Source organism: Microbacterium sp., assembly GCF_011620665.1.
Taxonomy (GTDB): Bacteria; Actinomycetota; Actinomycetes; order Actinomycetales; family Microbacteriaceae; genus Microbacterium.
Map to the genome: position 1 here is coordinate 1 of NZ_WOYQ01000002.1, position 56687 is coordinate 56687.

55 protein-coding genes, 3 tRNA genes and 1 pseudogene (1 of these 59 running past the window's edge) are annotated in these 56687 nt (G+C 66.4%); 32 read left to right on the top strand and 27 right to left on the bottom strand.

Translation table 11 applies throughout. The features are described 5' to 3' along the window. Positions 1 to 204: 204 nt before the first annotated feature. Positions 205 to 576: a MerR family transcriptional regulator gene (locus QZV81_RS00100; protein ID WP_292830654.1), complete on the bottom strand. Its 372-nt coding sequence runs from the start codon at positions 574 to 576 to the stop codon at positions 205 to 207. Positions 577 to 760: 184 nt separating this feature from the next. Here QZV81_RS00100 and QZV81_RS00105 point away from each other — a divergent pair, with 184 nt between their 5' ends. The 8 genes from QZV81_RS00105 to QZV81_RS00140 all read left to right on the top strand — a co-directional run bounded on the left by QZV81_RS00105 (position 761) and on the right by QZV81_RS00140 (position 10586). Further along, positions 761 to 2284, top strand: a complete 1524-nt coding sequence (locus tag QZV81_RS00105; protein ID WP_292830656.1) for a SulP family inorganic anion transporter — start codon at positions 761 to 763, stop codon at positions 2282 to 2284. 370 nt (positions 2285 to 2654) lie between these two features. Then, positions 2655 to 2789 (top strand): hypothetical protein, encoded by a 135-nt coding sequence (locus tag QZV81_RS00110; RefSeq protein ID WP_292830659.1) that lies wholly within the window; start codon positions 2655 to 2657, stop codon positions 2787 to 2789. Next, positions 2786 to 2875 carry a K(+)-transporting ATPase subunit F gene (gene kdpF / locus QZV81_RS00115; RefSeq protein WP_292830662.1) on the top strand — a complete coding sequence of 30 codons (90 nt, stop codon included), beginning with the start codon at positions 2786 to 2788 and terminating at the stop codon, positions 2873 to 2875. Before QZV81_RS00110 ends, kdpF begins: the two co-directional genes overlap by 4 nt. Further along, positions 2875 to 4563 carry a potassium-transporting ATPase subunit KdpA gene (gene kdpA, locus QZV81_RS00120; protein WP_292830665.1) on the top strand — a complete coding sequence of 563 codons (1689 nt, stop codon included), beginning with the start codon at positions 2875 to 2877 and terminating at the stop codon, positions 4561 to 4563. Before kdpF ends, kdpA begins: the two co-directional genes overlap by 1 nt. A 1-nt stretch (position 4564) precedes the next feature. Next, on the top strand, positions 4565 to 6727 hold the full coding sequence (gene kdpB, locus QZV81_RS00125) for a potassium-transporting ATPase subunit KdpB (protein ID WP_292830668.1): 2163 nt from the start codon (positions 4565 to 4567) through the stop codon (positions 6725 to 6727). A 29-nt stretch (positions 6728 to 6756) separates the two neighbouring features. After that, the gene (gene kdpC, locus QZV81_RS00130) at positions 6757 to 7365 is read left to right on the top strand and encodes a potassium-transporting ATPase subunit KdpC (RefSeq protein WP_292830671.1); all 609 of its coding nucleotides are present in this window, start codon (positions 6757 to 6759) and stop codon (positions 7363 to 7365) included. Positions 7366 to 7404: 39 nt separating this feature from the next. Continuing rightward, positions 7405 to 9912, top strand: a complete 2508-nt coding sequence (locus QZV81_RS00135) for a DUF4118 domain-containing protein (protein WP_292830674.1) — start codon at positions 7405 to 7407, stop codon at positions 9910 to 9912. Next, positions 9909 to 10586: a response regulator gene (locus QZV81_RS00140; RefSeq protein ID WP_292830677.1), complete on the top strand. Its 678-nt coding sequence runs from the start codon at positions 9909 to 9911 to the stop codon at positions 10584 to 10586. Before QZV81_RS00135 ends, QZV81_RS00140 begins: the two co-directional genes overlap by 4 nt. Before the next feature lie 43 nt (positions 10587 to 10629). Here QZV81_RS00140 and QZV81_RS00145 read toward each other — a convergent pair whose 3' ends face one another. Further along, positions 10630 to 11121 carry a septum formation family protein gene (locus QZV81_RS00145; protein ID WP_292830680.1) on the bottom strand — a complete coding sequence of 164 codons (492 nt, stop codon included), beginning with the start codon at positions 11119 to 11121 and terminating at the stop codon, positions 10630 to 10632. Positions 11122 to 11244: 123 nt separating this feature from the next. Here QZV81_RS00145 and purL point away from each other — a divergent pair, with 123 nt between their 5' ends. The 6 genes from purL (at position 11245) to QZV81_RS00175 (ending at position 16656) form a co-directional block, all read left to right on the top strand. Further along, on the top strand, positions 11245 to 13584 hold the full coding sequence (purL, locus tag QZV81_RS00150) for a phosphoribosylformylglycinamidine synthase subunit PurL (protein ID WP_292830682.1): 2340 nt from the start codon (positions 11245 to 11247) through the stop codon (positions 13582 to 13584). A gap of 5 nt (positions 13585 to 13589) precedes the next feature. Continuing rightward, positions 13590 to 13724, top strand: coding sequence for a hypothetical protein (locus QZV81_RS00155; RefSeq protein ID WP_292830684.1), 135 nt, complete (start codon positions 13590 to 13592; stop codon positions 13722 to 13724). A 51-nt stretch (positions 13725 to 13775) separates the two neighbouring features. Further along, positions 13776 to 14621 (top strand): hypothetical protein, encoded by an 846-nt coding sequence (locus QZV81_RS00160; RefSeq protein ID WP_292830686.1) that lies wholly within the window; start codon positions 13776 to 13778, stop codon positions 14619 to 14621. 75 nt (positions 14622 to 14696) lie between these two features. Next, the gene (locus tag QZV81_RS00165) at positions 14697 to 15083 is read left to right on the top strand and encodes a GntR family transcriptional regulator (RefSeq protein WP_292830689.1); all 387 of its coding nucleotides are present in this window, start codon (positions 14697 to 14699) and stop codon (positions 15081 to 15083) included. Next, positions 15080 to 15973: an ABC transporter ATP-binding protein gene (locus QZV81_RS00170; protein WP_292830692.1), complete on the top strand. Its 894-nt coding sequence runs from the start codon at positions 15080 to 15082 to the stop codon at positions 15971 to 15973. The genes QZV81_RS00165 and QZV81_RS00170 overlap by 4 nt, the downstream gene beginning before the upstream one ends. Continuing rightward, entirely contained in the window at positions 15970 to 16656 is a 687-nt protein-coding gene (locus QZV81_RS00175; RefSeq protein ID WP_292830695.1) for a hypothetical protein, read from the top strand. The genes QZV81_RS00170 and QZV81_RS00175 overlap by 4 nt, the downstream gene beginning before the upstream one ends. A gap of 18 nt (positions 16657 to 16674) precedes the next feature. Here the strand turns inward: QZV81_RS00175 and QZV81_RS00180 are convergent, their stop codons facing one another. Continuing rightward, positions 16675 to 16974 carry a chorismate mutase gene (locus tag QZV81_RS00180; RefSeq protein WP_292830698.1) on the bottom strand — a complete coding sequence of 100 codons (300 nt, stop codon included), beginning with the start codon at positions 16972 to 16974 and terminating at the stop codon, positions 16675 to 16677. Between the two features lie 145 nt (positions 16975 to 17119). Between QZV81_RS00180 and QZV81_RS00185 the strand changes: the two genes are divergently transcribed. Then, entirely contained in the window at positions 17120 to 18157 is a 1038-nt protein-coding gene (locus QZV81_RS00185; RefSeq protein WP_363331565.1) for an AI-2E family transporter, read from the top strand. 12 nt (positions 18158 to 18169) lie between these two features. On the opposite strand, the gene QZV81_RS00190 is transcribed toward QZV81_RS00185, so the two are convergent. Next, positions 18170 to 19456: an adenylosuccinate synthase gene (locus tag QZV81_RS00190; protein WP_292830704.1), complete on the bottom strand. Its 1287-nt coding sequence runs from the start codon at positions 19454 to 19456 to the stop codon at positions 18170 to 18172. A 190-nt stretch (positions 19457 to 19646) separates the two neighbouring features. On the opposite strand from QZV81_RS00190, the gene argG reads away from it, so the two are divergent. Continuing rightward, complete coding sequence (gene argG / locus QZV81_RS00195; protein ID WP_292830707.1) at positions 19647 to 21086, top strand: argininosuccinate synthase; 1440 nt, start codon at positions 19647 to 19649, stop codon at positions 21084 to 21086. Between the two features lie 4 nt (positions 21087 to 21090). On the opposite strand, the gene mnhG is transcribed toward argG, so the two are convergent. From mnhG to QZV81_RS00225, 6 genes are read right to left on the bottom strand one after another with little or no spacing between them, the layout of a single operon-like run. Next, a complete protein-coding gene (mnhG, locus tag QZV81_RS00200; protein ID WP_292830709.1) occupies positions 21091 to 21438 on the bottom strand; it encodes a monovalent cation/H(+) antiporter subunit G in 348 nt (115 codons plus the stop codon). Next, positions 21435 to 21704, bottom strand: coding sequence for a monovalent cation/H+ antiporter complex subunit F (locus QZV81_RS00205; protein WP_292830711.1), 270 nt, complete (start codon positions 21702 to 21704; stop codon positions 21435 to 21437). Before QZV81_RS00205 ends, mnhG begins: the two co-directional genes overlap by 4 nt. Further along, positions 21701 to 22261 (bottom strand): Na+/H+ antiporter subunit E, encoded by a 561-nt coding sequence (locus tag QZV81_RS00210; RefSeq protein WP_292830713.1) that lies wholly within the window; start codon positions 22259 to 22261, stop codon positions 21701 to 21703. Before QZV81_RS00210 ends, QZV81_RS00205 begins: the two co-directional genes overlap by 4 nt. Continuing rightward, positions 22258 to 23823 (bottom strand): Na+/H+ antiporter subunit D, encoded by a 1566-nt coding sequence (locus QZV81_RS00215; RefSeq protein ID WP_292830715.1) that lies wholly within the window; start codon positions 23821 to 23823, stop codon positions 22258 to 22260. Before QZV81_RS00215 ends, QZV81_RS00210 begins: the two co-directional genes overlap by 4 nt. Beyond that, on the bottom strand, positions 23820 to 24359 hold the full coding sequence (locus QZV81_RS00220) for a Na(+)/H(+) antiporter subunit C (protein WP_292830717.1): 540 nt from the start codon (positions 24357 to 24359) through the stop codon (positions 23820 to 23822). The genes QZV81_RS00215 and QZV81_RS00220 overlap by 4 nt, the downstream gene beginning before the upstream one ends. Then, positions 24356 to 27313, bottom strand: coding sequence for a Na+/H+ antiporter subunit A (locus tag QZV81_RS00225; RefSeq protein WP_292830720.1), 2958 nt, complete (start codon positions 27311 to 27313; stop codon positions 24356 to 24358). The genes QZV81_RS00220 and QZV81_RS00225 overlap by 4 nt, the downstream gene beginning before the upstream one ends. A gap of 136 nt (positions 27314 to 27449) precedes the next feature. Here QZV81_RS00225 and QZV81_RS00230 point away from each other — a divergent pair, with 136 nt between their 5' ends. Continuing rightward, positions 27450 to 28685: an MFS transporter gene (locus QZV81_RS00230; RefSeq protein ID WP_292830723.1), complete on the top strand. Its 1236-nt coding sequence runs from the start codon at positions 27450 to 27452 to the stop codon at positions 28683 to 28685. A 231-nt stretch (positions 28686 to 28916) separates the two neighbouring features. Here QZV81_RS00230 and QZV81_RS00235 read toward each other — a convergent pair. Next, positions 28917 to 29446 (bottom strand): annotated as a pseudogene (locus QZV81_RS00235) (IS3 family transposase); the annotation flags it as partial. A 125-nt stretch (positions 29447 to 29571) separates the two neighbouring features. Between QZV81_RS00235 and nucS the strand changes: the two are divergent. After that, entirely contained in the window at positions 29572 to 30264 is a 693-nt protein-coding gene (gene nucS, locus QZV81_RS00240; RefSeq protein ID WP_292830725.1) for an endonuclease NucS, read from the top strand. A gap of 20 nt (positions 30265 to 30284) precedes the next feature. Further along, a complete protein-coding gene (locus QZV81_RS00245) occupies positions 30285 to 30962 on the top strand; it encodes an HAD hydrolase-like protein (RefSeq protein ID WP_292830728.1) in 678 nt (225 codons plus the stop codon). A 128-nt stretch (positions 30963 to 31090) separates the two neighbouring features. Here the strand turns inward: QZV81_RS00245 and QZV81_RS00250 are convergent, their stop codons facing one another. After that, complete coding sequence (locus QZV81_RS00250; protein WP_005054759.1) at positions 31091 to 31297, bottom strand: cold-shock protein; 207 nt, start codon at positions 31295 to 31297, stop codon at positions 31091 to 31093. Between the two features lie 248 nt (positions 31298 to 31545). Further along, a tRNA-Leu gene (locus QZV81_RS00255) sits at positions 31546 to 31629 on the bottom strand. A 143-nt stretch (positions 31630 to 31772) separates the two neighbouring features. On the opposite strand from QZV81_RS00255, the gene QZV81_RS00260 reads away from it, so the two are divergent. The 7 genes from QZV81_RS00260 (at position 31773) to pknB (ending at position 40660) form a co-directional block, all read left to right on the top strand. After that, positions 31773 to 32504: a DUF3662 and FHA domain-containing protein gene (locus QZV81_RS00260; RefSeq protein WP_292830733.1), complete on the top strand. Its 732-nt coding sequence runs from the start codon at positions 31773 to 31775 to the stop codon at positions 32502 to 32504. Beyond that, entirely contained in the window at positions 32501 to 33028 is a 528-nt protein-coding gene (locus tag QZV81_RS00265; protein WP_292830736.1) for an FHA domain-containing protein, read from the top strand. The genes QZV81_RS00260 and QZV81_RS00265 overlap by 4 nt, the downstream gene beginning before the upstream one ends. Before the next feature lie 13 nt (positions 33029 to 33041). Continuing rightward, positions 33042 to 34280, top strand: coding sequence for a PP2C family serine/threonine-protein phosphatase (locus QZV81_RS00270; protein ID WP_292830739.1), 1239 nt, complete (start codon positions 33042 to 33044; stop codon positions 34278 to 34280). Further along, on the top strand, positions 34277 to 35653 hold the full coding sequence (locus tag QZV81_RS00275; protein ID WP_292830742.1) for an FtsW/RodA/SpoVE family cell cycle protein: 1377 nt from the start codon (positions 34277 to 34279) through the stop codon (positions 35651 to 35653). Before QZV81_RS00270 ends, QZV81_RS00275 begins: the two co-directional genes overlap by 4 nt. Beyond that, complete coding sequence (locus QZV81_RS00280) at positions 35650 to 37107, top strand: penicillin-binding transpeptidase domain-containing protein (protein WP_292830746.1); 1458 nt, start codon at positions 35650 to 35652, stop codon at positions 37105 to 37107. The genes QZV81_RS00275 and QZV81_RS00280 overlap by 4 nt, the downstream gene beginning before the upstream one ends. Then, positions 37104 to 38873, top strand: a complete 1770-nt coding sequence (locus QZV81_RS00285) for a protein kinase (protein WP_292830749.1) — start codon at positions 37104 to 37106, stop codon at positions 38871 to 38873. Before QZV81_RS00280 ends, QZV81_RS00285 begins: the two co-directional genes overlap by 4 nt. Positions 38874 to 38977: 104 nt before the next feature. After that, positions 38978 to 40660, top strand: coding sequence for a Stk1 family PASTA domain-containing Ser/Thr kinase (gene pknB / locus QZV81_RS00290; protein ID WP_292830752.1), 1683 nt, complete (start codon positions 38978 to 38980; stop codon positions 40658 to 40660). Between the two features lie 13 nt (positions 40661 to 40673). Here the strand turns inward: pknB and QZV81_RS00295 are convergent, their stop codons facing one another. The 3 genes from QZV81_RS00295 to QZV81_RS00305 are packed head-to-tail and all read right to left on the bottom strand — an operon-like array spanning position 40674 to position 42242. Continuing rightward, positions 40674 to 41315, bottom strand: a complete 642-nt coding sequence (locus tag QZV81_RS00295; RefSeq protein WP_292830755.1) for a gamma-glutamyl-gamma-aminobutyrate hydrolase family protein — start codon at positions 41313 to 41315, stop codon at positions 40674 to 40676. After that, a complete protein-coding gene (locus QZV81_RS00300) occupies positions 41308 to 41466 on the bottom strand; it encodes a hypothetical protein (RefSeq protein WP_292830758.1) in 159 nt (52 codons plus the stop codon). Before QZV81_RS00300 ends, QZV81_RS00295 begins: the two co-directional genes overlap by 8 nt. Beyond that, complete coding sequence (locus QZV81_RS00305) at positions 41466 to 42242, bottom strand: class E sortase (protein ID WP_292830760.1); 777 nt, start codon at positions 42240 to 42242, stop codon at positions 41466 to 41468. The genes QZV81_RS00300 and QZV81_RS00305 overlap by 1 nt, the downstream gene beginning before the upstream one ends. A 56-nt stretch (positions 42243 to 42298) precedes the next feature. On the opposite strand from QZV81_RS00305, the gene QZV81_RS00310 reads away from it, so the two are divergent. Beyond that, the gene (locus tag QZV81_RS00310; protein ID WP_292830763.1) at positions 42299 to 42538 is read left to right on the top strand and encodes a cell division protein CrgA; all 240 of its coding nucleotides are present in this window, start codon (positions 42299 to 42301) and stop codon (positions 42536 to 42538) included. A gap of 98 nt (positions 42539 to 42636) precedes the next feature. Here QZV81_RS00310 and QZV81_RS00315 read toward each other — a convergent pair whose 3' ends face one another. Both QZV81_RS00315 and QZV81_RS00320 read right to left on the bottom strand, forming a co-directional pair. Then, positions 42637 to 43482 carry a rhomboid family intramembrane serine protease gene (locus QZV81_RS00315; RefSeq protein WP_292830766.1) on the bottom strand — a complete coding sequence of 282 codons (846 nt, stop codon included), beginning with the start codon at positions 43480 to 43482 and terminating at the stop codon, positions 42637 to 42639. A 31-nt stretch (positions 43483 to 43513) separates the two neighbouring features. Beyond that, positions 43514 to 44071 (bottom strand): peptidylprolyl isomerase, encoded by a 558-nt coding sequence (locus tag QZV81_RS00320; RefSeq protein ID WP_292830769.1) that lies wholly within the window; start codon positions 44069 to 44071, stop codon positions 43514 to 43516. A 91-nt stretch (positions 44072 to 44162) separates the two neighbouring features. On the opposite strand from QZV81_RS00320, the gene QZV81_RS00325 reads away from it, so the two are divergent. After that, positions 44163 to 44738, top strand: a complete 576-nt coding sequence (locus QZV81_RS00325; protein WP_292830772.1) for a DNA helicase — start codon at positions 44163 to 44165, stop codon at positions 44736 to 44738. 54 nt (positions 44739 to 44792) lie between these two features. Here QZV81_RS00325 and QZV81_RS00330 read toward each other — a convergent pair. From QZV81_RS00330 to dnaA, 9 genes are all read right to left on the bottom strand, one after another. Beyond that, positions 44793 to 44865, bottom strand: a tRNA-Ala gene (locus tag QZV81_RS00330). 8 nt (positions 44866 to 44873) lie between these two features. Beyond that, a tRNA-Ile gene (locus tag QZV81_RS00335) sits at positions 44874 to 44950 on the bottom strand. A gap of 68 nt (positions 44951 to 45018) precedes the next feature. Beyond that, the gene (locus tag QZV81_RS00340; RefSeq protein WP_292830775.1) at positions 45019 to 45420 is read right to left on the bottom strand and encodes a DUF3566 domain-containing protein; all 402 of its coding nucleotides are present in this window, start codon (positions 45418 to 45420) and stop codon (positions 45019 to 45021) included. Further along, on the bottom strand, positions 45417 to 48005 hold the full coding sequence (gene gyrA, locus QZV81_RS00345) for a DNA gyrase subunit A (protein ID WP_292830778.1): 2589 nt from the start codon (positions 48003 to 48005) through the stop codon (positions 45417 to 45419). The genes QZV81_RS00340 and gyrA overlap by 4 nt, the downstream gene beginning before the upstream one ends. Positions 48006 to 48015: 10 nt before the next feature. Then, on the bottom strand, positions 48016 to 50049 hold the full coding sequence (gyrB, locus tag QZV81_RS00350; protein ID WP_292830781.1) for a DNA topoisomerase (ATP-hydrolyzing) subunit B: 2034 nt from the start codon (positions 50047 to 50049) through the stop codon (positions 48016 to 48018). Between the two features lie 111 nt (positions 50050 to 50160). After that, entirely contained in the window at positions 50161 to 50658 is a 498-nt protein-coding gene (locus QZV81_RS00355; protein WP_292830784.1) for a DciA family protein, read from the bottom strand. After that, a complete protein-coding gene (gene recF / locus QZV81_RS00360; protein ID WP_292830787.1) occupies positions 50651 to 51832 on the bottom strand; it encodes a DNA replication/repair protein RecF in 1182 nt (393 codons plus the stop codon). Before recF ends, QZV81_RS00355 begins: the two co-directional genes overlap by 8 nt. Positions 51833 to 51869: 37 nt before the next feature. Further along, complete coding sequence (gene dnaN / locus QZV81_RS00365; RefSeq protein WP_292830790.1) at positions 51870 to 53012, bottom strand: DNA polymerase III subunit beta; 1143 nt, start codon at positions 53010 to 53012, stop codon at positions 51870 to 51872. Positions 53013 to 53381: 369 nt separating this feature from the next. Next, the gene (gene dnaA / locus QZV81_RS00370; RefSeq protein ID WP_292830808.1) at positions 53382 to 54743 is read right to left on the bottom strand and encodes a chromosomal replication initiator protein DnaA; all 1362 of its coding nucleotides are present in this window, start codon (positions 54741 to 54743) and stop codon (positions 53382 to 53384) included. A 370-nt stretch (positions 54744 to 55113) separates the two neighbouring features. On the opposite strand from dnaA, the gene rpmH reads away from it, so the two are divergent. The 4 genes in view from rpmH to yidC are tightly spaced (at most 10 nt apart) and all read left to right on the top strand, a layout consistent with a single transcriptional unit that may run on beyond the window. Beyond that, positions 55114 to 55251, top strand: coding sequence for a 50S ribosomal protein L34 (gene rpmH / locus QZV81_RS00375; RefSeq protein WP_292830793.1), 138 nt, complete (start codon positions 55114 to 55116; stop codon positions 55249 to 55251). A 10-nt stretch (positions 55252 to 55261) separates the two neighbouring features. Continuing rightward, positions 55262 to 55600 carry a ribonuclease P protein component gene (gene rnpA / locus QZV81_RS00380; protein ID WP_292830796.1) on the top strand — a complete coding sequence of 113 codons (339 nt, stop codon included), beginning with the start codon at positions 55262 to 55264 and terminating at the stop codon, positions 55598 to 55600. After that, positions 55597 to 55953, top strand: a complete 357-nt coding sequence (yidD, locus tag QZV81_RS00385) for a membrane protein insertion efficiency factor YidD (RefSeq protein ID WP_292830799.1) — start codon at positions 55597 to 55599, stop codon at positions 55951 to 55953. The genes rnpA and yidD overlap by 4 nt, the downstream gene beginning before the upstream one ends. A gap of 6 nt (positions 55954 to 55959) precedes the next feature. Beyond that, positions 55960 to 56687 carry the 5' portion of a membrane protein insertase YidC gene (gene yidC, locus QZV81_RS00390; RefSeq protein ID WP_292830811.1) on the top strand. 376 nt of this gene lie beyond the right edge of the window, so the window shows 728 of its 1104 coding nt (coding positions 1-728); it begins with the start codon at positions 55960 to 55962; the stop codon falls past the right edge of the window.

A 56687-nucleotide genomic window follows, 5' to 3' on the forward strand; every position in this document is an offset into this window, starting at 1 on the left:
ACATTTCTTGTCGGGAACGGGTTCTCGTTGCACTAGCCGTCTCTCTCGTTGCACTGGATGCAATGGCAGGTCGAGTCGAATACCGACGAGCCGAGCTCTCACGGACATAGGCGGTTCTCAGGACACGAGTCGTGGAGGGGAGTGCTCGTCAGGGACGGCGTCGAAGTGACGGTTCGTCATGCCGACCCCGGAGGGTCGGACCAGTCAGCGGCCTCGAAGTTGCTCGAGGAAGTCGTCCGCGGCGTCAAGTTGAGCACGCAGACGGTCGCGCCGATCGCTGGCTTCAGCGCGTACAAGTTCCATCCGGTTGCGCAGATCCGCATCGTCGGGGCGCTCGGCGAGAGCATCGATGAGTTCCAGGAGCTGTCCGGTCTCCTCGAGGGAGTAGCCGAGGGGCTTCATGCGCCGGATCAGCAGGAGTCGGGACTCGTCCTGGGCGGTGTAGAGGCGAAAGCCTCCCTCGGTGCGACCGGTGGGCTTGAGGATGCCGATCTCGTCGTAATGCCGGATCGTGCGCAAGGACAGCCCTGTCCGGTCGGCCAGTTCACCGATGTGCATCGTCGTTGTGGCGGTCATCAGGCGGACTCCGTTCAGATTGGCGGGCAACCCTCACGTTACGGTAGTCTTCGTGACGTTCGACCCACTCTCTGGTGGTCGGTCCCCTCATTCTCCCTGGCTGACCGTGGTTGGCCATCCGCGCGCACCGGTGCGCCCTCCGCCTCCGCTTTGTTCTGAAGCCTGACCTTCCCGTAGGAGCGCCATGACCGATGTCATTCCCGTTCAAGATCCCAAGACCCGCTATCGCATCGAACCCACGGTGCTCCAAGCTCTGCGCAGCCCACGCATCCTCACCCGTGAAGTACTCGCGGGGCTTGTGGTCGCGATTGCGCTGATCCCAGAAGCGATCGCGTTCTCGATCATCGCCGGGGTCGACCCCCGCGTCGGCCTCTTCTCCTCCTTCGTGATGGCCGTCGCAATCTCCTTCCTGGGCGGGCGTCCCGCGATGATCACCGCCGCGACCGGCGCAATCGCGCTGGTCATCGCCCCGGTCGCCCGCGAGTACGGGATGGACTACTTCATCGCCACCGTTCTTCTCGGCGGGCTCATCCAGGTCGTATTCGCAGCCCTCGGTGTCGCGAAGCTGATGCGGTTCATTCCCCGATCGGTGATGGTCGGGTTCGTCAACGCACTCGCGATCCTGATCTTCACTTCCCAGTTCCCGCAGCTCATCGGCGTCCCCTGGCTGGTCTACCCGATGGTGGTCGTCGGCCTGCTGATCATGTACCTGATGCCGCTGGTCACAAGGGTGATCCCCGCACCCCTGGTCGCGATCGTCCTGCTGACAGCCGCCACGGTGGTGTTCGCCATCAACGTCCCCACTGTCGGTGATCAAGGTGATCTTCCGCAGAGCCTCCCCGAGCTGTTCATCCCCAACGTCCCACTCACCTGGGAGACACTGGGGATCATCGCCCCATACGCCGCCGCGATGGCCGTGGTGGGTCTGCTCGAGTCGCTCATGACCGCGAAGCTCGTCGACGAGATCACCGACACCCACTCCCGCAAGACCCGAGAAGCCTTCGGCCAGGGCGCCGCAAACCTCCTTTCAGGAGTGTTCGGCGGAATGGGCGGCTGCGCGATGATCGGGCAGACCATGATCAACGTGAAAGCATCCGGTGCCCGCACCCGGATCTCCACGTTCCTCGCCGGCGTGTTCGTGCTCATCCTCGTCCTGGTACTCGGAGACATCGTGGCCGTCATTCCCATGGCAGCGCTCGTAGCCGTGATGATCGTGGTATCCGTGGCGACCTTCGACTGGCACAGCGTCCGCCTCTCGACCTTGAAGCGGATGCCGAAGAGCGAAACGGCCGTCATGCTGATCACCGTGGTAATCACCGTCTGGACCCACAACCTCGCGATCGGCGTCGGCGCCGGCGTCCTCGCTGCGATGATCCTCTTCGCCCGTCGGGTCGCGCACTTCGTCACCGTCACACGCCATGTCGACAAGAACGAACAGGTCCCCACCGTCCGCTACACCGTCGATGGTGAGCTGTTCTTCGCATCCAGCAACGACCTCACCACCCAGTTCGAGTACACGCACGATCCCGAACGAATCATCATCGACATGTCGCAGTCGCACATCTGGGACGCCTCCACCGTCGCCGCGCTGGACGCCATCGTCACCAAATACCAACACCACGGAAAGCACGTCATCCTCGAGGGCATGAACGAGGCCAGCACCAAGCTCCACGGACGACTCAGCGGCGGACTCGGCGGCGGACACTAAGCCTCGATCAAGCGATGGACCGGGTTTGAGCGGCGGAGTCCCGATTCGGGTGGGTCGACGGTGTCGGGGCAGGTGCGGGCTCCCGGCGTCGCGCCCCGGTTGTCCACTGGGTTCTCGGTTGAGCCTCGGTGCGGCGGTGATCAGATCGCTGTTGTCGGGGTGGCGCGTGGGTGATCGCGAACAGCGCGTGAACGCGGTCTCGCAGGGCCATGCCCTGTCGTCGAGGAGGACCCGATCGAGCGCGCGGGAGAACGCGGCCCGGTGCTGGTAGTCCGTCGCGCGTGAGGAATGCGTAAGCGTCGCCCGTGCGTCCGCATGGATTCCGTGAGGATGCCGGCCACGCCCGCCGCGGAGGAGTTCCATCGAACTCGTGCTCGATGTCACCTACCTCGTCTTGACCCTCGCCTTGTTCGCGCTGGTCGGTCTGATTCCCGCGGGGATCGACAAGCTGGGCCACCGCGCCCTGCCCACTCCCGACTCGGCGCGTGGGGAGGAGTCGCAATGATCGTCTTCTCCGCCCTCGCTGCCGTGCTGGCCGTCGCCGCGATCGGCTATCTGCTGGTCGCCCTCCTCAACCCGGAGCGATTCTGATGGGCACGGATGCCGCCTCGATCTGGGCGGGGGTCGCCCAGATCGCGATCGTGATCCTCGTGCTCGCGGTCGCCTACCGACCCCTCGGCGACTGGATCGCCCGGAGCTACACCGCCCGCACGGACTGGCGCGCCGAACGGGCCGTCTACCGCGTGATCGGGGTCGACCCGACCGCCGGACAGACATGGCGGGCCTACGCCCGCGGGGTCCTCCTCTTCTCGATGATCGGCGTCTTCTTCGTCTACGCTCTGCAGAGGTTCCAGGCGGTTCTGCCCGGCGCGCTCGGCCTGCCCGCGGTGCCTGAAGGCCTCGCGTTCAACACTGCGGTCTCGTTCGTCACCAACACCAACTGGCAGTCCTACTCACCCGAGCTCACGGTCGGCTACACGACGCAGCTCGCCGGACTCGCGGTGCAGAACTTCGTGTCGGCGGCGGTGGGCATGGCGGTCGCCGTCGCGGTCGCACGCTCTTTCGCACTCGTTCGTTCCGGCACGATCGGCAACTTCTGGGTCGACCTCGTCCGCGGCGTGACGCGCGTGCTTCTGCCGCTCGCGCTGATCGCGGCGATCATCCTCATGCTCGGCGGCGTGATCCAGAACTTCTCCGGACTCGTCAGCGTCCCCACGCTGACCGGCGGTTCGCAGGTGATCCCCGGTGGGCCGGTCGCGTCGCAAGAGGCGATCAAGCTTCTGGGCACCAACGGCGGCGGCTTCTTCAACGCCAACTCGGCCCACCCGTTCGAGAACCCCACGCCCTGGACGAGTGCGCTGCAGGTCATCATGATTCTGCTGATCCCCTTCGCGATGGCGCGCGCGTTCGGTCGGATGATCGGCGACGACCGCCAGGGCTACGCGATCCTCGCCGTCATGGGTTCGCTCTGGGCCGCTTCCGTGGCCGTCCTGACCTGGATCGAGCTGCAGGCCGGCGGGTCCGCGCCGGCGCTGGCCGGCGGAGCGCTCGAAGGCAAAGAGCAGCGCTTCGGGATCTGGGCATCCACGCTCTACGCGGCATCCACCACCGGCACGTCGACGGGCGCCGTCAACTCGATGCACGACTCGTACACGGCCCTCGGCGGCATGGTGCCCCTGCTGAACATGATGCTCGGCGAAGTCGCCCCCGGCGGGGTCGGATCGGGTCTCTACGGGATGCTGGTGCTCGCTGTCATCTCCGTCTTCGTCGGCGGGCTGCTGATAGGTCGCACCCCCGAGTACCTCGGCAAGAAGATCGGGCCGCGCGAGATCACCCTCGCGAGCCTGTACATTCTCGTGACTCCCGTGCTGGTGCTCGGAGGCGTCGCACTGAGCTTCGCCATCCCGGGCGTCCGCGCCGACATGGAGGCCACATCGATCTGGAACCCCGGCACTCACGGGCTGACCGAGGTGCTGTACGCCTTCACCTCAGCCGCAAACAACAACGGCTCGGCGTTTGCGGGCCTCACGGCGAACACCCCGTGGCTGGGCGTCGCCCTCGGCGTGGCGATGGTGCTGGGGCGCTTCGTCCCGATGGTGCTGGTGTTGGGCCTGGCGGGATCACTCGCCGCTCAGGACCGCGTCCCCACCACGGCCGGCTCACTCCCCACGCATCGCCTGCAGTTCGTGGGTCTCCTTGCCGGCGTGACGGTCGTCGTGACCGCGCTCACCTATTTTCCCGTTCTCACGCTGGGTCCCCTGGCGGAAGGGCTCGTCTGAAATGTCCATCTCCCTGTCCACTGAGCCCGCCGTCTCGGCGGCGCGCACGTCGGCCCCGCAACGCGCGTTCGGGCTCGCCCAGCTCGCCCAGGCACTCCCCGGGGCGCTGCGACGGCTCAATCCTGCGACGCAGTGGCGCAACCCCGTCATGTTCCTCGTGTGGGTGGGCGCTGCCCTCACCACCTCGATCGCGATCGCCGAACCGTTCCTGGGCGGCCCGGAGTCCTCCGGCGGCAGTCCGGTTCCGGCCGGCTTCACGTGGGGCATCGCCGTCTGGCTCTGGCTCACCGTCGTGTTCGCGAACCTTGCCGAGTCGGTCGCTGAAGGACGCGGGAAGGCCCAGGCTCAGGCACTGCGCAAGACGCGCACAGCGACGCTCGCGCGACGGGTGACCGGCTACGACCCCACCAGGGACGCCGCGGCCGACCACGCCGTGGTGACCGATGTCGCGTCATCCGAGCTCACTCTCGACGACGTCGTGATCGTCTCGGCCGGAGACCTCATCCCCGGCGACGGCGACATCGTGCACGGCATAGCCACGGTCGACGAATCGGCGATCACGGGTGAGTCCGCACCCGTCGTACGCGAGTCAGGGGGTGACCGCTCGGCCGTGACAGGTGGCACACGGGTGCTGTCGGACCGGATCGTGGTCCGCATCACCTCGCGCCCCGGCGAGACATTCGTCGACCGCATGATCGCACTCGTCGAGGGCGCGGCGCGGCAGAAGACCCCGAACGAGATCGCCCTCGGCATCCTTCTGGCGAGCCTGTCGATCGTCTTCCTCGTCGTGGTGCTGACCCTGAACCCCATCGCGTCCTACGCGGCGGCGCCCGTGTCGATTCCGGTGCTCATCGCGCTGCTCGTGTGCCTGATCCCCACCACGATCGGCGCTCTGCTGTCGGCGATCGGCATTGCCGGAATGGACCGTCTCGTCCAGCGCAACGTCCTGGCGATGTCCGGCCGCGCGGTCGAGGCCGCGGGCGACGTGTCCACTCTGCTCCTGGACAAGACCGGAACGATCACCTACGGCAACCGGCGCGCGACGACGTTCGTGGCGATGGATGCCGTGGCCCCCGACGAACTCGCCCGCACGGCGGCGCTGTCGTCGCTGGCCGATCCGACTCCGGAAGGCGTGTCGATCGTCGACCTCGCCGCGGCGCAGGGGATTCACGTCGAGGCTCCGGCAAACTCGGTGACGATCCCCTTCACGGCGCAGACCCGCATGAGCGGACTCGATCTGCCCGACGGCACCCGCGTGCGCAAGGGCGCGGCATCCGCCGTCCTTGCCTGGCTCGCCGACGAGGGCGCCGGACTGGGCGAGCTCGACCGCGCGAACGTCACCCGGGCGGCAGACGAGATCGCACAGGCCGGCGCGACTCCGCTCGCGGTCGCGACTCTTCAACCCGCTCACGGCGCGGATGCGGGTCGGGTACTCGGCGTCGTCCAGCTGGCGGACGTCGTCAAAGAGGGCCTGCGTGAGCGGTTCGTCGAGCTGCGGGCGATGGGCATCCGCACGGTGATGATCACCGGCGACAACCCGCTGACGGCCGCCGCGATCGCCCGCGAAGCGGGTGTCGACGACTTCCTCGCCGAGGCGACCCCTGAAGACAAGCTCGCCCTCATCCGGCGCGAGCAGTCGGGCGGACGCCTCGTCGCGATGACCGGCGACGGCACGAATGACGCCCCGGCCCTCGCGCAGGCAGACGTCGGCGTCGCGATGAACACGGGTACGTCGGCCGCGAAAGAGGCCGGCAACATGGTCGACCTCGACTCCGACCCGACCAAGCTCATCGAGATCGTCCGCATCGGCAAGCAGCTGTTGATCACCCGCGGAGCCCTGACGACGTTCTCGCTGGCGAACGACATCGCGAAATACTTCGCGATCATCCCGGCCATGTTCGTGGGGATCTTCCCGGGTCTCCAGGCGCTCAACCTCATGCAGCTGCACTCACCGGCTTCGGCGGTGACGAGCGCGATCATCTTCAACGCGATCGTGATCGTGTTCCTGATCCCCCTTGCCCTCCGGGGTGTCCGCTACCGTGCGGCGAGCGCCTCGCAGACGCTCAGCCGCAACCTGCTGATCTACGGCGTCGGCGGCGTCATCGCCCCGTTCGTCGGCATCAAGCTGATCGACCTCGTCGTCAGCGTCATCCCGGGCTTCTGAGCCCGATCCACGCATCCGGAGAAGAGAACATGTCCTCCACCCGCACCACACTGCGCACCGCCGCGGTCGGCCTCCGCGCCATGATCCTCGCGACCCTCGTCCTCGGCGTCGGCTATACGCTGCTCATCACCGGACTCGGGCAGGTCCTCACCCCGGCACAGGCGAACGGGTCGCTGATCACCGATGCCACGGGCAGCGTGGTCGGCTCCGCTCTGATCGGCCAGCCCAGCTCGGATGCCGACGGCGTGCCCCTGCCTGAGTACTTCCAGCCCCGCCCCTCGGCCGCGGGCGACGGCCACGACGGCGGCGCCTCGAGCGGCTCGAACCTCGGCCCCGAGAACACAGATCTCGTCGCCGCCATCACGGAACGCCGCGCCGCGATCGCCGTGCGGGAGGGGGTCGCAGAGTCCGCGATCCCCGCCGATGCCGTCACGGCATCGGGCTCGGGTCTGGATCCGCACATCTCGGTCGCCTACGCAGATCTGCAGATCGATCGCGTCGCTGTCGCGCGAGACATGACTCCCACGGCCGTCCGCGCACTCGTCGCAGCCCACACGACCGGTCGTGACCTCGGTCTCCTGGGGGAACCTCGCGTGAACGTGCTCGAGCTCAATGTGGCGCTGGACGCCCTGCGGTGAGCCGAGTGGGCTGACCCGCGGGCGCGTAGGGTGAACAGCGTGAAGCGCGGCAGGCTGCGGGTGCTGCTGGGGGCCGCTCCCGGCGTCGGCAAGACGTATGAGATGCTCGCCGAGGGACGCAGGCTCGCCGCCGATGGGGCGGACGTCGTCATCGGCATCGTCGAAACCCACGGTCGCGCGGCGACCGCCTCGCAGATCGAGGGTCTCGAGGTCGTTCCCCGCCGCATCGTCGAGCATCGCCGGGTCACCCTGAGCGAGCTCGACCTCGACGCCGTGCTGGCCCGGCATCCTGACGTCGCCCTCATCGACGAGTTCGCGCACACGAACGCCCCGGGCTCGCGCCATGAGAAGCGCTGGGAAGATGTCGAGGAGCTCTGCAGCGCGGGGATCGATGTCATCACGACGGTCAACGTGCAGCACATCGCGTCGCTCAACGGCGTCGTCGAGCAGATCACCGGTGTCGCACAGCGCGAGACGATCCCGGATGCCGTGGTCCGCCGCGCCGACAAGATCGAAGTCGTCGACCTGGCCCCCCAATCGCTGCGCGACCGCCTCTCAGCCGGTCACGTCTACCCCGCCGAGCGGATCGACGCCGCCCTCTCCAACTACTTCCGTCTCGGCAACCTCACTGCTCTCCGCGAACTGGCGCTGCTCTGGCTTGCGGACGAAGTCGACAGCGCGCTGAAGGACTACCGCGCCGAACAGGGAATCACCGGCGCCTGGCAGACGCGGGAGCGCGTTGTCGTGGCACTCACCGGCGGCGCCGAAGGCGAGACCCTCCTGCGACGCGGTGCGCGCATCGCCGCGCGCTCGGCGGGCGGCGAGCTGCTGGCCGTGCACGTCAGCAGCCAGGACGGACTGCGCAGCGCGACCCCCGGCGCCCTGGTCGCACAGCGCGCGCTCGTCGAGTCGCTCGGCGGAACCTATCACCAGGTCGTCGCAGACGATACCCCGTCGGCACTCGTGGGCTTCGCCCGTTCGGTCGACGCCACCCAGCTCGTGCTCGGCGCCAGCCGCCGCGGCCGCCTGCGCGCGGCGCTGTCCGGACCGGGCATCGGCGCGACGGTGATCGGCGAATCGGGCGACATCGACGTGCACATGGTGACCCATGCGGCCGCAGCGGGCACCCGCATCCTTCCCCGCCTCTCCGGCGGTGCCCTCACTCCTCAGCGCCGGCTCCTCGCCTTCGCGGTCGCGCTCGCCGGGGGGCCTCTGCTGTCATGGTTGCTCGTCACATTCTCGAGCGACGACACACTCACCTCCGACGTCCTCGCCTATCAGCTCCTCGTGGTGATCGTCGCCCTGATCGGGGGCATGTGGCCCGCCCTGTTCGCTGCCGTCCTGTCCGGCCTCACGCTGGATTTCCTGTTCATCGCCCCGAAGCAGACCATCACGATCGCCGACCCGCGGCACGCCCTTTCGCTCGTGCTGTACGTCGTGATCGCGATCCTCGTGAGCTGGATCGTCGACCAGGCGGCGCGCCGGACGCGCATCGCGCAACGCGCAGCAGCCGAATCCGAGTTGCTGGCCACGATCTCGGGCAGTGTCCTGCGCGGCGAGTCGGCGATCGCCGCGCTCGTCAGTCGCCTGCGCGAAGCGTTCGGGCTGGCGGGCGTGCGTGTCGTCGACGCGGACGGTGAGACCGTCGCCTCCGACGGCGAGCCGGTGGCCGAAGGGGGACGCCTGGTCCGGATGCCGGTGGGTCCGGCCGGGTCCGTGCTCGAGCTGCACGGCGGCGACCTCGACCGCGCCGAGCGGCGCCTGCTCGACGTGATGGTGGCGCAGCTGGCCGCCGCACTCGAACACTCCGACCTGGCCGAGACGGCCCGTGCCGCGGACGCCCTCGCCGCGACCGATCAGGTCCGCACGGCGCTGCTGTCGGCGGTGAGCCATGACATTCGGCGGCCTTTGGCGGCGGCGATCGCCTCGGTCGGCGGCCTGCGGGCAACGGGAGATTCGCTGTCGCCCGAGGATCGCGCGGAGCTGCTCGCCACCGCCGACGAGAGCCTCGGGACCCTGTCACGTCTCGTCACCGACCTGCTCGACGTCAGCCGGGTGCAGGCCGGCGTTCTCGCGGTCTCGCTCGCACCGGTCGACCCGGCGGCGGTGATCCTGGCGGCGATCGACGAGGTCGGCCTCGGTCCCGACGAGGTCGAACTCGCCCTCGACCCCGACGTGACAGCCATGCTGGCCGACGCCGTGCTCCTCCAGCGCGTCGTGGTGAACGTCCTCGCCAACGCCCACCAGCACACACCCGCGGGCGCCCGGGTGCGCGTCACGACCAGCGCGTTCAACGGAATGGCGGAGATCCGGGTCGTCGATCACGGCGGCGGTGTCGCCCCCGAACGCCAGGGTGAGATCTTCGCCCCGTTCCAGCGACTCGGCGACACCGACAACACCACGGGCCTGGGACTCGGCCTCGCCCTGTCGAAGGGGTTCACCGAGGGCATGGGCGGTGCGCTCACTCCCGAAGACACCCCCGGTGGAGGCCTCACGATGGTCATCTCCCTGCCGGTGAGCCCGCACGCGGAGGCTTCAGCTTCATGAGGGTCCTCATCGCAGACGACGACCCGCAACTCGTCCGCGCGCTGCGCATCACGCTCTCAGCGCACGGCTATGAGGTCATCACGGCGTCCGACGGGGCGGCGGCGGTCGCGGCGGCGGCGCAGACGCATCCGGACATCGTGATGCTTGATCTCGGCATGCCGCGTCTGGACGGTGCGGAAGTCATCCACGCGCTCCGCGGCTGGAGCTCGGTGCCGATCCTCGTCGTCTCAGGACGAACCGGCTCTGCCGACAAAGTCGACGCGCTCGACGCCGGCGCCGACGACTACGTCACCAAACCCTTCCAGATCGATGAGCTGCTCGCTCGACTGCGCGCACTCGGACGCCGCACGTCCGCGGACGCGGGCAGCAGCCCGACCGTGCGGTTCGGCGATGTGGAGGTCGACCTCGCCGCGTCGCAGGTGCTGCGCGGTGGCATCGCCGTGCACCTGACGCCGACCGAATGGCGGATGCTCGAGTTCCTCGCGCGCAACCCCGGAGCCCTCGTCACCCGCCAGACGCTCCTCAAGGAGATCTGGGGCAGCGAGCAGGTCGCCGATAGGGGCTACCTACGGCTGTACATGTCTCAGCTGCGCAAGAAGCTCGAGGTCGACCCCCGCGAGCCGCGGCACCTGTTGACCGAATCGGGCATGGGCTACCGGTTGGTCATCGACTGACGCGACGCACCGCGTCGCGACCGGCGAGCGGCGATGCGCCGTGTCAGCGGTTCGCGCTTTTCAGCGACCCGGTGACGGGTCCTGCCGGGTCGACAATGACGCAGCTGATGACGCGGTCGCCCGCCTCGTTCCAGCTCTCTTCGGTCGGGGAGTAGTAGATGTAGTCAAGTGCGGACTCTTGATACGAGAGCCCGACGAAAACAAGGAAGGCCGACTCGCATTCGTCGTACGCGGATGCCTCGATGGAGTCGGCACCGGGAAAGTCCCCCTCGGGGAGAGTGAAGTCGTGGAAGACCTCGCCCTCGTGCTCTTGTCCGCACGGAACGGACACCACGGTCGACACCGTGCCGTCCGTCGTCTCACCCAGGCAATCGCCGATCTTGATCGAGAAGACATCCACCTCGCTGCCGTCGGCGACCACGTCGGTATCGTCGCGCGTAACTGCATCGACGAGGCCGAAGATCGCAGAACACCCCGTGAGGGACAGCCCCGCCATGAGGATGACAACGCCGAGGGCAAGAGTACGACGAGCCATTGCATGACCTTCCGATGAGGATGCTATGGGCCGACTATACGCCCACGACGGCGGCTGGGGCCATAGCGGCGGCTAGACTCGGGGCACGTCCCCGGCATCCCTCATTCCTTGGAGTCCAGCCGCGTGAGCACCCCCCGCCCCACCCTTTCGTCGACCGCCGACACCGTAGAGAACGCGCTCGCCACTCCGGAGAAGGAGCAGCCCTTCGGGGCCCTCGGCCTGAAACCCGACGAGTACGCAGAGATCAAGACGATCCTGGGCCGCCGGCCCACGTCCGGCGAGCTCGCGATGTACTCCGTGATGTGGAGCGAACACTGCTCCTACAAGTCCTCGAAGATCTACCTCCGCCGCTTCGGCGAGAAGGTGACCGACCAGATGCGCACCCGTCTCATGGTCGGAATGGGCCAGAACGCCGGTGTCGTGGACGTCGGCGAGGGATGGGCGGTGACCTTCAAGGTCGAGTCGCACAACCATCCGAGTTACATCGAGCCGTTCCAGGGGGCCGCGACGGGTGTGGGCGGCATCGTCCGCGACATCATCTCGATGGGGGCCCGCCCCGTGGCGGTCATGGATCAGCTGCGCTTCGGCGCGATCGATCACCCCGACACGGCCCGTGTCGTGCACGGTGTCACGAGCGGCATCAGCTTCTACGGAAACTGCCTGGGACTTCCCAACATCGGCGGCGAGACCGTGTTCGACGCGGTCTATCAGGGCAACCCGCTGGTCAACGCGCTCGCGGTAGGCGTCATGCGCCACGAAGACATCAAACTGGCCAATGCGACCGGCGTCGGCAACAAAGTGGTGCTGTTCGGTGCGCGCACCGGCGGCGACGGGATCGGCGGCGCGTCGATCCTGGCGTCGGACACCTTCGCAGATGGCGGCCCCGCCAAGCGCCCCGCCGTGCAGGTCGGCGACCCGTTCGCCGAGAAGGTGCTCATCGAGTGCTGCCTCGAGCTCTATCGCGGCGAGCTCGTCGAGGCCATCCAGGATCTCGGCGCCGCCGGCATTTCGTGCGCGACGAGCGAGCTGGCCGCCAACGGCGGCAGCGGCATGCGCGTCGACCTCGACAGCGTGCTGCTGCGCGACCCGACGCTGACTCCCGAAGAGATCCTGATGAGCGAAAGTCAGGAGCGGATGATGGCGATCGTGGCCCCCGAGAAGCTCGCCGCGTTCCTCGAGGTCGTCGCCAAGTGGGACGTCGAGACGAGCGTCCTCGGTGAGGTCACCGGCGACGGCCGCCTGCAGATCTTCTGGCACGGCGAACAGATCGTCGACGTCGACCCGTCGACCGTCGCCGTCGACGGCCCGGTCTACGAACGCCCCGTCGCCTACCCCACCTGGATCGACGCGCTGCGCGAGGACTCGGCATCCGCCCTGCCGCGTACCGACGACGCCGACGCGCTGCGTCGCCAGTTCCTGCAGCTCGTGTCGAGCCCTAACCTCGCCGACACGTCGTGGATCACCAACCAGTACGACTATTACGTCATGGGCAATACGGCGCTCTCGTTCCCGGACGACGCCGGCATGATCCGCGTCGACGAAGAAAGCGGCCTGGGATTCGCGATCGCGACGGACTGCAACAGCCGCTTCTGCCAGCTCGACCCCTATGCCGGCGCCCAGCTTGCACTCGCCGAGGCGTATCGCAATGTCGCGGTCACCGGCGCGGTGCCCACGGCCGTCACGGATTGCCTCAACTTCGGCAGCCCGGAGAACCCCGAGGTCATGTGGCAGTTCGGCCAGACCGTCGACGGCCTCGCCGACGCCTGCCTCGAGCTCGGCGTTCCGGTCACGGGAGGAAACGTCAGCTTCTACAACCAGACCGGCGACACCCCCATCTTTCCGACCCCGGTCGTCGGCGTGCTCGGCATCATCGACGATGTCGCCCGCCGCATCCCGTCCGGGTGGCAGGATGCCGGCGAGAACATCTACCTTCTCGGCGTGACCGCCACCGAACTCAGCGGTTCGGCGTGGGCGGGAACGATCCACGGTCACCTCGGCGGGCGCCCCCCCGCGGTCGACCTGGGCCAGGAGAAGCGCCTTGCCGAGCTCATCCACGCCGCGTCCCAGCAAGAGCTCGTCTCATCCGCGCACGATCTGTCCGGTGGCGGCCTCGGTCAGGCCCTGGCCGAAGCCGTCATGCGCTTCGGAGTGGGCGCGCGCGTGTGGCTGCGCGAGATCATGGAGCGGGATGGAGTGGATGCTGCGACCGCCCTGTTCAGCGAGTCCACCGGCCGCGTCATCGTCTCGGTCCCCCGCGAGGAGGACGTGAAATTCCGCGGGCTCTGCGACGGACGCGGCTACCCGGTGCTGCGGATCGGGGTGACCGATCCCGCGGCGGATGGCGACGAGCCGGCCTTGGAGGTGCAGGACGTGTTCACCCTCACGGTGCCGGAGCTGCGGGCCGGCTCGCAGGCGACGCTTCCGAGTGCTTTCGGCCCGACCGTCACCGAACCCGTAGGCTGAGCGCCATGAGCGATCAGGACGAGTACGCCGGCATGAACGAGGCGCGCACGCGCCGCACGCGTCTCATCGCATGGGTGGTGATCGTCGCCCTCATCCTGGTCGGCGGCGGGGCGACCGTCCTCGCTCTGCTTTTCGGCTGACAGGCGACGAGCTCCGGGACGCTTTTCAGCGGTGGCGGCTAGCATGACGCTGTGGATCCGCTCTGGGCGAGTGTCGCCGAGTTCTGGTGGGCGGGGCCGACGGTGATCGGCACCGGCGCCCTCGGCCTCTTCGGCCTGCGACACCAGCGGTCGGCACGCGCGCGCAGGATTGAGTACGACGCCGCACGCGAAGATCTCCGTCGCGCTCGCATGCAGGCGACGAGCAGCCGTATGGATGTCCGCGTCGCGCGCGCGGAGCTCGCTCGCGTGCAGGCCGAGCGCTTCGCCGGTCGCGCCGGGAGCGCCCAGGTGAACGCAGCGCGCCACGCGCTCGACCGCGCCCAGCGCGAGGTGCGGGTGGCTGCGGCCGCCGCGCGCACCCGTCGGGCCCAGGTCGCCGCCGCGCGTGCCGCCCTGCCGGGATCGGCGCGCGATCCGGCATCCCTTCCGCTCGCCAAGCTGATGAGCGTGCATGACGCCGTCACCGAGCAGTGGATGCAGTACGAGACCGATCCGGCCAAGCTCATCGCCTTCCCGACGATGAGCGACGGGCGGGTGCCACTGACCGCGGCTTTCCTCGCGGCGGCGCGGGTCGCTCAGGACCTGCGTCCTGTGGCGCCGCGGGACCGCCTGTCGACGGCGCAGTTCTCGGCGTATCGCGATGCGGTGCACCGGCTGCGGGCGGCGTTCGAGGACGCCGAGGCCGATGCATGGCGACGCGCACGGTCGGCCGGCACCGCTCCCGCGGGACCGGGCCCGGACACGGCCGGACCAGCGCACTGGACCGACGTCGCGCAATCGCTGACCGAGACTCTGCTCGCGCGGTCGGCCGAAGCACTGGCACGCGCCACCGGCCAGACCCATCCAGCTCCGCCCACGGGGAAGAAGCGGTTCTGAGAATCTCCTCTTGACACCGCCCCGGGTGGCATGGTTACTTAGTCAAGTAACTAACCAACCCACCCGGGAGCAACGGTGATCGAAGAAGGCAAGGCGCTCTTCGTGCAGATCGCCGAGCGCGTCGAGGACTCCATCCTCGACGGCAGCCTCGCGGAAGACACCCGAGCACCCTCCACCAACGAGCTCGCCGCGTTCTACCGCATCAATCCGGCCACCGCGGCGAAGGGAGTGAACCTGCTCGTCGACAAGGCCGTGCTGATCAAGCGGCGCGGCGTCGGCATGTTCGTCGCCCCCGGCGCGCGCGAACAGCTTCTCGACGAACGGCGCTCGGCATTCGCCGATCGGTTCATCCAGCCACTGCTGGCCGAAGCCCGCGCACTCGGCCTCGGGCCCGATGCGCTGGCGACCCTCGTCCGCGAGCGGGCAGCGACATCCGACCTCACAGAAGGGACCACACCATGACCGCCGTCATCGAGGTCGACCATCTCACCAAGCGCTATCGAGACACCCTCGCGCTGGACGACGTCTCGTTCTCGATCGAAGAGAACACGATCTATGGTCTGCTCGGCCGCAACGGGGCCGGCAAGACGACGATCATGTCCATCCTCACAGCTCAGAACTTCGCGACCTCCGGGCGCGTCCGGGTCTTCGGCGAAGCGCCCTATGAGAACGCGCGAGTGCTCTCCCGCCTGTGCTTCGTGCGGGAAAGCCAGCGCTATCCCGACGACGCCCAGCCACGGCACGCACTGCGGATGGCGAGCCTGTTCTTCCCCCACTGGGACCAGTCCCTCGCCGACCGCCTGGTCGACGACTTCCGCGTACCGATGAAGCGACGGATCAAGAAGCTCTCCCGCGGTCAGCTGTCCGCCGTCGGCGTGATCATCGGCCTCGCCTCACGTGCCGAGATCACCTTCTTCGACGAGCCGTACCTGGGCCTGGATGCCGTCGCACGACAGATCTTCTACGACCGACTGCTCGAGGACTACGCCGAGCACCCCCGCACGATCGTGCTCTCGAGCCACCTGATCGACGAAGTGTCGAACCTGCTTGAGCGCGTCCTGGTGGTCGACGAGGGGCGCATCGTGATGGATGAGGAGACCGATCGGGTTCGCGGTCGCGCCGCGACGATCGTCGGCGACGTCGCGACGGTCGATGCCTTCGTCGCCGGTCGCGAAGTCATCCACCGCGAGGCCCTCGGTCGCGTCGCCTCCGTCACCGTGGTCGGCGAGCTGACGACCGGTGACCGGTCCGCGCTCACCGCGGCGGGACTCGACCTCGAGCCGGTCTCGCTGCAACAGCTCATCGTACGCACGACCCAGGCCACCCAGCACGACCGAGGAGGAGTCCGATGAACAGGATCATCACCGTCACGCGCATGCAGTTCGTGAACAAGTACACGTTCGTCTGGATGCCGCTGATCATCCTCGGTGCCGCATTCGCCATGTCGCTGATCATCTTCGCTCTGATCCCGTACGACGGGGCGAAGTACGGCGGCGGGAGCCAAGCGCCGATCTGGTACTTCTTCGCGATCGGGATCATGGCGCTCAGCTACACCTTCCCGTTCTCGCAGGCGCTGAGCATCACCCGTCGCGAGTTCTTCCTCGGCACGATGCTCGCGGCCGTCGTCACCTCGATCCTGCTCGGAATCGTTTTCGTCCTCGGCGGATTCATCGAGCAGGCGACGGACGGATGGGGAGTCAACGGCTACTTCTTCTATCTCGATTGGGTCTGGGGCTACGGCCCGCTCGCGGCGGGCGCATTCTTCGCAGTCGTCTCGCTGCTGCTGTTCGTTCTCGGCTTCTGGGGGTCGACGGTCTACCGGCGCTTCGGGGCCCTCGGACTCACGCTCACCCTGGTGTCACTGGGACTGCTGCTGGTCGCCGCGATCTGGCTCATCGGCCAGCTGGGCGCGTGGCCGGCTGTCGGCGCATGGCTGGCAGGCATGGCCGTGCCGAGCCTCATCGGGTGGATGCTCGCGGCCCTCGTCGCATTCGGCGCCATCGCGCTGGGGACACTCCAGCGCGCCGTCCCGTAGCCCCCCGGCGGAGAGGACTCAGCGTTCTCGAGCTGCCGCCGTGTGGTGATGGATGACTTCGGCCACGACGAAGTTGAACCACTTCTCGGCGAACTCGGGATCGAGTTCGGCCTCCAAGGCGAGCCGGCGGAGCCGGGCGATCTGCTGTTCCTCCCGCGCCGGATCGGATGCGGGCATCCCATGCTCGGCCTTGAGCACCCCGACCTGCTGCGTCGCCTTGAAGCGCTCGGCCAGAAGGTGGATGAGCGCCGCATCGATGTTGTCGATGCTGCCACGCAGGCGGCGGAGCGTCTGGGCCGGATCCGTGCCGTCAGTCATGCCCCCGAGACTACCGCGCCCTAGAGTGTGACCCATGAGACCTCGCCGCGCCGCCCACCTCACTGGTTCGGAGGCCCCGCCAGCGCCCGCCCCGCCGGCACCTGCCCCGCCGGTTCAGACGTCAGCCCGACAGATCTGGGCGAACGTGAACCGCCCCTTCGTGGCCGGCTTCCTCCTGACCCTCGGCGGCCTCGCCGCCATCTCGCTGGGCATGGCCATCAGCAGCCTCGTCACGGTCTGGATCTACATCGCCTTCGCCCTCTTCGTCGCGCTCGGACTGAACCCGCTCGTGCTGCGCCTGGAACGCCACGGCACGAAGCGGCCCTGGGCGATCGTCATCGTCTACTTCGCGTTCGCGCTCGCCCTGACCGCCGTGCTCTGGTTGATCATCCCCACGGTAGTGAGGCAGATCGCACAGTTCATCTCGGATCTGCCCACGATGATCGGCGATTTCCAGCGGACCGAGCTCTTCGGCGTCATCGTCGACCAGTTCGGTGACCAGGTGTCCGTCCTGCTCGCCGAGGTCCAGCGCTTCCTCACCGACCCGGCCACGATCGCCACCCTCGGCGGAGGGGTGCTGCAGGTCGGAGTCTCGATCGGCACGACCATCTCGGGCATCATCATCATCATCGTGCTGAGCCTGTACTTCCTGGCCTCTCTGCCGCAGATCAAGCAGGCGTTCTACCAGCTGCTCCCGGCGCGATCGCGAGTGCTCGCGGCCGACCTGACCGAGCAGATCACGGACTCGGTCGGCGGGTACCTCGGTGGGATGGTCGTCCTCGCCTTCAGCAATGCGGTCTTGACGTTCATCCTGTTCACGGTTCTGAGCTTGCCGTTTCCCGCCCTCCTCGCCGTGACCGCGTTCTGCATCACGATCATCCCCCTCGTCGGGACGGTGCTGTTCTGGGCCATCGGCTCAGTCGTCGCGCTGTTCGCGAGCCCCGTTGCCGCGCTGGTTTTCGCGGGCATCTACCTCCTCTACATGCAGCTGGAGGCATACGTGCTCACGCCTCGCGTCATGAACAGGGCGATTTCGGTCCCCGGGTCGCTCGTGGTGATCGGGGCCCTCATCGGCGGCACGCTCATGGGGCTGCTCGGGGCGCTCGTGGCGATTCCCGTCACGGCGTCGATCCTGCTCCTGATCAAGAACGTCTTCATCCCGAAGCAGGATGCCGCGGTCTAGCCGGCCGGCGAATCAATCGACGAGGTCGTGCCGGACGATGACCGCGTCGCGCGTCGCGCCGACGCCGATCACCGAGACCCGGGTGCCGCTCATCGCCTCGAGAGCCAGAACGTAGTCCTGTGCTTCGCGCGGGAGCTCCTCGAAGGTCCGCGCCTGCGAGATGTCTTCCTTCCACCCGGGGAAGTACTCCAGGATCGGCGTCGCGTGGTGGAAGTCGCTCTGGTTGACCGGCACCTCATCGAACCGCTCGCCATCGACGTCATAGGCGACGCAGACCGGGATCCGATCAAGACCCGTGAGAATGTCGAGCTTGGTCATCACGAGGTCGGTGATCCCGTTGATCCGGGTGGCATAGCGCGTGACGGGAGCGTCGTACCAGCCGACGCGGCGAGGACGCCCGGTCGTGGTGCCGAACTCGAAGCCCCGCTTGCGCAGCCATTCACCCTGCTCGTCGAACAGCTCGGTCGGGAAGGGACCCGACCCGACGCGCGTGGTGTACGCCTTGACGATGCCGACGATCCGGTTCAGCCGGCCCGGCCCCACGCCCGATCCCGTCGAGGCGCCGCCCGCCGTGGCCGACGACGACGTGACGAACGGGTAGGTGCCGTGGTCGACGTCGAGCATCGTGGCCTGCCCGCCCTCGAAGATGACGATGTCGCCGGCATCCAGGGCATCGTTGAGGAGGAGCGACGTGTCGGCGACCATCGGACGCAACCGCTCGACGTACGAGAGCAGGTCCTCGACGACCTCGTCGGCCGAGATGGCACGACGATTGAAGACCTTCACCAGCAGGTGGTTCTTCTGATCGAGGGCGCCCTCGACCTTCTGACGCAGGATGTTCTCGTCGAAAAGGTCCTGGATTCGGATTCCCACGCGGTTGATCTTGTCGGCATAGCTCGGCCCGATCCCGCGCCCCGTGGTGCCGATCATGCGCTTGCCGAGAAAGCGTTCGGTGACCTTGTCGAGTGTGCGGTGGTACTGGGTGATCACGTGCGCGTTCGCGCTCACGCGCAGCCGCGAGGTGTCGACACCGCGAGCGTTGAGCGCCTCGATCTCGGCGAACAGGACCTCGAGGTCGATCACGACGCCGTTTCCGATCACGGCGTGCACGCCGGGCGAGAGGATGCCGGAGGGCAACAGGTGCAGCGCGTACTTCTCATCACCGATGACGACCGTGTGCCCGGCATTGTTGCCGCCGTTGAACTTGACGACCCAGTCGGTGCGCTCTCCGAGCAGATCGGTCGCCTTACCCTTGCCCTCGTCGCCCCACTGGACGCCGACGATCACAATGCCTGGCATGGGCCATCTCCCCCGCTATCGGACGGTTACACCCCATGCTATCCGGCGGTGGCGCGGCCGAATGCCGAGGAGATGTCGGATGCCGAGGACCGATCCGCCGGCATCCCGCCTCATTTCGCCACATCTTTTCGGAATGCGACGGCGCCGCCCGGGCCGGGCAACGGATATCGCGCTCACTAGACTTGAGCGCATGTCGAAGGTCCTTCAATCCCTGCCCGTCGGCGAGCGCGTCGGCATCGCCTTCTCGGGAGGCCTCGACACATCGGTCGCGGTCGCGTGGATGCGTGACCGCGGCGCCATCCCGTTCACGTACACGGGCGACCTGGGTCAGTACGACGAAGACGACATCGCGTCGATCCCGGGTCGCGCCCTGCAGTACGGCGCCGAGGCCGCGCGCCTCATCGACTGCAAGCCGCTCCTGGTCGAGGAGGGGCTCGTCGCGCTGGCGTGCGGCGCCTTCCACATCCGCTCGGGTGGGCGCACCTACTTCAACACCACGCCGATCGGACGCGCCGTCACCGGCACGCTCCTCGTTCGCGCGATGAAAGAAGACGGCGTCGACATCTGGGGCGACGGATCGACCTACAAGGGCAACGACATCGAACGGTTCTACCGCTACGGCCTGCTCGCGAACCCCGCGCTGCGCATCTACAAGCCGTGGCTCGACGCCGATTTCGTCACTGAGCTCGGCGGCCGGACCGAGATGAGCGAGTGGCTCGTCTCCCACGACTTCCCCTACCGCGACTCGGTCGAGAAGGCATATTCCACCGACGCGAACATCTGGGGTGCGACGCACGAGGCCAAGACCCTCGAACACCTCGACGTCTCGCTCGAAGTCGTCGACCCGATCATGGGTGTGCGCTTCTGGGACCCGGCCGTCCAGATCGACACGGAAGACGTCACCGTCGCGTTCGAGGCGGGGCGCCCCATCGCACTCAACGGCGTCGAGTACGCCGATGCCGTGGCCCTGGTCGTGGCGGCCAACGCGATCGGCGGCCGTCACGGCCTCGGCATGAGCGATCAGATCGAGAACCGCATCATCGAGGCGAAGTCGCGCGGCGTCTACGAAGCGCCCGGCATGGCGCTGCTGTTCATCGCGTACGAGCGTTTGGTCAACGGCATCCTCAACGAAGACACCCTGGCGACCTACCACGAGCAGGGTCGCCGTCTCGGGCGCCTCATGTACGAGGGCCGATGGCTCGAGCCCCAGTCCTTCATGCTGCGGGAGTCGATCCAGCGCTGGGTGGGCTCGGCGATCACCGGGTCGGTGACGCTCCGCCTGCGCCGCGGCGAGGACTACACGATCCTCGACACCGTCTCGCCGAACCTGTCGTACGGTCCGGAGAAGCTGTCGATGGAGCGCGTCGGCGATTCGGCCTTCGGACCCATCGACCGCATCGGGCAGCTCACGATGCGCAATCTCGACATCGCCGACTCTCGCGCGCGCCTGGAGCAGTACGCGGGACTCGGCCTCATCGGCGGCGCGACCGCCGATCTCGTCGGAGACCTGACGCCGAGCGCCGCCGGCATCACCGCGCACGCCCTGCCGTACGATGCCGAACGCGAAGAGCTCGCCGAATCGATCGACGAGGCGTCCGAATCGGCCTCTTTCGATTTCGGCGCCGACTGAGCCGTCAGTCGCCCGGGGCCGGCGGGGTGTGCGGCCCGTCCTTCAGCTCGTCGACCAGCAGCGATGGCTCGTCGATCGTGCCGTTGCGATATGCCTGACGACCCACCATATGCGCAGCAAGGGGCGCGGTCGCAAGCTGGATGAGCACAACCGGCACGAGGAACGCCGCGACCTGCCACGACCCGAGCGAGAGGCCGATCGCGATCGCGATGAGGATCAGGCCCAGCACCTGCGGCTTCGTGGCCGCGTGCAGCCGCGTCGGCACGTCTCTGAACCGCAGCAGGCCGATCGACGCCGTCAGGCACAGCAACGCCCCGATCAGGATCAGCACGAGCACGATGACATCGATCATTTCGTGTCTTCATCCTTCCGAGCGACGAACCGGGCGATCGAGATCGACCCGAAGACTCCGACCGCGGCGATGATGAGCAGAAGCGGCAGGGTTCGCGTGTGGTGATTGATCGCCATCTCGGCGCCGAGTACGCACATGACGAGGGTCAGCAAGACATCCGACGCGACCGCGCGGTCGAGGATCGATGGACCGGTGATGATCCGCCAGACGATGAGTGCCGCCGCCACCGCGAACGCAACGTGGATCGCGGTCAGCACGGCACTCATGCGCCGGTCCGATCAGTCTCGGCGGTGCGGATCGATTCGACCTGCGCGCGTGAGCCGACGGCGCGCACGATCCGCTCCTCCCAGTGCCGCACCGCGCGGCGCTGCTGTTCGAGCTGCGCACGGTCTCGAGCGCCCATCACGTGCAGGTAGAGGATGCGGCGATCCCGGTCGACGTCGATGATGAGCGATCCCGGGATGAGCGATGCCGTGACGGCGACGTGCGTCATGATCAGGTCGTCGTCGGTGACGAGCGGCACGGCCATGATGGCCGTGCCGGGTTGCCCGGGGGTCAGCACCTGCCAGGCCACCGTCAACGAGCCGCGGACGAGGGCGAGCAGGAACTCGACGACGAAGACGAATCCCCACCAGAGGTTCACGCGGCCGGACAGCTCGACCGGAGGCAGGCGGAATATCCGCATCACGAAGATCGACACGACGATGCCGGTCACCGCCGCGAGCACGGTGAACTGGCCCCACAGCAGCATCCACAGCGCAACGAGCCACACGAAGAAGGGCAGCTGTCGCCACAGCGCCGAGAGCACGGTGGCGCTGCTCACGAGGAGACCTCCTGTTCGAGCTGAACGAGCGAAATGGGATCCTGCAGCGCGTCGCCGATCCGCGCGCACAGCTCATAGAGCGGCCCGGCGAAGAACGTGAGCGAGAGCGTGATGGCCACCATCCCCGCCGTCGTGGCCGTCATGATGCGGGGAATGGCGCGCCGTTCGCTCTGTTCGTCGGCCGCCGGCGCGTCGTCGAGGTAGGAGATTCGATCGATCAGGGCGGGCTCGTCGGGGTGCTCGTCGTCCTCGCGCCAGAACGCCAGATTCCACGCCCTCATGAGCGTGTAGAGCGTCAGCAACGAGGTGATGATGCCGCCGCCGATGAGCGTGTACATCAGGGGCGTCCCCACCTCGGCGGCTGCGTGAAAGAGCGCGAACTTGCCGATGAAACCCGAGAACGGCGGCAGTCCGCCCAGGTTGATCGCCGGGAGGAAGTACAGCGCAGCGATCAACGGTGCCGCCCTCATGAGTCCCTTGACCTTGAGGATCGAGGTCGAGCCGGCCCGGCGCTCGATCAGCCCGATCGCGAGGAACAGTGTCGTCTGCACGACGATGTGATGAACCATGTAGTAGACCGTCGCTCCGAGCGCGAGGGGCGTTGCGATCGCCAGACCGAACACCAGATAGCCGACGTGGCTGACGAGCGTGAACGACAGGATGCGCTTGAGCTCCGCCTGTGCCACCGCGCCGAGAACACCCACGATCATCGTCGCGAGCGCCGCGATCAGCAGCAGCGTGTTGACATCATTGTCGCGGAAGATCTGAGTCTCGGTGCGGATCATCGCGTAGACGCCGACCTTGGTCAGCAGACCCGCGAACACCGCCGTGACCGGCGCCGGCGCCGTGGGGTACGAGTCCGGTAGCCAGAACGACAGCGGGAAGACAGCAGCCTTGATGGCGAAAGCCAGCAACAGCATGAGGTGCAGCACGAGCTGCGTCGACTGCGGCAGCTCGCCCATGCGCTGCGCGATCTGAGCGATGTTGACCGTGCCCAGTGCACCGTAGATCGCGGCGATGGCCGCGAGGAAGAGGATCGACGAGACGAGGGAGACGACGATGTACACGACGCCCGTGCGGATGCGGCTTTCGGTGGATCCGAGCGTGATCAGCACGTAGGAGGCGACAAGGAGGATCTCGAACCCGACGTAGAGATTGAACAGGTCGCCGGCGATGAAGGCGTTGAAGATGCCGGCCGCGAGGATCAGGTAGGAGGGGTGGAAGATCGTGACCGGCGTATCGTCATCGCCGTCGGCGGCGCCCTGCCCGACCGAGAAGAGGAGGACGGCCAGCAGCACGATGCTCGAGATGACGACCAGGAGAGCCGCGAGCCGGTCGACGTACAGCACGATTCCGAACGGGACAGGCCATCCGCCCACTGAGACCGCGATCGCGTGGCCCGTCGCGTCGACCGTGTACAGGAGCACTGCGGCGATGCCCAGCACGAGCGTCAGCGTCACGATCGAGACACCCACCTGCACCCGTCGGTGGTGGCCGAAGATCAGCACGAGCGCGGCTCCCAGCAGGGGCAGCGTCACGAGCAGTGGCACGAGCGCACTCATCGCGGGTCACCACCGTCCACAGTGTCGGTCGGCAGGTCAGTCGGAGCGTCATCGCGGATGCCGTCGACGTCGCCGTGGTGGAGGACCCTGATGGGCGTCGTCGCCGTCCCGATGAAGTCGGTGGCCGCGTCGTCGTCGTCCGGTGTGATCTCGTCGTCGAGCACGTCTTCATCGGACGGAGTGCGCTCGCGCAGCGCGACATCCTCTTCGTCGTCGACGACGGTGTCGGCCTCGCCCAGCTGCCATGAACGGTAGATGAGAGCCAGGAGGAACGCCGACACCGCGAACGTGATCACGATGGCTGTCAGGGTCAGGGCCTGCGGAAGTGGATCGCTCATCTCCTCGGGCGACGCCGCCGCACCGAAGAACGGTGCCTCTCCGGGCTGTCCCATCACGATCAGAAGGAAGAGGTTCGTGGCGTTGCCGAGCAGGAGGAAGCCGATGAGTACGCGGGTGAGGCTGCGCTCGAGCATCGCGTAGGAGCCGGCGGCGAAGAGGACACCCATGATGATGATCAGCACGAGGGACGCATTCATGATGCACGCCCTCCCTGCGGCGGTCGCGATCCCTGCATCAATCGAAGCGCCTGCGCTTGACGGTCGACTTCCCCGCCGAGAGAACGCAGCACATCCAGCACGAGACCGATGACGACGAGGTAGACGCCGACGTCGAAGATCGTCGAGGTCACGAACTCCACGTGCCCGATGACCGGAAGGTCCGCCTCCCAGAACCCGCTCGTCAGCGGCGCGGCGCCGAACAGCAGCGGAGCGAGCGCGGTGGCGACCGCGAGGGTCATCCCGACGCCGAGGAGGCGCCCGGCATCGGTGGGTGCGGCGGCACCCAGCTCGTAGCGACCACCGGCGACATACCGCATGACCAGTGCCATACCGGCGACGAGACCGCCGGCGAAACCGCCACCGGGCAGATTGTGACCGGCGAACAGCAGGTAGAGCGAGACGACGATGATCGTGTGGAAGAGGATGCGCACGATCACCTCGAGCATGATCGAGCGGTTCTCGGGTCGCATGCGCTGGCCTCCGACCAGCCACGCCTGGCGGGTGCTGTCGGGACGCGCCGATCGGGGGCGCGGGCCTTCGTCGGTCTCCACGAGCGGGCGGCGCGTGGTCGCTGTCGGCAGCGGCGAGATCGCGCGCGAGAGCAGGTCGGACCGGTGTGTGACGAACACGAGCGAGGCCACCCCGGTGGCCGCGAGGATCAGCACCGACAGCTCACCCATCGTGTCCCACCCACGAAGGTCGACGAGCGCCACGTTGACCACGTTCTTGCCGTGGCCGAGCTCGTAGGCGAGCTCGGGGAAGCGATCCGAGATCGGGTCGGCGACGCGCGCTCCGGTCGCCACGACGGCGATGAATGCCATCGTCGCCCCGACCCCCACCGCGAGAACGGCCCGCGCAATCGGCCACACCGATGCGTTGTGCTCACCCAGCCGCGCAGGGATCCGCCGCAGGACCAGGGCGAAGGTGACCAGCGTCACCGTCTCGATGAGGATCTGGGTCAGCGCAAGATCGGGCGCACCGCTCGTCGCGAACAGCAGCACCATCCCGAGCCCGGTGACCGAGACCAGCACCACACCGGTGTAGCGCTTGCGCGCGCGCACCGCCGCGAGGCCGGCGACGATCATGATCGGCGCGACGACGACCTGCATGGGGGTCTGCCAGCCGTCGAGGCTGACATTCCAGTCGGCGATGCCGGCGATCAGCGCCGTGCCCTCGGCGGCGACGAAGACCACCAGGATCGTGGCGACGTACAGCGGCAGCGAGCCCCGCTGAGTGAAGGTGGTCGTCCAGGTGGACACTCGGGCGATGCCCCGCAGCGTGTTGTTGTAGAGATCGGCAGCGGAGAAGCGCAGGATGCGACGGGGCGTCCAGTCCCGGCGCACCTGGATGAAGAAGACCGCGAAGCCGAGTGCGATCGAGCCGAGGGAGAGGAAGAGTGCCGGTTCGAGGCCATGCCAGAGTGCCAGATGGTACGGATGCTCAGCGGAGGCGGCATCCGCGGCCTGGTCGGCGTATCCGACGATCAGGGCATCCACTCCCGGCGCCGCGAACCCGAGTGCGAGCGTCAGCCCCGCCAGCAGCAACGGCGCCGCGAGGAATCCGATCGGCGGATCGGGCCACACGGTGACCGGCCGGGGAGCACCGCCGGCATCCTTCTTGGTCCAGAAGGCGCCCCAGATGAACCGCAGCCCGTATGCGGCAGTCAGCACCGAGCCCAGCACGATCCCGATGAGCGCAACGAGCGCCCACGGGTCGGTCGCGGCGCTGTCGATGAAGGCCGTGAGGGTGGCTTCCTTCGCCACGAAGCCGATCGTCGGTGCCACTCCGATCATCGAGGCGACGGCGATCATCGAGAGTGCCGCGAGGGTCGGGGCTTGCCGGCCGACGCCGGAGAGCCCACCGATGTCTCGGGTCGACAGCTGGCGGTCGATCACACCGACCACGAGGAAGAGCGCCGATTTGAAGAGCGCGTGCCCGATGAGGAGGGCGAGTCCCGCGAGTGCCGTGTCGCGGACGCCGTAGCCGAGCACCGCGGTCAGCATGCCGAGCTGGCTGACCGTGCCGAAGGCGAGGATGCGCTTGAGATCGGACTCGCGCAGTGCCTGCAGGCCGCCGAGGAGCATCGTGAAGATCCCGAGCGAGATCACGATCGGTCGCCAGAGGTCCGACATGAACAGGAAGGGCGCGAACCTCGCGATGAAGTAGATGCCGGCCTTGACCATCGCCGCTGCGTGCAGGTAGGCGCTCACCGGCGTGGGAGCAGCCATCGCGCCGGGCAGCCAGAAGTGGAACGGGAAGATCGCGGACTTGCTGAGCGCTCCGATGAGCAGCATCACGACGGCGGCGTTGAGCAGCGGGCCGGATACCGTCTGCTCCAGCGAGCTCCACGCATGCAGGATCTGCGAGATGCTCGATGTCCCCGCCTGCACCGAGACGATCACCGCCCCGACGAACATGACGAGGCCGCCCAGCGTCGTCACCAGGAGCGCCTGCAGCGCTGCGCGACGGCTGGCCCCACGGCGGTGATAGAAGCCGATGAGCAGATACGACAGGATGCTGGTGACTTCCCACAGCATGACCAGGACGATGAGGTCATCTGCCAGCACGAGCCCGTACATGGCGCCCGCGAATCCGAGTAAGACGGCAGAGAAGAACCCGACGCCCTGTTTCTCGCCGGTGAAGTACCACCGGCAGTAGATCATCACGAGCGCGCCGACACCCGTGACGATCAGCGCCATCACCCAGCCGAGCGTGTCCATCCGCATCGACAGATCTATGCCGAGCTGCGGAATCCACGCGTACGTCTCGAACGGGGCTTTCCCCGCCAGCACCGCGGGAGTCTGCAGGAGGGTATGGATGAACGCCGCGAGGGGCAGCAGCGCGGCGATGAAGAAGGCGCGGGGACCGAGGCGTCCGATCAGCCACGGCAATGTCAGCGGGACCAGCGCGAACGCGCCGAGGAGAATCAGCAATGTGGCTCCTCCGCTTCGTGGGCGTCGTCGTCCTCAAGTTTAAGGGAGGCGCCGGGGCGCGATGCGCCAGGCCTCTCGCGGCGGCAGCGCGATCGCCCACGATCGCGCGTTCGAATCGATTCGGTACGCTCCTCGGGTGACCACGAAAGCTCCCACTCTTCCCCACGCCGCACTCGGGCAGTGGCGAGCCGCCGTCTTCGCTCTGTTCCTCCTGAACGGAGTCGCCTTCGCCTCCTGGGCGTCGCGCCTGCCATCCGTGAAGCGGTCGCTGGGCATCGGCGACTTCGAGCTGGGCCTGCTGCTGTTCGTCATGGGCGCCGGCTCCCTCATCGGCCTCGGCGCCGCGAACATCATCGTGGTCCGGTGGGGTGCCCGCCGCGGTCTCTACGTCATGTTCGCCGGCCTTGCGTTCGCGCTCGTCATCGTGGGGCTCGGGGTGGAAACCCTCGAGTCCTTTCCCGTCGCCGCAGTCGGCCTCGCGTTGATGGGCCTCACGTTCGGCGCCTGCGACGTGATGATCAACGTCGAGGCCGCGTCCGTCGAGCAGCGCTTCGGCATCACGCTCATGCCGCTCTTCCACGCGTTCTTCAGTCTGGGTACCGTCGCCGGTGCCGGAATCGGCGTCGCGATGGCCGCCTGGCGAGTCCCGGTCAGCGTGCACCTGTGGAGCGCTGCGATTCTCGTGATGATCGTCATGCTGGGCTCCCTGCGCTTCGTTCCTGCTCATGAGGCCCGTGGCGTCGAGGCAGACGCCCCGGCGTCGACGCGCCGCGAGCGCCTTTTGACGACACTCACGGTCTGGCGCGATCCGCGCATCTACGCGATCGGCCTCATCATGCTGGGGATGGCGTTCGCCGAAGGCAGCGCGAACGACTGGCTGACGATAGCGGTCGTCGACGGTCATGGCCAGTCCGAGGCTGTGGGAGCAGCTGCCTTCACCGTCTTCTCCGTGGCCATGACCGCATTCCGCGCCGTCGGCGGGCCTCTCGTCGACCGGATCGGCCGGGTGTGGACGCTCCGCATCCTCTCGGTGGCCGCCGCCGCGGGCCTGGTGATCTTCATCCTCGCCCCGAATCTCCCCGTCGCCTTCGTCGGCATCATCCTCTGGGGAGCAGGGTCATCCCTCGGGTTCCCGCTGGGGATGTCGGCAGCGGCCGATGACCCGAAGAAGGCGGCAGCATCCGTGTCGGCGGCGGCGACGATCGGGTACATCGCGTTCCTGTGCGGACCGCCCGTGCTCGGCTGGATAAGCCATCAGATCGGCATTCTCCCGACGCTCTGGATCATCGTGGCCCTCATCGCGATGAGCGGCCTGGCGTCCGGCTCCGCCAAGCCCATCGCCGGATCCACCGTCGGCGCCGGCCGCCCCTGACCCCTCCCCCTAGCTTTTCCGCATCCTGTCGCCGAGCGCGCCGGTTCGCATCGAGTGCGCGGTTGGATTCCGGCGCCCGTCCAGCGCGCTCGCGCGTAACCGGCGCGCTCGACGCGGCCATACCACCGGAAGCATGCTCGTAATCTGGACGAGTGAGACTCGTGATCGCTCGCTGCTCGGTTGCACCGTCCGAGGTTTTGGAAGATCGTTGTGCGGATGCATTCGGCTTTGTAGAGTCCGTTGCGAGAACACGTCGAGGATGAACGCGACATACGGTTGAGCAGGTCTCCGGCAGGGACCCCGTCCTTGGAGGAGATCGTCTTGCGGATGCTCTTGGCTTGCGTGATGCCCGAAAGACTCAGGGTCCGCGTGGCGCGGTCCACCGCACCCCGGGAGGCGTCAGCGATCACGGGTGCGGCGGATGAGCGCGGTCATCCTCTTGCGCCCATACAAGCCCTCCGGGGTCATCTTCCGACGCTCGACACCCTCCGCATCGATGACCGTGGTGCAGGCTGCGTCACGAACAGCGTCAACGACCTGCGCGTCGGTGACCGTCCGCAGCCCTCATCTGATCGATGAAGCCCATCATCAGCGGTTGCGGGGGTCGAGTTCCCCCACGAAGAGAGTCGCCGCCGCCTTCAGGATCGCGACGTCGTCGCGCAGCCGTCGATTCTCCGACGTGAGGCGACGGATCTCCGCATGCTCCTCACTGGTCTGCGGACAACACGCTCACGAAGCGCGGAATCAACCCTCTTCGGCATCATGACATCCAATCAACTCAAAAGGATGCGGCACCAAACCTGGGACGGTTCACGAGGCGCTGGCTCGCGATCTGGACCGTTCTGGGCCGAGGTGATTCGAACGAGTGTCTTGGGAGAATGGGTGCGTGCGCCTCGTCATTGCTCGCTGTTCCGTTGACTACTCCGGTCGTCTGAATACGCATCTCCCCCTCGCAACCCGTCTCATCATGTTGAAAGCGGACGGTACCGTTGCGTTCCACCGAGACATGCAACACGCGCCACTGAACTGGATGAGCCCGCCGTGCACCTTCACGGTCGAAGCGCCGGATGCCGAGTCCGCCTCGACCGGCGTGCTCGAGCACTGGCGGGTGATCCACGCCAAGACCGGTGACGCGCTTTTCGTGCGAATCTACGAGGTGCTGCACGATTCCTCCCACGAACTCGGGGTCGACCCCGGCCTGCAGAAGGACGGCGTCGAAGCGGATCTCCAGCGCTTGTTGGCGGAGCAGGTCGAGGTCATCGGCGACGGGCTGACGCTCGTCCGGCGGGAGTTCCCGACGGCGATCGGTCCCGTCGATCTGCTGCTGCGGAACACTGCCGGCGGCACGATCGCGGTCGAGGTGAAACGTCGCGGCGACATCGACGGCGTCGAGCAGCTGACCCGCTACCTTGAGCTGCTCGGACGCGATCCGCATCTGGCCCCGGTGACGGGGGTGTTCGCCGCACAGGAGATCAAGCCGCAGGCCAGGGTGCTCGCCATCGACCGCGGAATCCGGTGCGTCACGTTGGACTACGAGAGCATGAAGGGCACCGAATCCGGAGCCCCGCGCCTGTTCTGAGGCTCACTAGGCTTGAGGGCATGTCGCTCAGATCACCGTGGAGCTGCATCCTCTGGGACGTGGATGGAACCATGGTGGATGGGTCTGACGGCATCCTTCGGCGCCTCACACGAGCGCTGGAGATCCTTGGATTCCCGCCGCCGACGCGTGCGGAGCTCGTTCATTGGATCGGCCCACCCGTGCACGAATCGTTCCAGACGAACCTCGGTCTCACGCCCGATCAGGCGACCGCCGCCACAGAGATGTACCGACGCATCGGTCACGCGGAAGGCTACACGTCCGGCGCCAAGCTGTATCCCGGCATCGGCAAGCTGATCACCGAGCTGGGCGCCGCCGGCATCCCGCAGGCGACAGCGAGCTCCAAACCCGAGGTTCAGGTCGCGGCCCTCGTCGAACACTTCGAACTTGCGCCGTATCTGCAAGCGGTCGTCGGCGCGACTCCGGATGAGAAAACCCTGGCTTCGAAGTCCGCGATCGTCGCCGAAGCGGTGCGACGCCTCGATGCCGTCGGCGTCGACACGACCAGGCCCGTCCTGATCGGCGACCGCCATCACGACATCGAGGGTGGTGCCGCGCACGGCATTCCCGTCATCTTCGTGCGCTGGGGCTTCAGTTGGCCGCACGAAGGCGAGGGCGCCGCCGCCCAGGTTGATGACGTCGCACAGTTGAGAGCACTCCTGGTCGCGGACGGCGAGTGAGCGATGACCCCGCCCGACGAGGGACGGCTGACGCGAATGGCGTGTGTAACGCCGAAGACGTCGTCGTCCTTTCGGACCACGACGTCTTGGCGAAAGACTGGCGACCCGCTCTGCGGGCCGCGAGGTTTTCAGAGGGGTCGGATGTTCTCCGCCTGCAGGCCCTTGGGGCCCTGGGCGATCTCGAACTCGACGCGCTGGTTCTCCTCGAGGGAGCGGTAGCCGCTCGACTCGATGGCGGAGTAGTGGGCGAAGACGTCAGCGCCGCCCTCATCGGGAGCGATGAAGCCGAAGCCCTTCTCCGAGTTGAACCACTTGACGGTACCGCTGGTGCTCATGAACTGCCTTACTTAATCGAGCTGTATTCGACGCAAGTGCGTCACGGCACATCCTATAGGTGTCGGCTGAGTGTGCGCCCCACCAGGGCACATGGTGACACAAACGTTAACCATTCGGCCCGCCACGGAGCCGTCCCCGGGGTCTCCTGCTCATCGAGAAAAGAAGCGGCGGTTGGATCGAGTTCCTCGAGACCAACCGCCGCTGCGCATTTCTTGAATCCAAGGAGCTCAAGAGCTCAATGGGCCTGTGCGCGAGGGGGGACTTGAACCCCCACGCCCTTGCGGGCACTGGCACCTGAAGCCAGCGCGTCTACCTATTCCGCCACTCGCGCGAACCGGCGTCACCACCGGGTCAACTTCCCGAGGATATCACGCAGGGTGCGCGGCTCGGCAATCCGCGCAGGGAGCGGCATCCGCGTGCTCTCAGTGTGAGCAACTAGCATGTACGCACCGGCCAGCACGCCAGAGGAGCCCCGTGGGACTACTTGACAGCTTCGAGAAGGGTCTCGAGCGCGCCGTCAACAGCGCGTTCGCGAAGACCTTCCGCAGTGGCGTTCAGCCCGTCGAGGTCGCTTCCGCTCTGCGCAGCGAGCTCGACGCGAAGGCCGTCGTCGTCAGCCGAGACCGCATTCTCGCGCCCAACACCTTCGTCGTGCGCCTCGCTCCGGCGGACGCCGAGCGGATGGATGCCCTGGGACCGACGCTCGAGCAGGAGTTGCATCGTCTGGTCGACACCCACGCCAAGGCGCAGGGCTTCAGCTTCGCCGGGCCCGTGACGATCGCGGTGAACGCGGATCCGCAGCTGCCGACCGGCACCGTCCGCGTCGATTCGCGGACCGCGGCCGGGGAGGTGTCGTGGCGAGGTGTCGTCGACATCGGCGGCGACCGGCATCCGCTCGCCAGGGGGCGCACGGTGATCGGCCGCGGGAGTGACGCTGACATCACAATCCCGGATGCCGGGACCAGCCGCCGGCACGTGGAGATCCTGTGGGACGGCGAGCGCGCGATGGTGCGCGACCTGCAGTCGACCAACGGGACGATACTCGACGGACGCAAGGTGTCCGAGGCTCCTCTCCCCCCGGACTCGGTGGTCACGATCGGGCGCACCGACATCGCCTTCCATGTCATCGCGGAGGCGACGCCGCGGCGGCCGTCGAGGTCCGCCGCCGATGCGACACGCGCCTTCGGCCCCGGGGGAACGTCGTGAGCGTACTCACCCTTCTGCTCCTGCAGATCGGCTTCCTGGTGTTGCTCTGGTTCTTCGTCTTCGCCGTGGTCTACTCGCTGCGGGCCGACCTGTTCGGCGTGACCGTGCGCAAGATGCCCGACCCGGTGCCCGCGGCAGCGCCGGCATCGGCGCCGGGCCACGCGGCGACCGAGCAGATCGTGCCGGCGGCCGCATCCGCGCCGGCCGCCACGAGATCGGCCGCCACGCGTGACGCGGTCGCGCGCATCGTCATCACGAGCGGACCCAAAGCGGGGCTCGAGTTGCCGCTCGGCTCCGAGCCGCTCACGATCGGGCGATCGAGCGAGTCCGGCCTCGTGATCCGCGACGACTACACCTCCAGCCACCACGCCCGCCTTCTGCTGTGGGGCGACCAGTGGATGATCCAGGACCTCGACTCGACGAACGGCACGTGGCACGACGGTCAGCGCGTGAGCACGCCCACGGCCGTGCGCATCGGTGCACCGATCAAGGTCGGCGCCACGACGTTCGAGCTGCGGAAGTAGCGTTCCCACCGCCATGGCCTTCGAAGGATCCAGCGTCGCCATCTCCCACACGGGGAAGGTGCGCTCCAATAATCAGGACTCGGGCTACAGCGGCTCGAACCTGTTCGTCGTCGCTGACGGCATGGGCGGCCACGCCGGAGGCGACGTCGCGTCGAGCCTGGCCGTCCAGCGGCTGAAGGACCTCGATCACCCGTTCCCGACGCCGAGCGATGCCGAGAGCGCCCTGCGCGATGCGATCGGCGAGATCGCGACGCAGCTCATCGAAACGGTCGCCGAGCGCCCCGAACTGGCCGGGATGGGGACGACGGTCAGCGCCCTGGCGATGGTCGACGACTATGCCGTCATCGCCCACATCGGCGACTCGCGCATCTATCTCTATCGCGATGGCGTGCTCACGCAGATCACCGCCGATCACACCTTCGTCCAGCGACTGGTCGACTCGGGACGGATCACGCCGGAGGAGGCACGCTTCCATCCGCGCCGCTCGGTGCTCATGCGCGTGCTCGGCGACATGGATCCCGACCCCGACGTGGATACATTCATCATGCCGACGCAGCAAGGTGACCGCTGGTTGCTGTGCTCGGACGGCCTCTGCGGTGTCGTCGACGATGCGCACACCCAGAAGGCGCTGAGCCAGCGCCTCGCACCGGGGCGGACAGCGGATCTACTGCTCAAGCAGACGCTGGATGCCGGGGCCCCCGACAACGTGACGATCGTCATCGCCGACGTGGGGGGCAACCACCCTCTCTTCAGCGGAACGCCCACAATCGTCGGATCGGCCTCGAATCCGCAGGGCATCGAGGTTCCCGCGGTGCGCCCCGGCCGGACCAACTGGCTGCACCCGAACCGCCAGGCCGCCAACGAGCCCACGCATTTCGAGCCGGCGGTCGAGTTCCTCGAAGAACTCATCGAGGAAGACCGGCGACGCGGCCGACGACGACGTCGCTGGTGGACCGTGGGCTTCGTCATGATCCTCGCCGCCATCGCCGCCTCATTGTTCGGCGCATACACCTGGACGCAGACGCGCTATTTCGTCGGCGCGGACGACGACTCCGTCGTGATCTTCCGCGGCATCCAGCAGGATATCGGGCCGATCCCGCTGTCCTCCGTCTACGATGACACCGGCATCCTGCTCGCCGACCTGCCCATGTATCAGCGGATGGCCGTCGAAGCGACGATCTCGGCTCGGTCGGTTGCTGACGCAAGCGCAATCGTCGCCAACCTGCGCCCGATGACGGGAGGAACCCCGTGACCGACACCGTCGAGACGGACACCGCCGTCGTCAAGGCCTTGCGCCGGCTGCGGCTGCCGCAGACTCAGCGCAACCGCGAGCTCGGGCTGCTGCTGTTCGCCTTCCTCATCAATGGAGCAGCCGTCGCCCTCGTGCAGCTGGGCGCCGAGGGACAGGTCGACGCGACGTTCCTGTACTACTGCGGCGTCCTGACGGTTCTCGTCCTGATCCTGCACTTCGTGCTCCGCTTCACCGCGCGGGCCGCCGATCCGTTCGTCGTCCCGATCGCCACGGTGCTCTCGGGTCTCGGGCTCGCGATGATCTACCGCCTCGACATCGCCGACGACCTCTCCGGCTGGGCTGCGTTCTCCACCCGCCAGCTGGCCTGGCTCGCGATAGCGATCGCCGGGGCCACGGCGGTCGTGCTCTTCCTGCGCAACTACCGGGTCCTCTTCCGCTATACGTATGTCTTCGGCTTCGTGGGCATCGGCCTGCTGCTGCTGCCGCTTGTCCCGGGGCTGGGCGTCGACGCGGGTGCCGATGTCTGGGTATCGGTCGGCGGTGTGTTCTCGTTCCAGCCCGGTGAGCTCGCGAAGCTCGCGCTGGCGGTGTTCTTCGCCGGCTACCTCGTGCGCACGCGTGAATCGCTGACCTCGGTCGGCACTCGATTCCTCGGGATGACGTGGCCGCGGGCGCGCGAACTCGGGCCGCTGCTGATGATCTGGGCCGCGTCGATGGCGATCATCATCTTCCAGCGCGATCTCGGAACCGGCCTCCTGATCTTCGGCATGTTCGTCGCGATGCTCTACGCCGCCACCGGACGAACGAGCTGGGTGCTCATCGGCGTCGCGCTCGCCGCCTCGGGGGCCTTCCTGGCCGCGCGGATCCTGCCCTACGTCGGCGCGCGCTTCACGAACTGGCTCGACGCCTTCAACCCCGAGCACATCAACGACTCGAGCTACCAGCTCGTCAGCGGCATCTTCGGCCTCGCCCAGGGCGGACTCATCGGCACCGGACTCGGCCGGGGTCGCCCCGACCTCACCCCCCTCGCGCACAGCGACTACATCTTCCCCAGCCTCGGCGAAGAACTCGGGCTGGTCGGTGGATTCGCGATCCTGTGCCTGTACATGGTGTTCACGAGCCGTGGCCTCCGCATCGGCATCGCCGGGCAGGACGACTTCGGCAAGCTCCTGGCCACCGGGCTGTCCTTCACGGTCGCGCTGCAGGTGTTCATCATGGTCGGGGGCGTCACTCGCCTCATTCCCCTCACCGGCCTGACGACCCCGTTCCTGGCGGCCGGCGGCTCGTCGCTCGTGGCGAACTGGCTGACCGTCGCCCTGTTGCTGCGCATCTCGGATGCTGTCCGCTCCCGCCCCCGGGTGGTGATCGGATGACGAAGGAGCTCCGCCGCCTCAGCATCGTCATGCTCGTCATGTTCGTCGGTCTCTTCGGAGCGATCAGCTGGATCCAGGTCGTCCAGGCCGGCGAGCTCGGCGCAAACCCGGACAACAAGCGCGCTCTGTACGATTCATACGAAGTGCAGCGCGGCTCGATCCTCGCCGGTGACACCGTGATCGCCTCGTCGGTGCCCAGCGGAGACCTCTACAGCTGGATACGCACCTATCCGGACGCTGACATGTGGGCGCCGGTCACTGGATACATCAACCCTGTACTCGGATCATCGACGGGACTCGAACACGCGATGAACGCACTGCTCGCCGGCACCGACAGCTCGCAGTTCCTCTCCCGCGTGGACCGGATCGTCACCGGTCAGCCGCCCCGCGGGTCCAACGTCATCCTGTCGCTGGACCCCACCCTTCAGAGGGTCGCCTACGACGCGCTCGGTGACTACGAGGGGGCGGTGGTCGCGATGGATCCGAAGACCGGCCGCATTCTCGCGATGGTCACGAGCCCGAGCTACGACACGAATGTGCTGGCATCGCACGACACGACCACGGTGCTGGCCGACTATGACGCGCTCGTGAACAACGCGCTCGCACCGCTAGACAACCGTGCCATCGCGGGCAAGCTCAACCCTCCCGGGTCGACGTTCAAGCTCGTCGTGGCCTCTGCGGCGCTCGCATCGGGCAACTACACCCCCGAATCGACGTTCGACAACCCCGCGCGATACACGCTTCCGGGAACCTCGACGGAGATCAGCAACTTCGATGGCGGAACCTGCGGCGACGGTGCCCAGGCGACGCTGGCGACCGCGCTCCGGCTCAGCTGCAACATCCCGATGGCACAGCTCGCCGTCGCTCTCGGTGACGATGCGATCCGCGCCGAGGCGGAGAAGTACGGGTTCAACACGAGCTTCGAGACGCCGCTGGTCACGACGGCGTCGGTGTACCCGCGAGCCTTGTCCGATGACAAGACGGCGCTCACCGGCTTCGGTCAGGGAGATGTCATCGCAACCCCGCTGCAGATGGCGATGGTCGCGGGCGGCATCGCCAACGATGGGGTCGTCATGAACCCGCAGATGGTCGATCGCGTCGTGGCTCCCGACCTGTCCGTGCAGCGGAGCACCGAGAGCACCGAATTCGCGCGCGCTCTCCCCGCCGACCTCGCTGCCACGATGACCTCGATGATGGTGGCCAATGTCAGTGCCGGCGCGGCCAGCGGTGCAAGAATAGACGGCGTCGACGTCGCCGGGAAGACCGGCACCGCGGAGCAGGGTCCGGGAGACCCGTACACCTTCTGGTTCACCGGATTCGCTCCTGCAAGCGACCCCCGGGTCGTCGTCGCAGTCTTGATCGAGAACGGTGGAGGGCTCGGGCAATCCGGCACGAGCAACGGGATCGCGGCCCCCATCGCGAAGAAAGTCATTGAGGCGGTGCTGAGCAGATGAGACCGACGCAAGGTGTGAGCTTCGGCGGGCGCTACGAACTGGAGTCCCGGATCGCCATCGGCGGTATGGGGGAGGTCTGGGAGGCCACCGATCACGTGATCGGGCGAACCGTCGCGATCAAGATCCTCAAAGACGAGTACATGGGCGACCCGGGCTTCCTCGAGCGCTTCCGCGCCGAGGCCCGACACGCGGCTCTGGTCAACCACGAGGGAATCGCCAGCGTCTTCGATTACGGCGAGGAGAACGGGTCTGCGTTCCTCGTGATGGAGCTCGTTCCGGGCGAGGCGCTGTCGACGATCCTCGAACGCGACGGCACGCTATCGACCGACAAGACTCTTGACATCGTCGCGCAGACGGCGGCGGCTCTCCAGGCCGCCCACGCGGCCGGACTCGTCCATCGCGACATCAAGCCCGGCAATCTCCTGATCACCCCGGACGGCCGGGTGAAGATCACCGACTTCGGGATCGCACGCATCGCCGATCAGGTTCCGCTGACGGCGACCGGTCAGGTCATGGGAACGGTCCAGTACCTCTCTCCGGAGCAGGCCTCGGGCCACTCTGCCTCACCGGCGACCGATATCTACTCGCTCGGCATCGTCGCGTTCGAATCGCTGGCCGGCAAACGTCCCTTCACGGGCGAGTCCCAGGTGGCGATCGCGATGGCCCAGATCAACGATGCGCCCCCGCCACTGCCGAGCACCATCGGTGAGCCGGTCCGGAATCTCGTCTTGAGCATGATCGCGAAAAAGCCCGAGGACCGCCCTGCGACGGCGTCAGCCGTCGCTCGCGCAGCGACGGCGCTGCGCCGGGGCGACATCGCCGGTGCGGCCGCGATCGTTCCCGCGATCGCCGGGACGGCCGCCCTCGAGGGCGTCACCCAGCTCTTGAGTCGTGGTGGCCTCGCGACCGAGGATGCCACCCGCATCCTCCCGGCGGCCGCCGAAGTCGGCGCGCGCGCGGTCGAGGCGACGCCCGAGAAGAAGAAGCGCAGTCCGTGGACATGGCCGCTGATCGCGCTCATCGCGATCCTTGTGCTCGTGCTCGGGGGCAGCGTGTTCGCGCTCTTCGGCAACACCACACCCGAACCGGCGCCCTCGTCGTCGCCCCCCGAGTCTTCCGCCGAGTCTTCCGCCGAGTCTTCCGCCGCACCGACCCCGTCGGACACGCCGACACCCGAGCCGACGACGGTCCAGATCGATACGCTCGGGTTCCTCGGCCAGACGTGCGCGCAGGCGACCACGATCGCCAACACCTACAAGATGACCGCGGTCACGTGCACGATCGGATCCGTGGCCGCTCCGAGCGCCGATCAAGAGGGCCTCATCTACGAGACCAACCCGGTCTCGGGGACCGTGCGGCTCGACCAGCAGGTGACGCTCACCGCCTACGGCCCGATGACGCCGATGGACACTCCCGGCGCACCCGTGATTCAAATCGACGGCGCGTCGTCACCGACTGTCGAGGCCGGAGCAACCGCCACGATCAACTGGACCGGCTACACGTGCCCCTCCGGTTCGAGCACGGTGAAGTCGTACAACGTGACCCTCACCAACGGCGTCTTCCAGTCCAATGGCCAGTCCAGCGGAACCTTCAGCGCGAATGACCGTCCGGTGCCGGTGACCGTCGCGAGCGAGGTCGGCCGCATCCTCACCGCGCAGTACACCGTCACCTGCACGGGGGAATCGGGCGACCGGACATCGGCATCCTCGCAAGAGGTGCAGGCGACGATCATTCCCGCTGCCGCGCCCGACCCCGAAGCCCCTTAAAGCGGTACCGGTGGCTGACACCGGATCGTGAGAACGCGCCTGGGGGGCGTCGGTTAGGCTGGCTACGAGTCAGTCCAGGGAGTGATGTGTCAGTAGAGCCGCGGGTGCTTTCCGGTCGCTACCGCATCGACGAACTCATCGGGCGCGGCGGAATGGCGAGCGTGTATCGCGGGCAGGATCTCACTCTCGACCGGTCCGTCGCCGTCAAGATCCTCAAGCGCGAACTCGCCTCCGACAGTGGCTTCCGCACGCGGTTCCGCCTCGAGGCGCAAGCCGCGTCGCGGATGTCGCATCCGACGATCGTCCGTGTGTACGACGCGGGAGAAGACGCAGAAACCGATACAGACGGCACGATCCACCCCGTTCCCTACATCGTGATGGAACTCGTCGCCGGGGTGCTTCTGAAGTCCGTCATCTCCGACGGGCCGGTGCCGCTGGCCGATGCCATCCGCTACACCGACGGCATCCTCGAGGCCCTCGAGTACTCGCATCGCGCCGGTGTCGTCCACCGCGACATCAAGCCCGGCAACGTCATGGTGACCGAGCGCGGCCAGATCAAGGTCATGGACTTCGGCATCGCCCGGGCGGTATCGGACTCGTCTTCGACCGTGGCCGAGACGACGGCGATCATCGGCACAGCTTCGTACTTCTCTCCTGAACAGGCCAAGGGCGAACCGGTCGACGCGCGGGCCGACGTCTATTCCACCGGTGTCGTGCTCTACGAACTCCTCACGGGTCGCCCTCCCTTCCGCGGCGACACTCCCGTCGCCGTCGCGTATCAGCACGTCAGCGAGACGCCGCTGCCGCCGTCCGAGATCGTCGAGAGCGTTCCACGCGCATTGGATGCCGTCGCGCTGCGCGCGCTCGCAAAGGACCCCTTTCAGCGCTATCAGGATGCCGCTTCGTTCCGCGCGGCGCTGAACGCTGCGACGGATGGGCGCAGCCTCAGCAAGCGCCAGGTGGGAATGCTGACCAGCGAGCTCTACGGAGCCAACCCGCGTCAGGCGGCTGAGACCGCGCGGTCGCTGCGCCAGCTGAGCACAGACACGACGATGCGGCGTACGCAGTCCGGCCCCCCGGCGGCGTGGATCTGGATGGGCGTCGCGGTGGTCGCCGCGATACTCATCTCGGTGCTGATATGGGTCATCACCACCCGCCCCAGCCCCACGCTGCCCCCGAGCACGCGCGTCGTGCCCAATGTCATCGACATGTCATGGGATCGCGCAAACGAGGCCCTGCTCCTCGATGACCTGCAGGGTGAGCGGATCGACGAGAGCAGCGACACGATCGCCGAAGGAAACGTCATCCGAACCGATCCCCCCGCCGGCACCACCGTGGCCCCGGGACAGCAGATCGAGGTCTACGTCTCCACAGGGGCGCAGCTGGCGACCGTCCCTCCACTCATCTCGCTGAGTGCAGACGAGGCTTCGGCGGCGCTGACCGCCGTCGGCCTCACGATGGGAGCGGTGCGCAGCAGCAATGATCCGAATCTCGCGGCGGGCACTGTGATATCGGCCGATCAGCCGGAGGGAGCGCAGGTCCCGCTCGGCACCGCGGTGAGCCTCGTCGTCGCCAGCGGAAAGGTCACGCTCGTCGATGTCGTCGGCTACACGGTGACCGCCGCGCAACGCGACCTCACCGCCGAGACCCTCGGACTCACAGTCGGGGTGATCGAAGATCCCGCCTGCCCGGCGAGCACGGGCGAACCGGTCGTGGCATCGCAGTCACTCGCACCGGGCGACGTTCCCATCCACTCCCAGGTCGACCTGACCGTCTGCACGGGCTGATCCGGCGTCGATTTCAGCTGATCGGCCGCAGCGGATGCCGGTGGGCACCCCGGCGAGACGCACCGACAGACCCGGCGCTGTCCAACCACGTCCCCAGCAGACGGTAGCCCCCTTCGGTCAGCACGCTCTCGGGGTGGAACTGCACTCCCCACGCCGGTGCTCTGCGGTGGGCGAGACCCATGATGACGCCAGAGCTCGTCACAGCCGTCACCTCGAGCTCCGCCGGGAGCGTCTCACTCGCAACCGCGAGCGAGTGGTAACGGGTCGCGGGGAAAGGGTCGGGAAGTCCGGCGAACAGGCCTGTGCCATCGTGGTGGATCAATGAGGTGACGCCATGCCGGAGCTCCGGTGCCTCGGTGACGGTCCCGCCGCAGGCGACGGCGAGCGCCTGATGACCCAGGCATACGCCGAGCAGAGGGATGCGCGCATGCACCGCGGCCCGCACGATCGCGATCGACGCCCCCGCGCCTTCGGGTGTTCCCGGACCCGGGGAGACGAGAACTCCGGAGAAACCCGCGATCTGCTCCTCTGGGTTCGGCACGGCATCCGCTTCGACGAGGACGGTGCGTGCACCGAGCTCGAGCAGGTAGCCGATCAAGGTGTGCACGAAGCTGTCGTGGTTGTCGACGACCAGGATGCCGCCCTTATCAGCCACCGACCGTCGATTCCTGCGGGGCGACGATCTGCGATACCCAGGGGAAGGCGTACCAGAACAGTCCGTAGATCACGGCCGCGGCCAGCACGAACAGAATCACGACGCGCACCCACGCCGGCCCAGGCAGGAATCGCCACAGTGCGCCGTACATCAGGTCGGCACTCCTGCGGTGAGTGCGTCAGGGAGCCCCGCCGCGATCGGCGTGAACTCGTCGAAGACGGCGTAGGCGATGATGCGCTCGAGCAGGTTGAACTTGGGGGCGCAGCTGGTGAGCGTCAGATAGCGGCCGTTCGGCTCGACACCGACCTGCTGCGGCACCGGAAGCAGCACCTCGACCTGTGTGTCCTGCACATACTCGAGCGTGCGGAACCGGTAGGTGTACCAGCCCTCCGCGGTCTGGATGACGATCGCATCGCCGACGATGAGGCGGTCGATCGGGTCGAAGGGCTGACCCGACGTCCAGCGGTGCGCAGCGTAAGCGGTGTTGCCCACGTCGCCCGGCATGGCCGTGTCGGCGTAATGCCCGATCTCACCGAGGTCCAGGATGTCTTTGCGGCTCGTCCCACCGGCGACGGTGAACTTCCAGTCCGCCCCGAACCGCGGCACGAACATCACGCCGAACTGCTCGCCATGGGCGGGTTGTGCGCGCACGGGCACGACGACCTCGGCAGAGGCGGATTCATCCGTGGGCGCGGGTGTCGGCACGGGCATGGCGGATCCCGTCGGCATCGACCAGCTGTGCGACAGCGCGTCGGCCTCGGCGTGCTTCTGCCCGCCGATGATCATGTCGCCGATCCACATCTGCCAGACGACGAACAGCAGTGCCACGGCTCCGGCGGTCATCAGCAGTTCGCCGACCACCCCGAGAGCCGATACGCGGCGTCGCCCCTGCCGGGCATTCCTCCGCGTGGAATCACTATCCGCCATGCCCAGGATTCTATCGAGCGTAGGCTCCGGCTCGGCCGAGCGGTAGGATCGACGCCATGGCACGTTCAGGCAACGGCGACGAGAAGATCGGCGATCACACCGAGGGCGACTCCGCTCCCAACCCGGTCTGGTTCATGCCCATCATGCTGGGCCTGATGATCCTCGGGCTCGTCTGGGTGATCGTCTTCTACCTCAGCAACCAGGCCCTCCCGATCCCGGGGATCGGGCCGTGGAATCTGGTCATCGGCTTCGGGATCGCTTTCGTCGGCTTCCTGATGACGACGCGCTGGCGCTGACGCAACCACCACCGCACCTCTGCCCGGTCCGAATTACACGGGTGTGATTCATCCCCACCTGTGGATGAATCTGTGGATAACGAGAACTCTGACCCGAGTCAGCGGTAGACGAGCACCGGGATCGCAAGCAGGGCGATCAGCCCCGCCCCGACGGCGATCAGCAGCCAGATCTGACGGCGTTGCAGCCGGAGCGCGCGCGTTCGCGCGAAGATGAATCCGATCAGTGCGCCGACGAGCCCCCCGCCGATGTGCGCCTGCCACGCGATGTTCGACCCCGGCAGGAAGGTGATCAGCAGGTTGAGGCCGAGGAGCACCGCGATCGTGGTCACGTTCGCGCCGAGGTGACGGCCGATCACGAACATCGCGCCGAGCAGACCCCAGACGGCACCGGATGCGCCGACGACGACCTGTGTCGGAGCCAGCAGCGCGGTGAGCACTGATCCGCCGAGCGCGCTCAGCAGGTAGAGCGACAGGAAGCGCCACCGGCCGAGGAGGGGTTCCAGGCTTCGGCCCAGCGCCCACAGCGCGAGCATGTTCAGCGCGACGTGCCAGATTCCCGCGTGCACGAGGGTCACGGTCAGCAGCCGCCAGGGTTGGCTGTAGGCGGCGAAACCGGCGAACGCGAGCTGCGAACGCACGACATCACCGATCCCCGGGATCAGTCCGATGAGATAGAACACGCTCGTGATGATCACGAGGGTGTACGTCACGACCGGGCGGGAGTCCAGGCTCGTCGAGCGGCGACGCGGCATCCGTCTGACAGTCGCCGCCTGCTGCTGCTGTGCTTCTTTCAGGCACTCCGGGCAGATCACCCCGACCGGAAGTGGCGTCTGGCACTCGCCGCAGATCGTACGCAGACACCTCTGGCACAGCACGAAGCTCTGCCGGTCGGGATGCCGGTAGCAGAAGTTGTCCGGATTGGTCCGAAACTCGGTGTCAGTCATCCGGTCTCTGGGCTCGTCGAGAGATCGCGGGTCAGACCGCGACGACGTCGACCGAGTTCAGAACGACCGGCTCGATCGGGCGGTCACCCGCACCGGTGGGGACAGCCGCGATCGCGGCGACGACGGCGCGGGAATCGGCATCCGCCACCTCGCCGAAGATGGTGTGCTTGCCCTGCAGCCACGGCGTCGGGTCGGTCGTGATGAAGAACTGCGAGCCGTTGGTTCCTTCGGCCTTGCCGGTGATGGCATTGCGGCGGAGGCCGGCGTTGGCCATCGCGAGGATGTAGGGCTCGTTGAAGTTCAGTTCAGGGCTGATCTCGTCGTCGAAGTTGTAGCCGGGGCCGCCCACGCCCTGACCGAGCGGATCGCCGCCCTGGATCATGAAGTTCGGGATGATGCGGTGGAAGATCACGTCGGTGTACAGCGGGCCCTCGCCCGGCTTGCCGGTGCCAGGATGGGTCCAGGCCTGCGAGCCGTCGGAGAGACCGATGAAATTCTGCACAGTCCGCGGTGCGTGGTCCCCGAACAGGTTCACGACGATGTCGCCGTGGTTGGTGTGAAGTGTGGCTACGGCGGTGTGAATCGTCATGCTCACCATTCTCACATCTGTCAACCCCTGGCGCGGTCGCCGCGGTCTGGCAAGATGGAGAGAAACGTTCCCCGATCAGGGAGGTCACCCCGTGAGCGTCAGCCGTAAGCGCAAGAAAGAACTTCGCAAACTCCAGCAGCAGGCGAACAGCCTGTGGGAGTCCCAGCAGGTTCTGCTCGGTCAGGCCGGTGGCATCGCCCGCGAGGCGGGCCGCCAGCTGGGCTATTACAACCGCGAGCAGGTCGCCCCGGCGGTACAGCACGGCTACGAGAAGTACGCCGCTCCGTATGTGAGCCAGGGCGTGCAGACCGGTCGCAAGCTCTACAACACGAAGATCGTGCCCGCGGCCGGAGCGGTCGTCGGATCGGCGATGTCGATGTGGGATGTCGCCAACGACACGCGCGCGCGCCTCGCCGCCGGTCGCGGCTTCGCCGGCGTCGATCTGGCCGACCTTCAGAAGAAGGCCGACAAGTACAGCGCCAAGGCCGCCAAGCGACTCAGCGTCGCCCAACCGGCAAAGAAGTCGGGGATCGGTGCGGGCGGCGTGATCGCCATCCTCCTCGGCCTCGCCGCGGCGGCCGGGGTGGTCTATGCCGCCTGGCAGACCCTCCGTGCGGACGACGAGCTGTGGGTGGCCGACGACCCGCTGCGCGCGCCGGACGCCTGATTCAGGGCCGGTCGCTTCGCCGCTCCACAAGATTGGATCGAAGGGGTTTTCTTGTGGAGCCTAGGAGATTCGAACTCCTGACATCCGCCTTGCAAAGGCGGCGCTCTACCAACTGAGCTAAGGCCCCGGACGGGGTGGTGGGGCTACCAGGATTTGAACCTGGGACCTCTTCATTATCAGTGAAGCGCTCTAACCAACTGAGCTATAGCCCCGTCCTGAGGTCGGCGCCTGAACGCCGTCAACCTCCAAGACTTTACCCGAACCGGGGGGTAATCCGAAATCAGTTCGAGGTGAAGCCGACGAGTAGACCGCCGGTGACTTTCACCATGAAGTTGTAGATCCCGGCGATGACAGCGCCGAGCACCGTGATCACGATCAGGTTGAGGATCGCGACGATCGACGAGAACGCCATCACCTGGGGCAGGCTGACGTAGTCACTCAGAGTGAAGTTGTCATCGAATGCCTTCAGCAGTTCGTCGAGCTTGCCGATGACGCCGGTCGTGCTCATCACCATGTAGATCAGGAACGCTGCGACGATCGTGACGATCGCCAAGGCCACCGCGGCGAGGAACGACAGCTTCACAGCGGACCAGAAGTCCACGTACACCAGTCGGAGACGGACCTGTTTGGCGCTGGTCTTGCTGGACGACTTTCGCGCCAGCTTGTCGGCTACCGTGCTCATGAGTCAGTACTACTCTCTTCGGGGCTCGCAGTCGGCGTCTCGTCTGCGGCGGCGGGGGCATCTTCGGATGCCGCATCTTCGGGGGCCTCAGCCAGTCTGCGCTCACCGTTGCGGGCGATCGCGAGGATGCGATCCTCGTCGTCCGGTCGGGCGAACACGACGCCCATAGTGTCGCGTCCCTTGGCGGGGACCTCAGCCACGGCAGAGCGTACCACCTTGCCGCTGGCAAGAACCACCAAGACCTCGTCTTCCTCGCTGACCATCAGACCGCCCGCGAGGTCGCCGCGATCCTCGTTCAGTTTGGCCACCTTGATGCCGAGCCCACCACGTCCCTGCAGGCGATACTGCGCGACCGCGGTGCGCTTGGCGTAGCCGCCTTCCGTGACCACGAAGACGAATGCGTCGTCTTGCGCGACGGAGGCGGACAGCAGTGTGTCGCCCTCCCGGAACGACATTCCCTTCACACCCTCGGTGGAGCGGCCCATCGGGCGCAGCGACTCGTCGGTCGCGGTGAAGCGCAACGACATGCCCTGACGAGAGATGAGAAGGATGTCATCGGTCTCGTCGACGAGAAGTGCGCTGACGACCTCATCGCCGTCTTCCTCCTCCTGCCCCCGCAGGCGAATGGCGATGATCCCGCCCTGGCGGTTCGTGTCGTATTCGCTGAGCAGCGTCTTCTTCACCTTGCCGTCACGGGTGGCGAGCACGAGATACTGCGCGATCGTGTAGTCGCGGATGTCGAGGATCTGAGCGATCTCCTCGCCCGGCTGGAGAGCGAGGAGATTGGCGACGTGCTGACCCTTCGCATCACGACCGGCTTCGGGAACCTCATACGCCTTGCATCGGTAGACCCGCCCCTTGGTCGTGAAGAACAGGAGCCAGTGATGCGTCGTCGTGACGAAGAAGTGCTCGACGACATCGTCGGCACGCAGCTGTGCGCCTTTGACGCCCTTGCCGCCCCGGTGCTGCTGTCGGTAGTTGTCACTGCGAGTGCGCTTGATGTAGCCGGCGCGCGTCACGGTGACGACCATCTCTTCGACGGGGATCAGATCCTCCATCGACACATCGCCGTCGAAGCCGTGAAGGATGTGGGTTCGTCGCTCGTCGCCGTACTTCTCCACGATCTCGGTGAGCTCATCACGGATGATCGTGCGCTGGCGGGTCGGGTCGGCGAGAATCGCCTCCAGATCGGCGATGACCCTTTCGAGCTCGAGCGCTTCGTCGATGATCTTCTGCCGCTCCATCGCTGCCAGCCGGCGCAGCTGGAGCGCGAGGATCTCGTCGGCTTGATCCCGGTCGACGTCGAGGAGCGTCATCAGCCCGTCACGCGCCTCGTCGACGGTGGGTGAACGCCGAATGAGGGCGATGACCTCGTCGAGCTGGTCGAGGGCCTTGAGATACCCCTGCAGCGTGTGCATGCGTCGCTCCGCCTTGCGCAGCCGAAAGCCCGTGCGGCGGACGATGACCTCGATCTGGTGTTCGATCCAGTACGAGATGAACCCGTCAAGGGCGAGCGTCCGCGGAACACCGTCGACGATCGCGAGCATGTTCGCACCGAAGTTCTCCTGCAGCTGCGTGTGCTTGTACAGGTTGTTCAACACGACCTTGGCGACGGCGTCCCGCTTCAGGACGATGACAAGTCGCTGACCCGTACGGTCGCTGGTCTCATCGCGGATGTCGGCAATGCCGGTGATGCGCCCGTCACGAGCGAGGTCGCGGATCTTCAGCGCGACGTTGTCGGGGTTGACCTGGTAGGGCAGTTCGGTGATCACCAAGCACGTGCGACCCTGGATCTCTTCGACGCCGACGACGGATCGCATCGTGATGGAACCGCGGCCGGTGCGCTGCGCATCGCGGATGCCCTTGGTTCCGAGGATCTGCGCTCCGGTCGGAAAGTCGGGACCGTGCACGCGCGCCATGAGCGCTTCGAGCAGCTCGTCGCGCGTGGCATCCGGGTTCTCGAGCGCCCAGAGCGCACCAGCGGCGACCTCGCGCAGATTGTGCGGCGGGATGTTGGTGGCCATGCCGACGGCGATGCCGACCGAGCCGTTGACCAGCAGGTTCGGGAAGCGCGCCGGCAGGACCGTCGGCTCCTGCGTCTTGCCATCGTAGTTGTCTTCGAAGTCGACGGTCTCCTCGTCGATGTCGCGGACCATCTCCATCGCGAGCTGCGCCATCTTCGTCTCGGTGTACCGAGGGGCGGCCGCGCCCTGGTTTCCGGGTGAGCCGAAGTTGCCCTGACCGTCGGCGAGAGGGTACCGCAAAGACCACGGTTGGACGAGTCGGACGAGCGCGTCGTAGATCGCGGTGTCACCGTGCGGGTGATACTGACCCATCACCTCACCGACGACGCGGGCGCATTTGTTGAAACTCTTGTCCGGCCGGTATCCACCGTCGTACATGCCGTAGATGACGCGACGGTGCACGGGCTTCAGGCCATCGCGCACATCCGGCAGCGCGCGGCCGACGATGACGCTCATCGCATAGTCGAGGTAGCTGCGCTGCATCTCGACCTGAAGGTCGACCTGGTCGATGTGCCCGTGATTGTGGCCGGCGTTCACGTCCGGACGTATGTCGTCAGTCATCAGTCCTCAATCAAATGTCCAGGAATCGGACGTCCTTGGCATTGCGCTGGATGAATGTCCGGCGCGACTCCACGTCCTCACCCATCAGCACGGAGAAGATCTCATCCGCGGCGGCCGCGTCGTCGATCGTCACCTGACGCAGGGTCCGCGAATTGTGGTCCATCGTGGTTTCCCACAGCTCTTTGGGGTTCATCTCGCCGAGACCCTTGTACCGCTGGATGCCGGACTCCTTCGGAATCCGCTTCCCGTTCGCGAGGCCATCGGCCATCAGAGCGTCCCGCTCCTTGTCACTGAACACGTACTCGTGCTCGGCGTTGGTCCACTTCAGCCGATAGAGCGGCGGCATTGCGAGGTAGACGAAACCCGACTCGATCAGCCCCCGCATGTAACGGAAGAGGAGCGTGAGCAGCAGAGTCGTGATGTGCTGGCCGTCGACGTCCGCGTCGGCCATCAGAACGATCTTGTGGTAGCGGACCTTCTCGACATCGAAGTCCTCACCGATCCCGCATCCGAATGCCGCGATGATCGCCTGGATCTCGTTGTTGCCGAGCGCACGATCCAGCCGCGCCTTCTCGACGTTGAGCACTTTGCCGCGCAGCGACAGGATCGCCTGTGTCTCGGGATCACGACCCCGCACCGCCGAGCCTCCGGCGGAATCGCCCTCGACCAGGAAGATCTCACTGATCGATGGATCCTTGCTCGTGCAATCCTTGAGCTTGTCGGGCATGGAGGCCGACTCGAAGACACTCTTGCGCCGCGCGGTCTCGCGCGCCTTGCGCGCCGCCAGGCGCGCGGTCGCGGCATCGATCGCCTTCGTGATGACGCGCTTCGCCTGCACCGGATTGCGATCAAGCCAGTCGGTGAGCTGGTCGCCGACGACCTTCTGGACGAACGCCTTCGCCTCGGTGTTGCCGAGCTTCGTCTTGGTCTGACCCTCGAACTGCGGTTCGGACAGCTTCACCGAGATGACGGCCGTCAGCCCCTCACGAATGTCTTCGCCGGTGAGGTTGTCGTCCTTCTCTTTCAGGAGGCCCTTCTCACGGGCGTACTTGTTGATGTAGGTGGTCATCGCCGCGCGGAAGCCCTCTTCGTGCGTGCCACCCTCGTGGGTGTTGATCGTGTTGGCGAAAGTGAAGACGTTCTCGGTGTAGCTCGTGGTCCACTGCATCGCGAGCTCGAGCGAGATGTGCCGGACGGTGTCTTCTGCCTCGATCTCGATGATCTCGTCGTTGACGACGTCGGCCTTCCGCACCCTGTTGAGGTACTCGACATAGTCGACCAACCCGCGCTCGTAGAGGAAGTCATCGTGCGGCTGCACCGTGACCGCCGTGCCGTCCTCATCGATGACGTAGGCGGAATCGGGGCGGAGATCGTTCAGCGTGATCCGGAGCCCCTTGTTCAAGAAGGCGGTCTGCTGGAACCGAGTGCGCAGAGTGTCGTAATCGAAGTCGACGGTCTCGAAGATCCCGGCATCCGGCCAGAAGGTGATGGTCGTTCCGGTCTCTTCCGTCTCCTCCTCCTGCGCAAGCGGAGCCACGGGAGTGCCGCCGTCGCGGAAGGTCTGCCGCCACGCATGACCCTGGCGCTTGACGGTGACATCGAGTCGTGTGGACAGTGCGTTGACAACAGACGAACCCACTCCGTGCAGGCCACCCGAGACGGCGTATCCGCCACCTCCGAACTTGCCGCCGGCGTGGAGAACGGTGAGGACGACCTCGACGGTCGACTTGCCCTCGGCTTTGTGGATGTCGACCGGGATACCGCGACCATTGTCGACCACCCGGAGAGCGCCGTCCTCGAGGATCGTGACATGAATCGTGTCGCAGTACCCGGCGAGCGCTTCGTCGACGGAGTTGTCGACGATCTCGTAGACAAGGTGGTGGAGTCCGCGCTCACCCGTCGAACCGATGTACATCCCGGGGCGCTTGCGCACTGCTTCAAGGCCCTCGAGCACCTGGATCTCGTCGGCCCCGTAGTCGTTGTGCACCTTCTGCGACGGAGTGGGGAGCGCCTCGGGAATGCTGTCAGGGGTTTCAGACGTCATTTGTTCGAGCACTCCAGACCGAATCGAAGAATCTCTCCATGCTATCCCCTCCGCGCCCGCTGAACGGCCCTGTGGCGCGCGGAAATGAGACTGGACTCCGCAGGACGTGGATTACCCGTAGGTATCGCGAGGACCCCGCCCTGGAACGGCTCTGGGGCCCCATTTCCAAGAGGGAACGTCCGGCCCGACAAAACGCACGCTCTGGACCCCGGCTTCGGGGAAGCGGCGAATGAGCTGCGTCACGATTTCCGCACGCATGAGCTGGAGGTTCTTCGCCCAGGCGGTCGAGTCGCACTGAACGGTGAGGATGCCGTCGACCAGCGCGACGGGATCGGCGTGACGGGCGGTCTCTGCACCCGTCACCTGCCCCCATTGGAGCACCAGGTCCTCGCGGGCGAGCTGCGATTCCCAGCCGGCTTGTCGCGTGAGGTCTGCCAACACGTCGCCGACACCCCTGGGGTCACGACCGGGAGCAAAGGGCAACTTGTCATCATCGACGTCGCCGCGCTTCCTGCGACGCCGTACTGTGCGCGCCGATGGTTCGAGTCCGCGCAGCCGAAGGTAGGTCGCGACGGTCTCCGGTACGGCGGGGAGGATGGGATCAGTCATCATCGACCTCCTGAATCGTACCGGCGACGACTCGAACGGTATGTGCTCGCAGCACCGACGGCACATCATCTTGGACCGCAGCCGTGACGATGACCTGCTCGAAATCTGCCACGAGCCCGGCCAATCGCCTGCGCCGGTCGGCATCGAGCTCAGCGAAGACATCGTCGAGGATCAGCACAGGGTCGCCGAGCTGTGATCGGGCGCGCAGCAGTCGCGCCGACGCGAGTCGCAACGCAAGTGCGATCGACCACGATTCTCCGTGTGAGGCGTAGCCCTTCACCGGAAGCCCCCGCACACGCAGCAGAAGATCATCGCGATGTGGTCCGACGAGAGTGAGGGCCCGGTCGAGTTCCTGCGAACGTTTCGCAACGAGAGACTGGCGGAAAGCCGCAGCGATCTCATCCACGCTCGGCCCGACGGTCCCCGTGCCCAGCGGCGAAGAATCCAGCTCAGCACCCTCGTCCGCCGAATCAGCGCCGTGGATCGTCAGACTCCACTCCAGCTCGGGGTGATGATCCTCACCGGCGATCGCCGCGTAGGCTTCGACGACCGGCGCTGACAGATCGGCGGCGATCGCGAGTCGTGCACGGATGACCTCGGTGCCCAGGTTCACGAGTTTGTCATCCCAGACCCCGAGTGTGGAAAGTCCCTCACCGCGTACGCTCCGAGATCGCGCCGACTTCAGGAGGGCGTTGCGCTGCTTCAGAACCCGATCGTAGTCGGCGAGCACTCCAGCCATCCGAGGTGAGCGCTGGACGAGCAACTGGTCGGCGAAACGCCGACGTGAGGAAGGATCGCCACGCACGATCTGCAGGTCTTCGGGAGCGAACAGCACCACCTGGGCATATCGAGGGAGCTCTGCGGGTCGCACTGCCGCGCCGTTGACCCGCGCCCTGTTGGAGCCGGAACGGTTGAGCTGTACCTCGAGGACGATGCGCCGATCTCCGTGGGCGAGACGGGCGCGGATGATCGCGGCGTCTGCTCCATCACGGACCATCGGCGCATCTTGCGAGACGCGGTGCGAACCGAGCGTCGCGAGAAAGGCGATCGCCTCCGCCAGATTTGTCTTGCCCTGACCGTTCCGGCCGATGAGGACGTTCGCGCCGGCGGTCAGAGCCACATCGGCAGCCGCATAGTTGCGGAAGTCGACAAGGCTCAGCTGCTCGACGATCACCGGATCAGCCTAGGCACCGCGACAGACACTGCTGTCGTCAGCGCAGAAGCAGGTTCGGCTGCAGCAGATACTTGAAGCTCTCGGGACCACCTGAGGTCTGCGGGGTGATGAGGACCGGGCTCAGCTTGTTCGCGTTTTCGCTCGAGGTGAAAGTGATCCGGGTGAATTCGCTCTTGACGGCGCCGAGCGCCTCGAGCAGGTACTGCGGATTGAGACCCAGCGTGACATCCTCACCCATGAGCGTCGCGTCCACCGACTCGGAGGCGCGAGCCTGTTCGGTGCCGGAGGCATCCATCGAGACGCCCTCTTCGCTGAAGGTGAATCGCAAAGGAGCGGATCGATCAAGGACGAGCGACACGCGCCGAACGGCTTCGACGAGTTCGGCCGTGTTCACGACGGCGTAGTGATCAGTCTGATCGGGGAAGAGGCGCCGAACCGGAGGAAAGTTGCCCTTGATCAGCAATGATGTGACCGTTTTGTTCGCCGCGGTGAAAGCGATGATCTCTCGATCCCCGGAACCGGAGAAGGAGATCTTGATGTCACCGGAGTGAGCGAAGGTCTTTCCGACTTCGGTGAGCGTTCGTGCCGGCACGAGTGCTGTCACGGCTTCGCCGATCGCGACGCTTCCGCTATCCCATGAGACGTCCCGCAGAGCCACGCGGTAGCGATCGGTTGCGACCAGACTCAGCTGCGTGCCGGCGACTTCGAGCTGCACACCCGTCAGCACGGGAGTCACATCATCGCGTGATGCGGCGAAGGCGACCTGGGCGATCGCCGTCGCAAACTCCTCCGCGGGCACGAGACCGGATTCGCCGGACACCTCGGGAATCGCGGGGTATTCCTGCACGGGCATCGACGCGAGAGTGAAGCGGGCAGATCCGCACGTCAACACGATTCCCTCGTCATCTCCGACCTCTATCTGGACAGGTGCGTTCGGCAGGCGGCTCGCGATCTCGGACAGCAGACGCCCGTGGACGAGGATCGTACCGGGAGTGTCGACACTGGCTTCGATCGTTGTGCGCGCCGACGCTTCATAATCGAATGCTGCGAGCGACAGACCTTCGTCTGATGCCTCGATCAGCACACCGGCCAGGATGGGCTGAGGGTTTCGCTGCGGCAGGAGCTTGACGACGAACGACACGGCCTCGCTGAACACGTCGCGATTCACGTGGAACTTCACTGGCGCTCCCTCGGGTCGACTAAAGCCCTCTCATGCTAGTGCCCTCGTCGGCCGGATGCGGCAGGGCCGTCACGAACGGCTGATGCGACGTTTCGGTGATCGAACGGGTTTCTCTGGGAAAGGTGTCTGTCTTCTTGTTAACCCCTGTGGAAACTGTGGATAAGTCGGCGGAGGCGTGTCGGGACACCGGAACGACACGCTTGTAACTTGTGGGCGAGCTGCGGAGAACCGTCATCGGGGGCAGTTCTCGACACGAGGTCTGCTCCCGCCTCCTCCACAGGGAATCGTCATCCGTTCACAGAAGTACGTGTCCGTCACCGAGTTATCCACAACTTGTCCACACTGTGAAAAACGCGCGATTGCGGCCCGTCAACGGCCGACGCGGCTGAGTAATGTCGTGATCTCGGAGACCTGGTTGTAGATCGACCGGCGTTCCTTCATCAGGTCTGCGATCTTCTTGCAGGCATACATCACGGTCGTGTGATCTCGGTTTCCGAACAGCTGACCGATCTTCGGCAACGACAGGCTCGTGCGTTCGCGACAGAGGTACATCGCGATCTGTCGAGCCGTCGCAATCGATTGTGATCGACTGGAGCCGTAGAGGTCATCTACGGAGAGCCGGAAGTACTGGGCCGTCGCGGTGATGATGTCGGTCGGCGAGATGATGTTCGCGTCGTCGGTGTCCACGATGTCGCGCAGCACTGTCTGGGCGAGAGAGATGTCGAGGCTCGAGCGATTCAAGCTGGCGAAGGCCGAGACTCGGATGAGGGCGCCTTCGAGCTCGCGGATGTTCGAGGACACCTTCGTGGCGATGTACTCCAGAACGTCGTCGGGGACGAGGAGTCTCTCGGACTGTGCCTTCTTGCGGAGAATGGCGATTCGTGTTTCGAGATCGGGTGCCTGGACGTCCGTGATCAGGCCCCACTCGAACCGGCTGCGCATCCGGTCTTCGAATCCGGTGAGCTGCCGCGGCGGCACATCACTGGTGATCACGACCTGCTTGTCATGATCGTGCAGCGTGTTGAATGTATGGAAGAAGGCTTCCTGGGTCTCTTGCCGGCCCTGCAGAAACTGGATGTCATCGATCAGGAGGATGTCGACATCTCGGTAGCGTGCCTGGAACGCGGAGCCCCGGTTGTTGGCGATCGAATTGATGAAGTCGTTCGTGAACTCTTCGCTCGAGACGTACCGAACCCGGATTCCCGTGTAGAGGCTGAGTGCATAGTCACCGATTGCATGCAGGAGGTGAGTCTTCCCCAATCCTGAGTCGCCGTAGATGAAGAGCGGGTTGTATGCCTTCGCCGGGGCTTCTGCCACGGCGACGGCCGCCGCGTGTGCGAAGCGGTTCGATTGACCGACGACGAAGTTGTCGAAGCTGTACTTGGGGTTCAGCTGGGTGTCGCTGCGGGCGGATGATGCTCCCTGATCGGCATACTCTTCCGACGCGGGACGGAGGGCCGTGATCTGGGGGGCGGCCGACTGGACGGGCACCGGTGCGGTGTCGTGCGCGTCGGCGATCTCTGGGTTCACCACGACACGAAACGATGTTGCGGATGGCTGCACATCGACTTTCGTCAGGGCCTCCATGATCGGAGCACGCAGGCGCTTGTTCAGCTGCGCAGCCGTCAGATCATTGGGCACATCGAGATAGAGGGTGCCGCCCATCACGCCCTGGGCGACGGCCAGGCTCACGAAACCCTGGAGTTGCGGAGTGACCCTCTCGTCGCGCATGAGTTCATCGAGCACGGCGATCCAGACCGGGACATCCGGAACTTCGTGCTGAGACATGTCCCTCCCGGGAGGTGATTGGTGAAGCGAGGGTGACCGCCACTGGTCCACCGGTCCACAGCTGTGGATAACTATCCGTGACACGCTAGCCAGCGAGGGTGTCCGGCGCAAAATCCACTGTAGGTGCGGGCCGCGTGTCGTCGCCAGATGCCGATCTTGATCGGTGGATAATGCGTGACCGATTTCGTCAGTTTGAGTTTCGGACCTTCTCGACGTAGCCTTAATCGGTTGACTTATGCCCGCATGGGCAGTCCCTGTAACCCGTGTCCCCGGTCTAGAGCGTTCCGGTGACCGCCGATCCGGAGTGATCCTCATGACCAAGCGCACGTTCCAGCCCAACAACCGCCGCCGGGCCAAGAAGCACGGCTTCCGTGCACGCATGCGCACCCGCGCCGGCCGCGGTATCCTTTCGGCTCGCCGCGCCAAAGGCCGCGCCGAGCTGTCGGCCTGATCCGAAACCCGTGCTGGCGCGCGGGAACCGGATCACCCGGGGCGACGATTACCGATCCGTCGTGCGGGGAGGCTCCCGCTGTTCCGGTCCGCGAACGGTGACATACGTGGTCAACACCTTCGAAGAACGATCGCCGAGGTTTGGCTTCATCGTCAGTAAGCAAGTGGGGAACGCTGTGACCCGCAACACCGTGCGCCGCCGGCTCAAGGCTGTGTGCGCCGAAGCGGTGCCCGGAGTGCGCGCGGGTGCAGATGTCGTCATCCGTGCGCTGCCGTCCGCTGCGACTGCCGACTATCAGCAGCTGCGCGACGAGGTCACTCGATGCCTCGAGCGGAAAGCGGCGGCGTGAGCGCTTCAACTCTTCCCGTTTCAGCGACTGGAGATGGAGCGGTCGCGGCTTCCGATGCTCTGCGCGGCATCCCTCTCCTTCCTCGAAACGTCGTGCTCGCCGCTCTTCACGGATATCGCGCGACGATCTCCCACGTCTACGGCGACGTGTGCAAGTACTACCCTTCGTGCTCGGCTTACGCCGTCGGCGCTGTGCAGCAGCACGGAGTGATCAAGGGTGCGGCCCTCGCGGCGGCTCGTCTCTCTCGGTGTCACCCCTGGGCTCAGGGCGGCATCGACGACGTCAAGCCGCACGCGCATTTCCGTCACGAACTGACTCCGCACGGATTCGTCGTGCCTTCCAGAAAGGACTGATCCGTGCTGGATCTTCTCTTTGCCGCTGCGACTCCGTCACCGGCTGTACCGACGCCGACGACGCCGATGCCGAGCACGGGCCTCGACTTCTTCAGCACGATCATGTGGCCCTTCAAGTTCATCGTCGAGGCGATCCTGGTGTTCTGGCACTGGGTGTTCACGTCCATCGGGATGGAAGCGGATGCCGGCGTCACGTGGGTGCTGTCGATCATCGGGCTCGTGATCGTGGTGCGTTCGGCGTTGATCCCGCTGTTCGTGCGTCAGATCAAGAGCCAACGCAAAATGATGGAGATTGCTCCTGAACTGAGAAAAGTCCAGGACAAGTACCGGGGGAAGAAGGATCAGCTCTCGCGTGAGGCGATGAGTCGCGAGACCATGGCCCTCTATAAGAAGCACGGTACGACCCCCGTGTCGAGTTGCCTGCCACTGCTTGTGCAGATGCCCATTCTGCTGGGTATGTTCTACACGCTTTCTGACGTGAAGAAGCATGCCGAATGGAGCATGGGCGGCGTCGGGCTCCTGAATGTCGACCTGACGAAGCAGTTCTACGAAGCGCAGCTCTTCGGAGTCGCTCCCCTGCACATCAACATGATCGAGGCGATGGGCGCGGGAGAAACGGTCGCCGTCGTCATCCTGATCATCCTGGTGATCCTGATGATCGCTTCGCAGTTCATCACCCAACTGCAGATCATCTCGAAGAACCTGTCACCCGAGGCCAAGACCGGCCAGGCGTA

What these genes read in the sequence shown, in the direction of transcription:
- dnaA (WP_292830808.1), bottom strand. Translation starts at nt 54,743, where the DNA reads ATGCGCGACGAGAGGGTCACTCCGCAACTCCAGGGTTTCGTGAGCCTG.
- QZV81_RS00285 (WP_292830749.1), top strand. Translation starts at nt 37,104, where the DNA reads ATGAGACCGACGCAAGGTGTGAGCTTCGGCGGGCGCTACGAACTGGAG.
- QZV81_RS00305 (WP_292830760.1), bottom strand. Translation starts at nt 42,242, where the DNA reads ATGGCGGATAGTGATTCCACGCGGAGGAATGCCCGGCAGGGGCGACGC.
- argG (WP_292830707.1), top strand. Translation starts at nt 19,647, where the DNA reads ATGTCGAAGGTCCTTCAATCCCTGCCCGTCGGCGAGCGCGTCGGCATC.
- QZV81_RS00145 (WP_292830680.1), bottom strand. Translation starts at nt 11,121, where the DNA reads ATGGCTCGTCGTACTCTTGCCCTCGGCGTTGTCATCCTCATGGCGGGG.
- QZV81_RS00220 (WP_292830717.1), bottom strand. Translation starts at nt 24,359, where the DNA reads ATGAATGCGTCCCTCGTGCTGATCATCATCATGGGTGTCCTCTTCGCC.
- QZV81_RS00175 (WP_292830695.1), top strand. Translation starts at nt 15,970, where the DNA reads ATGAACAGGATCATCACCGTCACGCGCATGCAGTTCGTGAACAAGTAC.
- kdpA (WP_292830665.1), top strand. Translation starts at nt 2,875, where the DNA reads ATGGGCACGGATGCCGCCTCGATCTGGGCGGGGGTCGCCCAGATCGCG.
- QZV81_RS00190 (WP_292830704.1), bottom strand. Translation starts at nt 19,456, where the DNA reads ATGCCAGGCATTGTGATCGTCGGCGTCCAGTGGGGCGACGAGGGCAAG.
- gyrB (WP_292830781.1), bottom strand. Translation starts at nt 50,049, where the DNA reads ATGACGTCTGAAACCCCTGACAGCATTCCCGAGGCGCTCCCCACTCCG.
- kdpC (WP_292830671.1), top strand. Translation starts at nt 6,757, where the DNA reads ATGTCCTCCACCCGCACCACACTGCGCACCGCCGCGGTCGGCCTCCGC.
- QZV81_RS00180 (WP_292830698.1), bottom strand. Translation starts at nt 16,974, where the DNA reads ATGACTGACGGCACGGATCCGGCCCAGACGCTCCGCCGCCTGCGTGGC.
- gyrA (WP_292830778.1), bottom strand. Translation starts at nt 48,005, where the DNA reads ATGACTGACGACATACGTCCGGACGTGAACGCCGGCCACAATCACGGG.
- QZV81_RS00245 (WP_292830728.1), top strand. Translation starts at nt 30,285, where the DNA reads ATGTCGCTCAGATCACCGTGGAGCTGCATCCTCTGGGACGTGGATGGA.
- QZV81_RS00310 (WP_292830763.1), top strand. Translation starts at nt 42,299, where the DNA reads ATGGCACGTTCAGGCAACGGCGACGAGAAGATCGGCGATCACACCGAG.
- QZV81_RS00280 (WP_292830746.1), top strand. Translation starts at nt 35,650, where the DNA reads ATGACGAAGGAGCTCCGCCGCCTCAGCATCGTCATGCTCGTCATGTTC.
- QZV81_RS00300 (WP_292830758.1), bottom strand. Translation starts at nt 41,466, where the DNA reads ATGTACGGCGCACTGTGGCGATTCCTGCCTGGGCCGGCGTGGGTGCGC.
- QZV81_RS00355 (WP_292830784.1), bottom strand. Translation starts at nt 50,658, where the DNA reads ATGACTGATCCCATCCTCCCCGCCGTACCGGAGACCGTCGCGACCTAC.
- QZV81_RS00205 (WP_292830711.1), bottom strand. Translation starts at nt 21,704, where the DNA reads ATGAGTGCCGTGCTGACCGCGATCCACGTTGCGTTCGCGGTGGCGGCG.
- QZV81_RS00105 (WP_292830656.1), top strand. Translation starts at nt 761, where the DNA reads ATGACCGATGTCATTCCCGTTCAAGATCCCAAGACCCGCTATCGCATC.
- QZV81_RS00250 (WP_005054759.1), bottom strand. Translation starts at nt 31,297, where the DNA reads ATGAGCACCAGCGGTACCGTCAAGTGGTTCAACTCGGAGAAGGGCTTC.
- QZV81_RS00155 (WP_292830684.1), top strand. Translation starts at nt 13,590, where the DNA reads ATGAGCGATCAGGACGAGTACGCCGGCATGAACGAGGCGCGCACGCGC.
- kdpB (WP_292830668.1), top strand. Translation starts at nt 4,565, where the DNA reads ATGTCCATCTCCCTGTCCACTGAGCCCGCCGTCTCGGCGGCGCGCACG.
- QZV81_RS00340 (WP_292830775.1), bottom strand. Translation starts at nt 45,420, where the DNA reads ATGAGCACGGTAGCCGACAAGCTGGCGCGAAAGTCGTCCAGCAAGACC.
- kdpF (WP_292830662.1), top strand. Translation starts at nt 2,786, where the DNA reads ATGATCGTCTTCTCCGCCCTCGCTGCCGTGCTGGCCGTCGCCGCGATC.
- QZV81_RS00315 (WP_292830766.1), bottom strand. Translation starts at nt 43,482, where the DNA reads ATGACTGACACCGAGTTTCGGACCAATCCGGACAACTTCTGCTACCGG.
- QZV81_RS00140 (WP_292830677.1), top strand. Translation starts at nt 9,909, where the DNA reads ATGAGGGTCCTCATCGCAGACGACGACCCGCAACTCGTCCGCGCGCTG.
- QZV81_RS00100 (WP_292830654.1), bottom strand. Translation starts at nt 576, where the DNA reads ATGACCGCCACAACGACGATGCACATCGGTGAACTGGCCGACCGGACA.
- mnhG (WP_292830709.1), bottom strand. Translation starts at nt 21,438, where the DNA reads ATGATCGATGTCATCGTGCTCGTGCTGATCCTGATCGGGGCGTTGCTG.
- QZV81_RS00270 (WP_292830739.1), top strand. Translation starts at nt 33,042, where the DNA reads ATGGCCTTCGAAGGATCCAGCGTCGCCATCTCCCACACGGGGAAGGTG.
- QZV81_RS00320 (WP_292830769.1), bottom strand. Translation starts at nt 44,071, where the DNA reads ATGACGATTCACACCGCCGTAGCCACACTTCACACCAACCACGGCGAC.
- QZV81_RS00215 (WP_292830715.1), bottom strand. Translation starts at nt 23,823, where the DNA reads ATGAGTGCGCTCGTGCCACTGCTCGTGACGCTGCCCCTGCTGGGAGCC.
- QZV81_RS00170 (WP_292830692.1), top strand. Translation starts at nt 15,080, where the DNA reads ATGACCGCCGTCATCGAGGTCGACCATCTCACCAAGCGCTATCGAGAC.
- rpmH (WP_292830793.1), top strand. Translation starts at nt 55,114, where the DNA reads ATGACCAAGCGCACGTTCCAGCCCAACAACCGCCGCCGGGCCAAGAAG.